This window comes from Sorangium sp. So ce295 (genome assembly GCF_051527405.1).
Lineage (GTDB): Bacteria > Myxococcota_A > Polyangia > Polyangiales > Polyangiaceae > Sorangium > Sorangium cellulosum_B.
Genome location: NZ_CP150324.1, coordinates 12,846,140 through 12,903,810, shown reverse-complemented (window position 1 = coordinate 12,903,810; position 57,671 = coordinate 12,846,140). Strand labels below are relative to the sequence as shown.

Genomic DNA, 57,671 nt, shown 5'->3' with positions numbered 1-57,671 from the left:
AACGCCGGCGCAGCCAGGGTCGCTCCGAGCGTTCCGACGATCTACATCCATTACGATGTCGGGTCGTCCGGCACCATGTACTCGGGCGAGCGCAGCGAACGAGCGTTCGTCGGCATCCTCGTCGATTTCGACGGGACCATGCGGATCCCCGGAGTGCGCGACGCGTTCGACTTCAAGCTGAAGGTGATGCCCCCGGACGAGTTCACCGTGGAGTACACGAGCACGGCAGGGCTGGGGGCCAACCTCGCGAGCGCGCCTCCCGATGACCGGGTCTACGAGGTGATGGCGCTCCGCGCCTTCGACCAGCTCGCGGGCAAGCTCAGGAGCATCTTCTTCAAGCCCGGGAGCATGGCGCTCCAGGGGGCGGACGAGAGCGGCCCGGCGCAGGGGGGCTCGGCCCCCGATGCACGCCCGCTCGGGCGCCGCCCGCGCCAGTGACCGGCTGAGCACGCGCGGGCGGTCGCCCTCGAGGTGGCGGAGACCCCGCGACACGCGGCCGAAGCGCTAGTTGCACCCCAGCCGGCACACCATCGCCGCCGTGTAGGAGCACCCGTGGTCGCCCCATATCGTGGAGCTCGGCCCCGTGCACCGGAACGCGCACCCCCGCCCGTCCGCGGTCGCCTCGGCCGTCAGCCGGTAGCCCTCGGCGTTGCAGCTCCCCGTCGATGACAGGCAGCTCGCCAGCTGCGGCTCGCACTGCTCGACCACGTAGCCGGCCGGGCACGTCCAGTCCGCGCTCGCCCGGCCGTAGTCCGGCGACCGCCCCGTCTCGGTCGCGATCGGCTCGTGCTTCGAGAAGGTCGGCATCCCCGTCGTCACCTGGAGCGGCACCACGACGGCCCGCTCGCGCGGCACCACCGGGGCGGACGCGTCCTTCGGCTGCACGACGAACGTGTCCCGCCGCGTCTGCCGCTCGCACCCGGCCGTCGCGCCCTCCGGCGTCCACGAGAACGCGAGCTCCGCGCTCCCGTGCGCGGGCACCTCGACCGTGCGCTCGCCGTGGGTCACCCGGACGTCGACCTGCGCCCGGTTCGTGATGAGCGCCTGCGCCGTCCCCGTGGCGCCGTACGGCACCACGCCGAGGTCGACGGGCAGCGGCGCGATCTCCGGCTCGGCGAGCGAGAAGCGGCACACGTCCGCCACCGGGTAGATCGCGTACGCCAGCGGCACCGCCTTCTTGACCTCCATCCGCAGCGCGCCGAACGCCTGCCCGCCTCCCTTCGCGCCCGCGACCGGCGCGCCCTCGACGCCCTCGATGGCCAGCTCCCCGACCGAGGTCATCGTCACCCGGCGGTCCCCCGCCTCGAGCCGGGCCTTGAACAGGCCGAGCGCCGTGCCGTGCGCCTCGCCGGCCGTCACGTCCGTCTCGTAGGCCACCATCGCGCCCCGCTTCACGGCCCCGATGAAATGCGTGGCGCGACCGCAGGCGCAGCCGCCGGTCGCCGCCGGCACCACGCTCTCGGTCGGCTCGAAGAACTGCGGATCCTCGTCCGCGACCAGCGCCATCGCGACCAGCCGCAGCCGGCGCCGATCGAGCGTCCCACCGGCGCTGAAGTACGCCGGCAGATCGACGTCGGCGCCGACGAGGACCGAATCGACGGCGATGCCCACGTAGCGAAAGTCGATCGCGCGCTCGCCCGGCGCCGGCGCGGGTGCGCCCGGCGCCGCCGCGGGCGCCGCCGTGATCGCGGCCACCGTCTGCGCCGCGGGCGCTGCCGCCGCCCCGGGCGCGCCCGTCGCCGCGGGCGCCGCCGGCTCCGCCTTCGGACGGGCGCAAGCAAGGCCTACCGGCGAGAACGCGCCCGCCGCGCTCCTCGACAGCCCGCGGCCCGGCACCATCGCGCTCGACGTGTCGAGGAGGTAGTCGTGCCGCACGTCGCTGAACGCCCGCGCGGCGGCGAGCAGCGCCCCGGCCTGAGAGCAGCCGCTGTCCTTGCAGGCCGGCAACACCGCCGCGCCGGCCGGCTTGCGCGGCGGCGGGACCGGCACCTCCGGCGGCCCGGGGCAGCCGAGCGCGGAGGCCAGCGCCCCGAGGAGGAGCCCGCCCGCGCGCAGCGGCGCGGCGCGCCGCCGGCGAGCGCGATCTGCGCCGCTCACGGCCATGTGATCGTCATCCACCGGACGCGCCCCGAGCCGCTCACCGCGTCGTCCGCAAAGAACAGCGAGGCGCCGGACCGCCCCGCGAACGCCGGCGACACGTCCTGCGACGCGCCGCCGGTCAGCCACGCCAGCGGCTTCAGGGAGGGCGCCGACACATCGCCGGGCGCCAGCGTGAAGGCGTTCAGCTCCACCGAGTCCCCCGGGGCCGACGCGAGCACGCCGCGGCAGATCTTGTCGCACGCGAGCGCGAGCGACGACACCGCCGCGCCGTCCGGGCCGCTCACCACGACGGGCGGGCCCTGCACCGCTCCGTTGCCGTCGACCCGCACGAGCCGCGCGCGCCCGCCGGCCCCCGCGCCCCCGCCGGACTCGTCGGCCGGCTCGTCGATCCAGCCGACGAAGAGCCCGCCTTCGAGCGGCGCGAGCACCGGGCTGCGCGAGTGCTCCGAGGATGCATGGAGGCGCGATTCGTCGCCGATCCGCTGCAGCGTCTTCGCATCGAGCCGCGCGAGGAAGATGTCGCCGCCGGGCTCGTCGCCCTGGCCAGCCGCGCCGCCCGCAGCCGCGCCGCCGCTCGCAACCGCGCCGCCCTGGCCGGCCGCTCCGGCTCCCGCAGCCGCGCCGGCCTGGCCAGCCGCGCCGCCCGCAGCCGCGCCGCCCGCAGCCGCGCCGCCGGCCGTGCGCGCGTCCGACCACACGAGCCACACCTCCTGGCCGCGCACCGCGATCTGCACCTCGGCCGCGTCGAGCGGCGCGTTCGTGATGCGGCGGTCCGGCGCCGTCCGGTTCAGCGCGCGGTCCACCCGCGCCGCGTACACCTCGGCGTTGCCGTCGCGCGTGTCGATCCACGCGACGATGAAGCCCCCCGCGCCGTCGTAGGCGATCGCCACGTCGGACGCCTCGCTCGCGGCGCCGCCCTGCTTCTTCCGCGGCGCCGTGGTGAGCTTCTTCTGCGCGACCTTCGCGCCCGTCGCGTCGACCTTGGTCAGGTACACCTGCGTCTCGCCCCGCTCGCGCGCGACCCACGCGATCACGCTCTCGCCCTGCGCCGCGCCCTTGCCCTTCGCGTCGGCCGGGAGCGGCGGCGCCGCCGCGATCGCGACGCCGCCGAGCGACGACGCCTTCTGCGAGAGGACGCTCAGCTTGCCGAGGCCGCCCGGGGACACGGCGCGCACCGCGAGCGTCGCGGAGACCTCCTGCCCGCGGGGCGCGGCGTCCGACGCGCCCTCGACGAAGTACGTGACCCACGCCGAGAGCGCCGCGCCGCCGTCGAGCTCGACCGCCGCGACCTCGGCGACGGAGTCGCCCTCGGCGAGCGCGCGCACCGCGGTCGCGCGCGGCGGCGGGTCCTTGTCCTCCCGGAACGCGGGCGCGCGCCACGCGCTCTCGCGCACCGGGAGCGACACCAGCGCGAGCGGCGCCCGCGCGCCCGCCGCGCCCGCCGCGCCGCCAGGCTGCGGGCCGGGCGCGGCGCTCGCCAGCGTCGCGCACGCGCCCGCGTGGCACGTCAGCCCGCGCACGAGGTACGGCACGCCGTCCGTCGCCGCGAACGGCGCGGCGCGCACCGGCTCCGCCGCCCGAACCGAGAGATCCGGGCCGAACCGCACGAACGTCGGCCAGACCGGCGGCGCGGCCGCCCCGTCGCGCGCCATCTTGAGCGTGGCGGGCGCGAGCGTCACCGCGGCGAAGCCGTCGCCGTCGGCCGCGATGTCGGGCGGCCCGCTCGCGCTGAAGACGAGCCCCGCCCGCTCCGCGCCGAGCGCCCCGTCCGGGCCGACCGACGCGAGGTGGATGAGGCGCCCCGGCCCGCGCGCCCCCGCGCCGCCGACCTCACCGCCGCGGGCGCGCAGCAGGTCCTCCCACGCGAGCAGCGCCCGTCCGCCTCCGCCCTGGGAGGGCGCGACCAGCGACACGAGCGCCTGCTCGCCGGACGGCGGCGTCGCCTGCCGCGGCGCCACCACCACCTTGCCGCCCGGCTCGACCGCCGCGAGGTAGACGGCGCCGTCGATGTCCCGCTCGTCGGTCCAGGTGAGCAGGTAACGCCCACCGAGGGAGGCGATCTCGAGATCGATCTGCGCCGTCGGCTCGGGGCTGACGACCACCGGCGCCGACACCTTCCCGGCCGCGTCGATCTCCAGCAGCGCGACGGATCCGAGCTTCCCGTCCTCTGCGGCGTCCTCCGCCTCCGCCTTGCGCGCGGGCTTGCCCTCGCCTCGGCCGCGCGGCGCGGCCGGCGGGAGCACCAGGGCGACCGCCGCGCCCCGCTCGGTGGCGACCGCGTTCCACCCGAGCACCTCGCGCGCGACCGACGCGGGCGCCGTCGGCTTGATCGCGGCGCCCTTGCCCTGCGCCACGACCGTCATGACCACGTCGACGCGGTCGACGCCGGGGTGGGCGACGCCGGCGCGGGCCGCGTCGCCCTGGGCCTCGCGCGGCATCTCCCACAGCACGAGCGCGCCCTGCGCGTTCGGGAGCACGTCGAGCCACGAGATCTCCTCGGCCGTCTGCGCGACGAGGCTCGCCGGGGCGCTCGGCTTGCCGGCGGGGTCGAGCGCGAGCACGCGCACCGCGCGGCTCCCCTCGATCTGCTCGATCCAGGCGGCGATGTAGCCCTGCGGCGTGGCGCGCAGCGCGGCGACCGGCACGTCGGCGGCGACCGGCCCCGCGTCCACGGCGTCCCCCCGCGGCGCGCCGTCCGCGCCGAGGAGGCGTGTCCGGAAGCGCCCTCCCGCGGCGTGGAGCAGCAGCGCCTCGTCGCCGCGCCGGGCGAAGTAGGGCGTCGCGTCCTCGTCGTCGAGCTCCGCGATCACGCGGGCCGGCAGGAGCGGCGGCCCTTCCGGCGCCTTCGGCTGCGCGGGCGGCGTCTTCACGACCCGCGCCGGGCGCGCGACGGGGGCCGGCGCTGCGCCGGAGCACCCGAGCGAGAGCGCGAGCGCGGCGCCGAGCAGCGCCGGCGCGCGGCGCCCGAGCGCGGGGCCGGTCAGGCGGCGTGCGTCGCGCCGCGGACCGCGTGGAACCCAGGAGAGAGCGCTGCGGACGAGCATGGCGGCGACCATGCCAGAAGCGAAGAGCCCCCGCTACAGGGCGCCGCGCAAGCGGAGCGCTCGCCCCGGTCGTACCCGCGCGCGGGCCAGCCTGGCCGGACCCCTGGCGGGTGGAGCTAGAACGCGAGCAGGCGCCCGAGCAGCGATCTGTACCTGCGCAGGGCGAGCCGGAGCTCCTCCGTCGACGCCTCCGCTCGCCCGGGCTCGCCGTCGATGAGGCGCTGCAGCGTGGCGCGCTCCTCCCGGAAGCTCTGCGTGACCCGCTGGATCACCTCGTTCACGAGCGCGTCGGCCTGCTCGACCGACAGGCGCGGCGCTTCGATGAAGCCCGCCTGGATCGCGCTCCAGCGCTCGGACAGCTCGCGCGCCTCTTCCGGCGTGAGCACGGGCGCGCGCTCCGGCCAGGGCTCTCCGGTCGGCCCGCCGCGCGCCGTGTAGACGGCCGGCTGGCGGCCCGACTCGGGTGGGATCTCTTCGTCGGCGAACCGCGCCTCGGGCTGGCTGCTCTCGCGGGCCGTCACCATCCGTTCTCTGTGCAATGGGCTCACGATGGCCACCTCTCCGCTCGTTGGCGCTGTGCGCCCAGCGGGCATAGCAAGCCGCATGCGCGTCCCGATGTGCATCCGCGCCCGCTGCGGCGCGCGCAGCGCGACAAGGCCAGAGGCCCGGAAGAGCCCGAGAAAATGCAGAGAGCTCTCCGGGCACGCCGGGCTGCCCGGCGCCGATCACGCGGAGCGGCGATCCTTCATGAGCCGATGAGGCGGAAGAGTACGGAATACGCCCGGCGCCGGCCGGGCCGCCGCTCGTGCAGCACAGAGCCGCCGCCCGGGCGCGGCAGGGCCGCCGCTCGGGCGAGGGCGCGCAGATTCACCTCAGCGACGGGCGCAGCTTCGTCACGACCGCGCGGATCTCCCGCACCACCTGGAGGAGCGCCTCGTCCTCATCGGGCCACTTGGTCACGGGCTTCTTGTCCCGCGGCACCGCCTGGAGCTCGGCGAAGCGCGTCGTCTCCCAGTCGCAGGGGCGGAGCAGGATCGGCACGACAACGGCCTGCCCCGCGGCGCGCCGCTCCATCGCGCGCGTCACCTGCGCGTCGCCCTGCTCGGACGCGAGGTAGCTCGCGCTCACCAGGAGGAGGACGAGGTCGGCCGCCTCGAGCTGCTCGCCGATCGCGCGCTCCGTGTCCTCGCCCGGGCCGATCTTCCCGCTGTGCCACGGCGCGATCAGCCCCTCCCGCCTGAGCGGGGTCATGTGCGCCTCGAGGCGCGCGAGGAGCTCCTCGTCGCGCGAGGCGTAGGAGAAGAAGACGCGCACCGGCCGCGGCGCCGCCGCTGCGCTCGGGGTCGACGTCTGCGACGCCGCGAGCGCCTTCACGAGCGACGACGGCAACGTGGGCGACGACTGCTGCTGGGCCCGCGCACCGGCGCGCGGCGGCGCGGCCGCTTGCGGCGGCGCAGCGGCATGCGGCGGCGGCGGAGGCGCCGCGCCGGGCTCCAGGCCGAGGAGGACCTGGGCGACCTCCGCGTGATCGCCCGCCTGGTTCTCGTAGACGATGAGCCGGACGCCCGACTCCTCGAGCAGCCGGCGGCGGAACGGCGGCACCCCCTTCGGGAGCAGCGCGAAGTGCATCGGCGGCTGCCCGCCGGAGAGCGCGCGCACGCGGGCGAGCGTCTGGTCGATGTTGTCGTCGGCGAGGCCGAAGCCCACGAACAGGATGGAGTGCGTGCGGTAGAGGGCGCCGAACGCGTCCTGAAGCAGGGGCGAGCCGAAGATCGCCCGGTCGTACTGGTCGCGCGAGAACACCCAGGTGTCCCACGCCCGCAGCGTGCCGTGCAGCTTCAGGATGAAGCACCTGTCCATGGCGATGTCGCCCGCCGGCCGATCGACCATGCGCCACTCGCCCTGGAACGCGCGCTCCAGGAAGCGATCGATGTTCGTGGTGAGCACGGCCTTGAGCTTCGGCTTGAGCGCGGCGATCGCCCGCGCCAGCTCCGGCACGTCGCGGCCCGTGTCGTCGAGCTCCTTGTCGACGGTCCAGTTGAAGTCCTGCGGCCCGAGCGCGAGCCTCGCGGCGGAGAGCGCGTTGATGAGCTGGTTCGAGGAGATGTACTGCTGGATCTCGTCGATGACCGCCGGGTCCGCGCTCCGCCGCCGCGCGCGGTCGCGCAGCTTCTCGGCGAGCTGCTTCCAGGTGGGCATGCCCGCGGCCGCCGAGACGCCGGCGCCTGCGAAGACGATCAGATTCCCTGACGTGTAGCGCTCACGCAGCTGCTCGAGGATCTCTTCATCCATCAGCGATCACGATACCGCGGATCTGCGCCAGCGGGCGGCGCCCCCGCCGCGCTCTCACCGCGCCCCACCCTCACCGCGCCGCGCCCTCACCGCGGCGGCGCGGAGCGCCGCTCGGTAGCGAGCGAGAGGCCGACCCCCAGCCAGGCCCCCTCGACGGCGCCCGCCTCCCCGCGGGCGTCCTCGTAGGGCGCAGGCCGGAGCACGATCCCCGGGTCCAGCGTGAGCCCGAGCCACACCGGGCCGCCCAGCCGCGTCTCCACGCCGAGCCCGAGGCCAGCGCGGGCGGACCACGTATCGCGTTCGCCCGCGATGCCATCGACGGAGACGGCGGCGGGCAGCCTGAGCGATGCCACGGAGGCGGTGGCGCCGATCGAGAGGCGCCACGAGGCGGTAAGCCAGAAGCGGTAGTCCCCCGAGAAGCCCGCCTCGATCCAGCGCAGCGGCTCGCCGCCGGACGGCGCGGCCAGCAGGCGGGCGAACAGCGACTCCGTGAGCCGCAGGCGCCGCAGGCCGAGCGCGAGGCCGGCCCCGCCGAGCACCCGCGGCCCGCCCGAGACGACCGCCGCGTAGGGCCCGGCCGAGACGGACAGGGTGTCGAGATCGCGCGAGGCGAGCTCGACCTCGTCCTGGGTGGGGCGCCGCGGCGACGGCGGCCGCCGGGGGGCGCGCGCGCGGCGCATCTCGGCGACGATCATCTCGGAGGCGGCGATCGCGACGAGCCGCGCGGCCACGTCCGAGGTGAGGCCGGAGACGGCGATCTGCCGCCGTACGACGGCGCGGCCGTCGAGGCGCACCTGGATCTCGAGGCGCGCGGCGGTGGGCCGGTCGACCCACACGGTCGCGACGCGATCGCCGAGCGGGCCGACGGGCTCGGCGGCCAGCGCCGCGCCGTCCGGGAGCTCGATCTCGAGCAGGCGCCGCACGCGGACGCTGGAGACCTCCTCCGCCGCGCCGCGCGACAGGGCGACGCGCACCTCGATGGGCGCCGCCGCGTCGGGCAGCCGCGGCGCGGCCGGCGCAGATGCGCGGCTCGTGATCGCCACGACGGCGCGCGGCTCGGCGGCCGCGGCCGGGGGGGCGAAGCTCAGCTGGACGACGACCGCCGCGGCGGCGAGCGCGGGAAGATCCCAGCGCGGGGCGCGCGCCGGGGGCAGGCGGCAGAGGCCCGTCCTCTGCGGCGGCTTCCGCGCCGGAGATGATCCGCTGGGCATCCTGGCACGGGCCATCGGTGTACTTGGCCACATACCCTGTTGTCCTCTGAATTGCCTCTTTCTTGTGGTCCGCGACCACATCGCCGAGGCTGCGCTGGCCGAACGACTCCACCGCGACACGCCCGTCGAACGAGAGCGGCCGCGCGTGCCCGTAATATTTCGCTGCCAGCGCTTTCGTCACGCCGTGTCCTGCGCCGAGCCCAGGGATTCCCCCCCGCCGGCGTGATGGTCCGCCGGGTCCGGTGCTTCAGCCCTTCCGGATCAGACTGGCCTCCATCTCCTCGCGCTCTGCCTCCCAGCGCGCCTCCGTTGTGCGGCGTGTCGCGTGGAATGATACTGACGCATCGATGCGTCCGCCCGCCGATCCGACCGAGGAGACGAAGTCCCTCGCGGCCACGTCCGCGACGCCGGCCGGAGCGCGCCCACACCTGCTCGTGATCCAGGGCGGATCCTCGTCGCGCTTCTCGTTGCCAGCGAGCGGCGCGGTGCTCATCGGGCGCGCCGCGGAGGCCGATCTCCGCATCGATAGCAGCGCGATCTCCCGGCGGCACGCGCGGCTCATGGTGGCCGACGGGGAGGTGCGGATCGCCGATCTCGAGAGCCACAACGGCGTGCGCGTGAACGGCGAGCGGATCGAGGGGGCGCGGGCGCTCCGCTCCGGGGACGTGATCACGCTCGGCGAGCTCGCGCTGATCCTGCGCTGCGAGGCGCGGGTGAGCCGGCGGGTGGCGGACGCCGCACAGCTGCGCCAGCGGCTCGAGGAGGAGATCGAGCGCGCCGCCGATTATGGCTCTCCGCTCGCCGTGGTCGCCGTCCTGCTCGGCGATGGCGCGCGGCCCGAGGCGGGCCAGCGGGCCATCGCCTCCGTGCGCCTCATGGACACCGTCGGCCTGGGCGGCGCCGCGCAGCTCGCCGCGGTCTTTCCGGAGCTCACCGGCGACGCCGCGCTCGCCGCCGCGGCCGACCTCGTGGCGGCGCTCGCCCCGGTCGCGCCGGCGCTGCGCGCGGGCGTCGCCTGCCTCCCTGCGGACGGCTGCGACGCCGACACGCTGCTCTCCATCGCCCGGGCGGCCGCCGAGGCGGCGGCCCCGGGCGGCCTCGCCTCCGCGGCCGCCGCCACGGTGCAGCACCGGCTCGGGGAGCAGACGCTGCTGCTCGCGGATCCCGCGATGATCCGGCTCTACGATCTCATCCGGCGGCTCGCCCAGAGCGACCTGCCTGTCCTCGTGCTCGGCGAGACGGGCGCGGGCAAGGAGAACGCCGCCGCCGCCGTCCACCGCTGGTCGCGGCGGGACGGCGGGCCGTTCGTCCCGCTCAACTGCGCCACCTTGCCCGAGGCCCTCGTCGAGAGCGAGCTGTTCGGCCACGAGAAGGGGGCCTTCTCCGGCGCTTCCGCCGCGAAGCCGGGGCTCCTCGAGCGCGCCAGCGGCGGCACCGTCTTCCTCGACGAGGTCGGCGAGCTGCCCCTCGGCGCCCAGGCGAAGCTCCTGCGGGCGCTGGAGGCGAAGCGCATCACGCGCCTCGGCGACGTGCGGGAGCGCGAGGTCGACATCCGCGTCGTCGCCGCGACCAACCGCGACCTCGAGGCCGAGTGCAAGGCGGGGCGCTTCCGGCAGGACCTGCTCTTCCGCCTGGGCGCCGCCACGGTCGACCTGCCGCCGCTCCGGCAGCGGCCCCGCGAGATCCCCATCCTTGCGCGCGCGTTCCTGACGGAGGCGCGCGAGCGGCTCGGCGCGCCGCCGGCCGAGCTCTCCGACGCGGCGCTCCGCCTGATCACCGCCCACGCGTGGCCTGGCAACGTCCGGGAGCTGAAGAACGCCATGGAGTTCGCGGCCGCGACGATGCAGGGCGAACGGGTCGAGGTCCGGGATCTCCCTCCGCGCACGGCCGGGCGAGCCGCCGAGGAGCAGCCCGCGCCCGGGACGGCGACGGCGCCGCCGGGCAGCGCGGCTCCGGCCGAGCTCCGGCGCTTCACGCCCATCGCCGAGGAGCTGCGGCAGCTCGAGCGCCGGCGCATGGAGGAGGCGCTCGAGGCCACGGGCGGCGTGCAGACCCGCGCGGCCGAGCTCATCGGCATGCCGGTCCGCACCTTCGTGTTCAAGCTCAAGCAATACGGCCTCTCGCAGCGAGGGGCGAAGCCGAGATCGTGATCGCAGCGCCGCGGTGGCGGGGAGAGCGCCCGCCCCTCGCGGCCGCGCCGCGATGCCGCTCGCGCGCCCCGCGCTTGCCCGAGAAACCCGCCCGGTCTATCTCAGCGGCATGCGGGCCCGCACCTTCGCGGCAGCGCTCAGGCACGACGTGACCTCGCCGCCGGCAGCGGCGACGCAGCCGTGATCGCGAAGGAGCCCGCGCAGGGCGCGGCATGGAGCCCCCCCGAGGAGTTCGAGGAGTACCGGATCGTGGGCCTCCTCGGGCGCGGCGCGATGGGTCGCGTCTACCTCGCCGAGGATCGACTGCTGGCGCGGCGCGTCGCCATCAAGTTCATCGCGACCGAGTCCCCGTCCGACGCGACCCGCGAGCGCTTCTTCGCCGAGGCCCGGGCGATCGCGCGGCTCTCGCACCCGAACGTGGTGGCCGTGCACCGCGTGGGCGAGGTGCGACGGCGGCCGTTCCTCGTCTCCGAGTACGTGCGCGGCCGGAGCCTGGACCGGCTCGACAAGCCCGTCCGCTGGCAGGAGGCGCTCGCCATCGGCGTCGCGCTCGCGCGGGGCCTCGCCGCCGCGCACCGGAGCGGGGTGCTCCATCGCGACATCAAGCCGGCGAACGCGATCATCTCGGACGAGGGTGAGGTGAAGCTGCTCGATTTCGGCCTGGCGAAGCTCCTGCCCGTGGCGGGCGAAGCGGCGGCGCTCCTCGAGGCGCGCGCCGCGGCCGTGGACAGCGGCGCCGCCGCCGGGAGCGGCGGGGACACGGGAGCGACGACCGGCGATCTTCTGGAGACGTCGAGATCGCACGAGCCGGGACACGCGCGCCTCGGGGCCGTGGATGCCACCACGTCGCTGCCGGCGGAGGGCCCCCGCGCCGACGACGGCGGCGCGACCGTGTCCGATGAGCCCGGGGCCGCGCGCCCCCAGGCCGCGGAGACGACGGTCCCTCGCGCGCCGGGCGCCCCGCGCGCCGGGGTCGCTCGCTGCGACGGCGAGGATGTCGTCGGCACGCCGCTGTACATGGCGCCCGAGGTGTGGCGCGACGAGCCCCCGAGCCCGCGCGCGGACGTCTACGCCCTCGGCGTGCTGCTCTACGAGCTCTGCGCCGGCAGGACGCCCCACCACGGCGCCGCGCTGGCCGACCTGCCTCGCCTCGTGCAGGAGGTCGCGCCGCGGCCGATCGCGCGGCTCGCGCCGGATCTCGATCCGCGGTTCGCCGCCGTCATCGATCGCTGCCTCGAGCGCGATCCCGCGCGGCGCTTCGGCTCCGGCGACGATCTCCGGGAGGCGCTCGAGCAGCTCGTCGCCCGCCGCGCCGAGGCGGCCGCGCCGGAGGGCAACCCCTACCGCGGGCTGCTCGCCTTCGAGGCGGAGCACCGCGGGCTCTTCTTCGGCCGCGACGCGGAGGTCCGGTCGATCCTCGACCGGCTGCGGGCGCAGCCGTTCGTCCTGGTCACGGGCGACTCCGGCGCGGGCAAGTCATCGCTCTGCCGCGCCGGCGTGCTCCCCGCCGTCGCGGAGGGCGCGCTCGGCGAGGGCGGCGCGTGGGCGATCGCCTCGGCGCGGCTCGGCCCGCGCCCTGTCGAGGCGCTCGCGGCGGCGCTCGGCCCGCTCGCGGGCGAAGGCGAGCGCGAGCTCACCGAGCGGCTCCGCGCGGAGCCGGCGGCCCTGGGCCGGGAGCTCCGCCGGCGCGGGACCCCGGTGCTGCTCTTCCTCGACCAGCTCGAGGAGCTCTGCGCGCTCGCGAGCGCCGCCGAGGCGGCCCTCGCAGCCGAGATCCTCGCCGGGCTGGTGCGCTGGGGCGGCGGCGTGCGCGTGCTCGCGACGGCGCGCAGCGATTTCCTCGGACGCCTCGGCGCGCTGCCGGGCCTCGGCGACGAGCTGTCGCCGGCGCTCTACCTCCTGCGCCCGCTCTCCCCCGAGCGGCTGCGGGACGCGATCGTCGGCCCTGCGGCGGCGAAGGGGTTCCGCTTCGCCGCAGGCGCGGTGGAGGCGCTGGTCGCAGAGGCCGCGCGCGCGGACGGCGGCCTCGCGCTCCTCCAGTTCACCCTCGCCGAGCTCTGGGACGCCCGCGACGAGGCGCGCCGCGAGATCCCCGCGGCGGCGCTCGCGGCGCTCGGCGGCGTCACGGGCGCGCTCGCGCGCCACGCCGACGGCGTCCTCCGCGCGCTCTCCCCCGAGCAGCGCGCGGCCGCGCGGAGGATCCTGCTCGCGCTCGTGAGCCCGGAGGGCACGCGCGCGCACCGGACCGACGCCGAACTGCTCGGGCCCGAGCTCGCCACGGCGGCGCGCGGGCCCGGATCGAGGACGGCCGCGCGGGCGGCGCTCGACGCGCTCGTGCGAGGGCGGCTGCTCGTCGCCCGCGAGGCGGAGGCCGGGGCGCAGAGCGCCTACGAGATCGCGCACGAGGCGCTGATCCGCGGCTGGGACACGCTGCACGGCTGGCTCAGCGGCGACGCGGAGCGCCGCGCCGTGGTCCACCGGATCGAGCGCGCGGCCGCCGAGTGGGAGCGGCTCGGCCGCCCCGCCGACGCGCTCTGGGGAGACCGGCAGCTCCGCGAGCTGCGCGGCGTCGCGGACGAGGCGCTCGCGCCGCGGGAGCGGGCCTTCCTGTCGGCCTCTCGCCGCGCGGCGCGCCGGCGCACGGCGGCGCGCTGGGCCGCGGCGCTCGGCGTTCCTCTGCTCGTCGGCGCCGCCGTGGTCGCCGCGCGCCTGAGCGCCGCGCGGGCGCTCGACCGGCGGGTCGACGCGCACGTGGGCCAGGCGTCGCGCGCGCTGGCCGAGGCGCGGGCCGGATCGGAGCGGTCGAGCGCCCTCGGACAGGACGCGCTCGCCCGGTTCGCCGCGGAGGACACCGCCGGGGGCGAGTCGACGTGGCAGAACGCGCGCGCCGCCGCCGCGGAGGCCGATCGCGCCTACGCGCGCGCGTCGCAGGAGCTCGAGGTCGCGCTCCGCCTCGGCGACGCGGACCGGGCCGACGCGCGCGCGCTCCTCGGCGACGCCCTGGTCGAGCGCGCCGCGCTCTCGGAGCGCGAGCGGCGCTTCGAGCAGCGCGACGAGCTCATCAGCCGGCTCGCCGCCTACGACGACGGGGGCGAGCGCCGGCGCCGCTGGGGCGCGCCGGCGCGGCTCGCCGTGGGCACCGCGCCGGCCGGCGCCGAGGTGACGCTCCGGCGGTTCGAGGTGGCGGGCGGCCGCCGCGTCCTGTCGGCGCCGCGCGCGCTCGGCACGACGCCCCTCGAGGATCTCGAGATCGAGCGCGGATCGTTCGTGCTCTCCTTCACGGCGCAGGGGCGCGCGCCGGTCACGCTGCCCCTCGTGCTCGATCGGGCCCAGGTCGAGCGCATCGACGTCGCGCTTCCGGACGAGGGCGCCGTCCCCGAGGGCTTCGTCTACGTGCCTCCCGGTCGCTTCCTCTTCGGGATGGAGGAGGGAGAGCTGCGGCGCATGCTCAACTGCCAGCCGCTCCACGCGGCCGAGACGGGCGCTTACCTCATCGCGCGGCGCGAGGTCACGCTGGCCGACTGGATGGCGTACCTGCGCGCGCTGCCGCCGGAGGAGCGCGCGCGGCGCACGCCCGCGGCCCAGAAGGACTGGCACGCGCTGGAGCTGCGCCAGGCGGAGGGCGGCGGCTTCGAGCTCTCGATGCGGCCCACGGCGCAGGAGTACCGCGCGCGCGAGGGCGAGCTGCTCCGCTACCCCGGGCGCGCGCGGCGCGCCGTCCAGGACTGGCGCCTCTTCCCCGTCGCCGCGGTCTCCTTCGAGGACGCGCTGGCCTATGTGGCCTGGCTGGCCGGCACCGGCCGTGTGCCCGGCGCGCGGCTGTGCACGGAGCTGGAATGGGAGCGCGCCGCCCGCGGCGCCGACGACCGGGTGTATCCCGGCGGAGACCGGCTGGAGCCCGACGACGCCAACCACGACGTGACCTACGGGCGCGAGCCGCTCGGCTTCGGGCCCGACGAGGTGGGCGCGCACCCGGCCTCCGACAGCCCCTTTGGCGTCCAGGATCTCGCGGGCAACGTGTGGGAGTGGACGGTATCTGCCGGGCGCGACGGCGAGCCTGTGCTCCGCGGCGGCAGCTGGTATCAGGACGCGGCGTCGAGCGCGAGCAGCAACCGCGAGGTGGCCGAGCCGACGCTCCGCAACCCGCTCATCGGCCTGCGGCTCTGCGCGACGCCTCGGGCTCCGGCGGGCTCTGGTCCCGGGCGCTGAGCCACCCTTGCTTGCTCGGCAGTACTTGCGTGCTGGAGCGCGTGCCCGGAGAGCAAGGTTTGCTCGACCTGCCGCGAGCGACGCCGCCGGCGAGGCGGTCGGGGCGGCACGCCGGTTGCCAGACACGGTGCGCGGCGCGGGCCCGGGCGTGAGGCGAGGCGCGAGCGCTGCGTGAGCAAACGAGAGGCAGGCTTCAAGATGTCGCTTTTCACGGGATCCAGGGTGGAGACGCGGCGGGCCGGCGTGTGCGGCGCAGCGGGCGGCGCGCCGCAGTTGCGGCGGGCGGGGCGCGCCGCCGTCGTCGCGCTGCGGGGCGCGGCCGTCCTGCTGGGCGCGGCGTGCGCAGGCGAGGAGCCGGCCGATGAGCTCTCCCTCGCCGAGGAGGTCGGACCGATGGCGAGCGAGGCGCAGCGCGGCGAGATCAGCGTGGCGCTGGATGCGACGAGCGCGCTGCCGACGCTCAAGGCGTGCGTGTCGTGCATGGAGTTCAATGAGATCCTGTCCGTCGACGAGCTGAGAGCTCGCTGGGGACAGCAAGGGAGGACGCTCCACGGCATCATGGACGGCGGCGATTGCGAGGCCATCGAGGTGCCCAGGAGCTTTTCCCTGAGCAGCGCAGCCGACGCGGCTGGGACGCACATCCCCGATGTCCAGGTCCGTCAGGGCAGGCTCGTCAGCAGCAGCGGCGCTGTGGAGTGGAACGGAGCGCGTTTCGAGGCGAGCGTCCGCTGCGCCGGCGGCGCGGGGACTCTCCCTGTGACCGCCGTCATCACGGAGGTGCTCCCCGGCGCGAGCCAGTTCGAGCGCGCCCATCGGCCTGACAAATACCGCGTGATGCTCATCGATCCACGGAGCGGCGCCTCGTTCCCGGCGTGTCGCGACCCGGCGAACCGGACCGGTGGCCATCTGGCGATCCCGCTCCCCGGCGTCTGGAACGAGCACGGGAACCTCGAAGACGACCTCGACGCCTTCACGTTCGCCTGCGTGACGTCCGCCGCGGCCAAATGCGACGATTGGGGCTACGGGCACGCGGGCATCCGAGCGGTCGATGTCTCGGCGACGCTCGTCCACGAGGCGTGCACCCGGATGGCGCGCGCCGATTACTGCGGCACCGGGGGCACGTGGACGCGCGACGACACGACGATCGGGTTCTGGGACAATGCGACTGTGGCGGGCGCAGAAGAAGCGGATCCGCCGCAGGCTCCGGGCTTCGAGTTCGAGGCGGCGTGGACCGCGGAAGGGGCGCTGTGCATGCATCACCCACGCTGGCCAGACCGGTCACCCATGTGTGAAAAAGAGATCCCTTCCTGCGACTCGGCGGAAGAGGCCAGCGACCGGATCGACAAGTCTCTGCTGCTGTTCAACACGTCCAGAACCGAGGGCAACACAAACGGGCGGCTGCCCCCCACCCTGCCCATCGACCTGTAAGCAGCACCCCTCCAGTCCGGGCGGCCAAGCGGCCCCGCGCCGCCCATCCCCGGAGCGCGCGGTCTCCCCGGCTCACGCCTCCTGGCGGAACGCGGCCACGAGCCAGTTGACGTGACGACCGGTGTCGTCGTCGCTCGAATGGCGCTTGAACAGCGGCATCCTCAGGATGCGCACGTGATCCTGGAGGTTCGTCTTGAAGGGCGAGCCCTGGATGGGCGTCCCGTCGGGCCGCACCTGCCGCCCCTCGATCTTCATCTTCTTCAGCACCTCGAGGGACGCGAGCCGCAGGAGCTCATAGGCCCTGCCCGGGTCCTTGCAGCTCACGGAGACGATGAGCTTGCCGAACGTCGGGTCCTTGTTCACGAGGACGTCCCCCGCCTCGAAGCCGCAGTCGAAGCGGACCTTCAGGTCGGTGAGGCCCTTCTCCTCGAGCGCCTCGCGGATCGCGTCGGTGTCGGGGAGCGCGATGCGATCGAAGATCCCCGCGTTGGGCAGGAACAGCCCTTTGCCGCCGTCCCGCGAGTCCCTGAGATCGGGATTCCAGCTCTCCGCGTTGATGCGGAACTCGCGGCTACAGTGGGTCTGCACCACGTGTTCCTGCTCGAAATCGATCGGTTGCCCGTCCGCGATGCGCATCTGCCACGCGACGAGGTTCACGGGGACGCGGCTGCGCTTCCGCTTGATGGCGTAGCTCTCCTCGCTGACGGGGTGCTCCACCTGGATCCGCGTGTTCATCTCCAGGAAGTAGAACTTCCCTTCCTTGAACATCAGCTCGACGGTGCCCGCGCCCACGTAGCCCACGCGGTCCGCGATCTGCACGGCGAGCCCGCAGATGCGCTCTTCCAGGCCCGGGTACCGCCGGAGCAGGGCCGGCGGCGCCTCTTCCTGGATCTTCTGGCTCGCGCGCTGCTCGCTGCAGTCGCGCATGCCGAAGTGCCGCGCGTTGCCGTAGCGATCCCGCAGCACCTGCACCTCCAGGTGGATCGTCTCCGGGATGTTCTGCTCGAACATCACGCCCGGCTGCCAGTTGTACGCCTTGATCTCGCCGAGGACCTTCTGGATGGCCTGAGGCACCTGCTCCACCGTCGGGATGACGGCCTGCCCGCGGCCGCCGCCGCCGTTGGCGGCCTTCAGCCGCCCCGGGAACGTGAAGCGTCCAGCCGCGTGGGCCTCGAGCACGATCCGCTGGATCTCGCCCGGATCGTCGCTGTCGATGACGATGCCCGGCGTCACCGCGGTCGGGTCGAAATCCTGGGCCATCAGGCGGAATTTGCGCTTGTCGCCGGCGCTCTCCACCACGTCCTGCATCGGGCCGACGAAGACGATGTTCTTCTGGCGGAAGTGCCGGATGGCCGCGGCGTTCTCCGCCAGCGGGCCGTACCCGGGATAGAGCCCCGCGCGCGACAGCTCGTCCTGCCAGCCGTCGCCGAAGCGCCGCTCGAACTCGGCCCTCACCTTGTCCGCGATCTGGGTGAAGTTCGCGTAGCTCTCGCGGAAGCTCCCCTCGAGCCCCACCCCGAACCCGCCGCCCTCCCGCGCGATCCGCAGCTGCAGCGCGTTCGCGTCGTCCTGCAGGCTGTAGAGGACCACGGGGATCTTGCCGAGCGCGATCGCCTCCCGCGTCGCCCGCACGCCCATCTCCCCCTTGTCCGCGACGAGGATGTACTTGAGCTGGCCCGCGCTCACCGTCGTGGCGGGGTAGCTGTCCAGGCGATGCACGGCGGCGTACAGGAGATCCAGCACCTGCGCGTCCTCCCGCAGGAGGTCGCCGGCCCGCGAGCGCAGGAGCTCCGCCGCCTGGTCGCGGAGCGAGGGCTCGTCCTGCTCCAGGATCAGGAACTTGAGGAGCCGCTCGTCGTCGAATTCACGCCGCTTCAGCGCCCGGAGCAGCCCGCCCTCCAGGTAGCGAGCGAACCCGTCGCGGTCCGCGGCCGTGATCGCCGCACGCGTGTCCCGGATCCGCGCGAGCAGGCCCTCCGCCGCCGCGAGGAGCTCCTGCACCCGCTCCTCGTCGAGGAGCGCCCTGCGCAGCGCCGCTTCCAGGGGGCGCTGCCAGCCGAAGTGCGTCCTCCACACCTCGCCGTTGGCGATGAGGTACCGCAGCCCGAGGAGGCGGTGCGCGTCCTGGCCGCCGGCCAGCGTGCCCAGATCGAGCAGCACGAAGCCAGGGACGCCCATCGCCGTGGTGAACGCCTCCATCGAGGACACATAGCCGCCTCGGGGCAACACCAGCTTCCACGACGGGAGCAATTGAACTTCGTTGCGGGCGGGTAGAGAGCTGGTGCGGACGGCGGTGGTCATCCTGAGCGGTTCTCCGGCGCGGCGAGCGACCAAGCAAGCGCAGAACCGCCAGGGGTGTCAAGCATGTCCACCGCGCCCGGCCGAGCGCGATCGACGTGGACGGGCGCCCCCCGCTCTACGGGGTCGGGCTCGCGTCCGGGGCCGGCGGAGGCTGGGGCGGCGGGGCCGCTTGCTCCTCTTCCGCGGCCGCCTCCTCACCGGACTCGCCGGAGACGATCCGCTGGACGTCCTCGCACCGGCCGTCCGGGTACTTGGCCACGTACTCCTTGGCCATCTGAGAGGCCTCTTCCTTGTGGCCGGCGACCACCTCGGCGCGGATGCGCTTGCAGAACGAGTCCTCCGCGAGGTTGCCCTCGGGCGACAGCGAGCGCGCCTGCTCGTAGTACTTCGCCGCCAGCGCCTGCTCGCCCATGCTCGCGTACAGATCGCCGAGCTTGTAGGCCGCGATCGGCGCGTTCGCGTCGCTCGGGAAGCCCTCGACCACGCGCGCGAACGCGCGCATCGCCGCGGCGCGATCGCCGCCCTTCCCGCGCAGGAGGTCGCTGAGGTCCATCAGCTCCCTCGCCGTCTTCGCGGAGGCGATGGCGCCGTCGATGCCGCCGGCCTGCTGCTGCAGGCTCTGCAGCGCCTCGGCGACGTTGCCCGCGTTGTACCGCGCGCGCCAGTCCGGCGCGGCCGAGGCGGCCGGCGCGGCGGCCACCGGCGGCTCGATCGGCGCGACCTCCGCGCTCGATCGCGGGAGCGACGAGGCGCGGGCGCGCCGGGGCTCCGGCGGCGCCACGACCGCGATCCGCTGCCGGATCGGCACGCCCTCCTCGGCGTCGCCGCGCCCGAGCTCCCGCGAGCCGGCCGGCGACGTGAGCTTGACCGAGCCATCCGCGACGTTGACGTCGATCGCGTCCACGTTGTGCTTCACGCGCAGCACGCTGCCCGCCGCCGCCGCGAGGCGGGCCTCGCCGGCGACGATCGCGAGCGCCGCCGTGCGCGTCCCGCTCACGGTGTCGAGCCACGCCTCGCCCTGCACGAGCCGCAGCGTCAGCGCGCCGCCGTCCGCCTGCTCGACCTCGACGGTCGTGCCCGCCGTCAGCGAGATCCTCCCGCCGCCCGGCAGCTGGAAGGTGCGCCCCTGCGATCCCGCGGCGAACACGTCGACGAGCGACGGCGCGTCGTCGGCCGGCGCCACGGCGGTGGGCCCGGGCGCCGCGCGCTCGTCGCTCCAGATCGCCTTGCCGAGCCACAGGCCGCCGCCGAACGCCGCGAACGTCGCCGCCGCGAGCATCGCGGCCATGCCCGCGCGCCGCGGCGACGAGCGCTCGCGCGCCCCGAGGTCGTGCTCGATGCGGTCCCAGACGCGCGCGATCCGCTCCTCGGTCGCGTGGTCGCGCAGATCTGCCGGGGCGATCCGGGGTAGCCCTCGCCGGCTCATGATGAGACCTCGCTGCTGGTTGAATCCACAAAATGACCGTCGAGGAAGTGTTGCGCCCGCGAAATCCGCCGCTTCACGGTCGCGAGCGAGCAGTCCGTCATCTGCGCGACCGTCTCGAGATCGTGCCCCTCCACCGAGCGGAGGATCCACGCGATCCGGTCGTCGGCCGGCAACGTCTGGAGCAGGGCGTAGATCTGCGCGATCTGCGCGCGCGCGTGGGGCGACGCCGCCGGGCTCGCCAGGGCGTCGAGATCGACCGGCTCGCTCGACTTGCCCATCCCGAGCACGCCGAGCAGCCGCGCGCGCCGCATCCGCGAGCGGACCTTGTGGACGATGATCGACCCGAGCCACGCGCGGAACGCGGCGGGATCCACGAGATCGTCGAGGCGCTCGAAGGCGCGGAGGAACGCGTCGTGGACGATGTCCTCCACGTCGCGCGCAGAGCCCTCGATGCGCGTCGCGAGGTGGATGGCGAAGGCGACGTGCCGCCGGTAGAGCTGCTCGAGCGCGCCCGTGTCCCGGCGGGCGCCGAGCACCACGAGCTGCGCGTCCGGCAGCTCCGCGAGGCCCGTTCCGCGCTCGGCCGGCCCGGTCGCGGCGGAGGACCGCCGGTCCTGGGCGCGCCGGCCCTCGCCGCGGCCGCGCTCCTCCGGAGCGAACGCGGGCCCGGCGTCGCCCATGTCCTCCTGGGCCTCCGCGGCCGGGGCAGCCGGGGCGGCAGGTTCGACAAGGCGCAAGCGCCCTCGCTGAGGTCTCAGAGCCATGCGTTCGTACCAGGGGACATGACTGGAAATGTACAGCAGACGGTGATCGCGGTGCCCTCGCGGGAGGCGGAGCAGCGGCCCGGGCGGAGCGCCGGGCCCTGAGCTCCTGTCCAGAGCGGCATCAGGAGCGCCCCGAGGTTCCCACACTTTTCTAGACGCCTGGTCGGGCCCGGGCGGCTCATCGAAAAAACTGTGAGCCGTTCTGGCCCCCCGCGGCGTCTGGGTGGTGGCCGCCGGATTTGCGTGCGGTTCACACGCCTGTTGGTTGAGGGTGGTCTACCCGCCCCATTTTCGGAGGATTCCATGAAGAAGCTCGTTCTTGCGCTCGTCGCCGTGTCGTCCCTCGTCGTCGCCTGCGGCGGCAGCGCCCCGGCCCCGACCGATCCGGGCGCGGCTCCGGCGGCTGACCCGGCGGCGGCTCCGGCGGCTGACCCGGCGGCGGCCCCCGCGGCCGACCCGGCGGCGGCCCCCGCGGCCGACCCGGCGGCGGCCCCCGCGGCCGACGCCCCCAAGTGAGCTCTCTGCGCGGCGCGTCGCTTCCTGGGTGAAGCGCGCACCGCGGAGCGCTTTGGGCGACGCCTCTCCGGAGGCGCCGCCCTCTTTTATTTTGTGCCCCTCGTCGCGCATGCGCCCCCGCCCCGCGGCTCCGGCGCCGGCGCGCCCGTGCTTTGGCGCCCCCCGCGGGGCGTCTCCATGTATGTTCCGTCCGCGCGCGTTCCCGTGGACGGCTCATCGCGGCGCCGCTGCAGCCCGCGAGCCGGTCCCGCTTTTTCTGACAACCCGACCTCTCGTGTCCCCGGGGCTGATCGTATGGGTACCACAAGCCGGCTGAGCTTCCTGCTGCGGTCCGGGCGGCATCGCCCTGGCTTCCTCTCCTCGCGCGCCTTCGCCTGGTCTGCGCTCGTCGCGCTCGCGGGGGCCTCGCTCGGGGCGGGCTGCGGCCGCACCGAGACGTGGGAGTACGACAGCTCGTCCGGCGCCGAGCCCCCGGCGTGCGGCGACGGCGCCTGCAACGGCGCGGAGGACTGCCGCTCCTGCGCCCCCGACTGCGGCCCGTGCCAGGGCCCGGGATGCGGCGACGGCGCCTGCTCGGGGACGGAGACGTGCTCGAGCTGCGCGAGCGACTGCGGCCCGTGCCCGGGGTGCGGCGACGGCGCCTGCAACGGCGCGGAGGACTGCGGCAGCTGCGCCGAGGACTGCGGCCTCTGTCCGCGCTGCGGCGACGCCGCCTGCGATCCGGCGAGCGAGTCGTGCTCGACGTGCCCGGGCGACTGCGGCGTGTGCCCGAACTGCGGCGACGGCGTGTGCAGCGGCGCCGAGACGTGCGCGACGTGCGCGGGCGACTGCGGCGTCTGCCAGGGCTGCGGCGACGGCGTCTGCTCGCCGCGGGAGGACTGCCGCTCGTGCGCCCCCGACTGCGGCGTCTGCGAGGCCTGCGGCAACGGCGTGTGCAACGGCGGGATCGAGAGCTGCTTCTCTTGCCCGGACGACTGCGGCGCCTGCGCCACGTGCGGCGACGGCATCTGCTCGGGGCCGGAGACGTGCGCGTCCTGCCGGCGCGACTGCGGCGTGTGCTCGGTGTGCTCGAACGGCGTCTGCGAGAGCTTCGAGACCTGCGGCCTCTGCCCCCAGGACTGCGGCGTGTGTGAGCCCGTGGACTGCCAGGAGGTCGTCACCTGCGCCGCCCGGTGCATCGACAGGGACCGGATGCCGCCGGAGTTCAGCGTCGCGTGCGTCTCCAGCTGCATGTCGCGGGGCTGCCCCAACGCTCAGTTTTTCGCCGATCAGGCCCTCTCGTGCGCCTTCAGGTCGCTCGCCGCCTGCAACGGCGACTTCGCCTGCATCCAGAAGCGGTGCGGCGTCGAGCTCTCGGCCTGCGCCCGGTCCACCTGCTGATCTCGCCCCGGGGCCGGCGCGGGCGTCCGCGTCTTTCGCCCTCAGCCGCCCTCGCCTCACGCGTCGTCGAGCAGCTCCTTGGCCGTCAGCTCGCTGGCCGCCCGCCCGTGCTCGTACTCGAGCAGGCCGAGCGAGGCGTAGCGCGGCCGCATCCGCGCGGACAGAAGGCCGATCCGCTTCAGGTTCGGCACGATCCGCCGGAACATCGTCCGGCGGAAGAACCCCATCAGGTCGCTCTTGAGCATGAGCTCGTCCCACGCGCAGCGCGTCATGCGGTGAGCGTAGAACTCGTCATAGAACTCGTGCGCCAGGAAGCGGTTGCGCAGGAGCACCGACAGGTCGAACGCCCAGTCCTCACGCTCCCTCCGCGCCCGCTCGTCGATGCCCTCGCGGTAGAACCTGCTCAGCGCGAGCACCCCGTAGTGGACGTGGCGCGCCTCGTCGGTGATCACCGACCGGAGGACGTCCTTGAGGAGCGGCTCGCTCGTCACCTGTCGAATCGAGCCGAACGCGCCGAGCGCCAGGCCCTCGATCATGATCTGCATGCCGAGGAACTTCATGTCCCACCGGCCGTCGCTCATGATCGCGTCGATGACGACATAGAGGTTGTCGTTGATCTCGTAGAGCTTCTCCAGCTTCTGCGTCAGGTAGGCGTGGAACACCTCGACGTGGCGCCCCTCGTCGGCGACCTGCGTGCTCCCGTAGAGCTTCGCGTCGAGCGACGGCACGCACTCGGTGATCTGCGACGCCGCGAACAAGGCGCCCTGCTCGCCGTGCAGGAACTGGCTCAGCATCCAGGAGAGCAGCCCGTGGCGCTGCGTCGCGCGCTCCCGCTCGGAGAGCCTGCCCCAGGCGGGCAGCTTGGACGGCGGCATCCAGCTGTCGGGCAAGAGCGGCATTGCCGGGTCGAGCCAGTCGACGCTCCGCGACCAGTCGAGGTCTGTCGCAGCGTCCCACTGGGACGTCTTGGCGAGGTGGTAGAGCCTCGCCATGTCGGGGTCGTCCCGCCCGTAACTCCAGTTAAAGCTGGCCTCGTATCCAACCGAGATATCGGTCGAGACCACGCCCTTGCCCCGCCGCTGGACGAAGCCGCGGAAGGCGGGCCCGAGGAGCGAGGCGAGCACACGGACGTTACCGCTGCTCGACGCGTCGCGAAGGAGAGGGGCGGAATCGAGGAGGGTCTGGAGTGCTTGCTGGAGGCGCATGGACATGAGAGCTTTCCGGAGCGGCGAGGCGCGGGTGCGAGGTCGAGCGCCCCGCGGGCGGCCCTTATAATGGCACCTATCGTGGAGCGGCAATCGCCCCTCGCTCGTTTTTGCGTCGTCATATCGACTCCGGGAGCTCCCGAGTCGGCCAGGGGGTCCACGCCGAGCGCGCGCCCGTCGCCGGCCTGACATCGCGCGTCGCGGGGGCGCGGCGCGCGTCGCTGGAGGGCCGACGCTGGCCGCGTCAGAGCGCGCGGCACCGCAGCGTCGGCGCCGGCGAGGAGCAGTGCCCGGAGAGCTCGCCGATCAGCAGGAGCCCGGGCGGCCCCGCGGAGAGCTCGAGTCCGCCGATCCCGCGGACCGCCGCCTCCGTCGCGCAGAGCGCGTGCACCGCGTCGACGGGCGCCCACGCCCCGACCCGGGCCAGGTCGCCGCCGATGATCTCCGGGTGGTTCGCCGAGCGCACCACGACCTGCCCGGCGTGCAGGCACAGGTTCGTGTGCACGCGCGTGTCCGGACCGCTCCTCAGCGCGATCTCCTCGTGGAGCGAGGCGGCGATCTCGATCACCGCCGCGCGCTCCAGCAGCGACTCCCGCAGCTCGCCGGAGAGGAGGCGCACCGCGAGGATCTCGCTGCCGGTCACGGAGACCAGCGTGAGCCCGGCGTCCCGGAGGCGCTCCTCCGCGAGGTCGAGCACGAGGCCGAGCTCCTCGGCGAGCGCGTCGTCGAGATCGTCGGCGTCGGTGCGCACCCGGAGATCGAGGTAGATCGCGATCGCGTCGGTCTCGAGCTCCGGCATGCTGCTCCGCCCCGACGTCGGCTCGCCGACCGCCTCGCGCAGCGTGTAGAGGAAGCTCTTCACCGAAGGATAGCGGTGCTCCGGCTGCTTCTCCATGCAGCGCAGCACCACCGCGTCGAGCGCGGGCGGCAGCGGGGTCCGCCGGCTCGGGCGCGGCGCGGGCTCCTCCAGGTGCTGCCGGAGCAGCTCGGTCGCGTCCGGCGAGTAGAACGGGAGCTTGCCCGTGAGGAGCCTGTGCAAGAGGACGCCGAGCGCATACACGTCCACGCGCGCGTCGAGGACGCCGCCGAGGATCTGCTCGGGCGCCATGATCGTGAGGGTGCCAGGCGCCCTCCCCGCCGTGGTGAAGCCGCTCGCCCCCTCGTCCGGCTCCATCAGCTTGGCGATCCCGAAATCGAGGAGCTTGACCGCCCGCGGGGCGCCCCGCGAGACGAAGATGTTGCTGCCCTTCACGTCGCGATGGATGATCCCGGCCGCGTGCGCCGCGTCGAGCGCCGAGCAGACCGGCTCGAGCAGCTCGAGCGCCTGCTCCGGCGAGAGCCGCCCCTCCTGCCGGAGGAGCACGTCGAGCGTCACCCCGTCGAGGTGCTCCATCACATAAAATGGCCGGCCGTCCGCGAGCTCGCCGGCGTCATGAATCTCGACGATCCCGGGGTGATTGAGCAGCCGCACCACCTCGATCTCGCGCAAGAAGCGCTTCACCATCTTCGGCGACGCGGCGAGCGTCCCGTGGAGCACCTTCATCGCCACGCGCGCGCCGGTCTGGAGGTGAATGGCCTCGTACACAGCCCCACATCCGCCCCGGGCGATGGGCGACACAATGCCGTACGCACCCGCCCGCGTGCCGCACGGCAGCTCGCCTCGGGAAAAGGACCTCTCCTCCAGTGAAAATGCCCGCGTCTCGTTATCTCGTGTCGCCAAAGCATCCATCGTCATAACCCCCCCGATGCGACTAAGGACTCACCCGAGCGAGGATTTTCTCCGCGCCAGACGGCCGGGTTGGCGCTACACGCCGCTTCGCCAAGTGGTACAGTAAATCCATCGTTATCCTTACGGTAGCCTATTCCATCTGCTAGCAGAACGGGCGCGGAGGGGGACAGATGAAGAGGCGAATCCGAGCGCTGTGCGCGCACACACTTCTGTTGGTTTCAGTGCCGTGCTGCGGTGGCAGCGACGGATTTCCCGCGGAGTGGGGGTCGGTCGACGAGGTCTCAAGTGCGCTCGTGAATCACAACGCGCTGAACCCGAACGCCCTCAACCCGAACGCCCTCAACCCGAACGCCCTCAACCCGATTGCGCTCGCCCCGAACAGACTCGCCTCGAACGCCATCTCGGCGGCGGTCCGCGCCGCCATCACCCGCCCGGGGGAGCTCGGCGCGCTGTCCAGGCAGCTCCTTCAATACATCGTCGGCTGCGCGCTGACCCCGTCGCAGTCGTTCAGGTTCTCGTGGCGCGACGAGCGCGGCGAGCTGCGCGAGGAGGTCTACCCGGGTTACCTCGGGCTCGCGGCGAGCTGGGCCATCGCGCCGCTGAGCGAGTCCCGGGAGCAGTGGGTCTCGGCCTGCGTGGCGTCGCGCGCCAACCGGGCCGGCGTCTCCGTGATGATCTCGTCACGCGCGGCGCACCTCGCCCTCAGGCACCCGGACGCGAGCGAGGTCGAGTCGTATCCGGTGGAGGAAGGCGCGTTCTGGGGCGATCTCTTCGCGACCCCGCCCCGCCTCTATGCCTGCTACAACGAATCCAACGTGGAGAGCTCTCGGGCCCTCAGCAGGGATTGCGCCGCGGGGCTCGCCGAGCCCGGAGGGGGCGTCCGAGAATGCCCGAACATTCACATCGTGGGCTCATGCGATCTCGCGTGTGACGCGCTCAGCGCGGCCGGCGGCCATCGCCCGAGCTGCACCGACGATCGAGGCGAGTCGTGGCCCGCGGTGATTACGACGTTCCTGCCATGAGGCCCCCATGTTGCCCGATGCTCGTCGAGGCGGAAGCGCGGCTGGCTCCGGGGCGCCCGCCGCGCGGTGCAAGGAGTGCGGCAGGCGCGTCGCGCACGCGGATCCGGGGTGTCCGGAGCACGGCCCCGTGGTGCGGCAGGCGAGCCCCGAGCCCGGCGCGCCCGGCGGCGCGGACGAGCCCAGCGGCAGCTGGCTGAGCGCGACCGCGCTGCCCAGCATCGAAGGCTACCGGGGCGTCCGGCTCGCCGGCGCAGGCGGGTTCGGGGCCGTGTTCGCGGCCGAGCCCGAGGAGGGCGGCCCGACCGTGGCGATCAAGGTCGCGCGCGCCGGCCAGCCGGACGCGAGCGCGCGCCTCGTCAAGGAGATGCGGGCCCTCTACGACGTCGGGGCGCCCCACGTGCCCGCCGTCTACGGGTGCGGCCAGCTCGCCTCGGGCGCGCCGTACTTCGTCATGGAGTACCTCGACGGCCCCACGCTCGCCGACCGCCTCGTGGCGCGCGGGGTCGCCGGGCCGATGCCGGCGCGCGAGGCGTGCGCCCTCGCGCGCGCCGCCCTCCGGGCCCTCGAGGCGATCCACGCGCGCGGCTACGTGCACCGCGACGTCAAGCCGGAGAACATCTTCGTCTCCGGCGCGCCGCTCGCCGCGCGCGCCGGCGACGGCGGGCACCGCGCCACCATCATCGATCTCGGCCTCGCCGCGGGGCACCGCGAGCCGTCGCCCCGCCTCACCGCCGAGAGCGACGCGCCCGGCACCGCCGAGTACATGGCCCCCGAGCAGTGCGACGGCCGCGGCGACGTCGACGCGCGCGCGGACGTGTACGCCCTCGGCGCCGTGCTGTTCGAGCTGCTCACCGGCAAGCCGCCCTTCTGGGGACCTCCCGCCCTGGTGCGGCAGGACCACCTCGGCCGCCGCCCCCCGCGGCCCTCCCTGATCGCGCCGATCTCGCGCTCGCTCGAGGAGATCGTGCTCCGGTGCCTCGCGAAGGACAGGGGCCAGCGCTTCGCGAGCGCCGCGGCGCTCGGCGCCGCCCTGGAGAGCTTCGAGCGCGGCCAGGAGCGCCGCCCCTCGCGCCTCCGGGGCCCCACCACCGATCCGCCGCCGCCGAGCGCCCGCAGCGTCGAGCGGCGCGCCGTCGCGCTCCTCTTCTTCGAGGCCGAGCTCGACGTCGTGGCCCTCCAGCGGAGGCTCAGCGCGCTGGGCGGCGAGCTCGCCCACGCCGCGGGCGGTCGCTTCGTCGCCGTCTTCGATCACGCGGACGGCGCGAGCCCGCTGCGCCGCGCGGCGCACGCCGGCCGCGAGCTCGAGCAGCAGCGCGTCCTCTCCCGCGGGCTGCTCGACCTCGCGACCGTGTCCGTCCAGCCGCGGCCCGACGGCACGCGGCGGTTTTTGAGCCCGCTCTTCCACCGCGAGGATCGGCTCGCAGCGGGCGGCCCTCTGGGCCTCACCCTGTCGCCGGCGGCCGCGGCGGCGCTCGGTGACGACGCCTCCCAGGCCCCGGGCGACGGCCTCCCCCCGCCAGGACCGGCCTCCGCCCAGCCCGGGCCGGGCGCCGCCCTGCCCGACGCCGACACCGCGTTCGACTCGAGCTCCCAGCCGCTGTTCGGCCGGAGCGACGTGCTCGACGCGCTGGTCGCGGGCGCGCGCGACGCCGTGGCGACCGCGACGCCCACCATCGCCAGCGTCATCGGCGTGGCCGGCCACGGCAAGAGCCGCCTCGCCGGCGCGCTCGCGCAGCGGCTGCGCGCGATCGAGGGGCGCGCCGAGGTGATCGAGCTCCGGACCGGCGAGCCGGTCGCGGGCGGGGCCGATCGCGTCGTCCGGGAGATCCTGCAGCGGGCGCTCGCGCTGCCGTCGTCCCCTCCGGCGGACGGCGGCAGCGCGCTCCTCCGGCGCCGCCTCGCGGGCGCGCAGCAGGCGCGGCTCGGGGCCGCCGTGGCGCTCGCGCTCGGCTGGATCAGCGACGACCCGCTCGCCGAGGAGCGTTACCCGGAGCTCCGCGCGCTCTCCGCGGCGCCCGGCGCGCTCCGCGCCGCGCTCTCCGTGGCCGCCGGCGAGGCCCTCCGCCGGCGATCGCGCCGGACGCCGCTCTTCGTGGTGCTCGACGACGCGCACGTGGCCGACGACGCGGCGCTCGCCGCGCTCGAGTACGCGGCGCTCGCCGAGGCGCAGGCGCCGCTCTTCATCTGCGCGTTCGGGCGGCCGAGCTTCGAGAGCGCGCGCCCCTCCTTCGGCGAGCGCGCCGCGCGCCGCGAGACCTACCGCCTCGAGGCGCTCGATCGCGAGAGCGCGATCGCCCTCTGCCGGCGGCTGCTCCTGCCCGCGGAGGACGTGCCCGAGCCCGCGGTCGCGCACCTCGTCGAGCGCGCGCAGGGCGTCCCGCTCCTGCTCATCGAGCTCGTGCGCGGCCTCAAGCGGGGGGGCGTCGTGCGCCGGCACCCGCGGGGCGACGCGTGGTACCTCGCCACCGACGAGCTCGATCGGCTCCCCGACATGCCGCTCCTCGACTGGCTCGCGCTCGGCGAGATCGACGCGCTCCCGCCCGCGCTGCAGGCGCACGCGCGGCTCATCGCGCTGCTCGGCCCCGACGTCGCGGTCGCCGAGGTGGCCGGCGTGCTCCACCGGCTCGACGAGCACGGCGAGGCCGACGACCTGCCGCTCGACGCCGCGGTCGCCGTGAAGCGCCTGATCGCCGCGGGCCTCCTCGTCCAGGACCGGCGGGGCCGCATCGGCTTCCGCCACGCGCTGGTCCGCGAGGCGGTGGCCCGCGGCGCGCCCGAGCCGCTCCGCCGGCGCGTCCACCTCGCGGCCTTCAAGCTGCACCGCGACGCCGCGAGCGACGAGGCCGGCGAGCGCGACGCGCCGCACCTCAAGAACGATCGCCTCATCCCGTTCGCGCACCACGCCGCCCAGGCGGGCCTCGGCGAGATCGCGGAGATCGCCTACCTCACCCTCGCGGAGCGCGCGCGCGCCCGGCACGCCTACCTCGACGCGGAGACGCTCTACACCCGCGCCCTGGAGCAGCCGATCGAGCCGACGGCCCCCGGCGGAGGCCCGCCCAGCCGCCGCGCGCCGGGCGGGGCGCGCCCCGACCGCGCGGCGGCGCACCGGGGCCGCGGCCTCATGCGCTACCGCCTGGGCCGCTACCACGACGCGCTCGCCGATTTCGCCAGCGCGCGGGCCATCGCGCGGGCGCGCGGCGACATCCGGGCGCAGATCGACATCCTGCTCGACGAGGCCACGGCGCTCGACTGGATGGACGAGTTCAAGAGCTCCGAGGAGCGCGTCGAGGAGGCGGGCGTGCTCGCCGACGAGATCACGCTGTCGCCGGCGCTCACCGCGCGCCTCGCGCTCGGCGCCGGGCGCACGCTCCACCGCTTCAGCCGGGAGGAGGAGGCGGCCGCCGCGCTCGAGCGCGCGGCGGCGTCGGCCGCCTCGCTCGGCGACGACGGGTACGAGACGCTCGTCATCTCGCTGCTCATGCTCGGCTTCGTCCTCCAGGGGCTCGGCCGGCTCGACGACGCCGAGGACGCGCTCGGCCGCGCGATCGCGCTCTGCGAGGCGCACCACGACACGCTGCACCTCTGCGTCGTGACGAACAACCGCGCGCTCCTCTGGGCGTGCCGCGGCGACAAGGCCCGGATGATCGCCGACCTCGAGCGGGTGCTCGCGCTCGCGCGCGACCTCGGCCAGGGCGCGCTGGAGCGGGTCGGCGAGTACAACCTCGGCGAGTACCTCTACCTCATGGACGACCTCGCGGCGGCGGGGCCGCACATCGATCGCGCGCTCGAGATCGAGCGGCACCGGTTCTGCGGGGTGTGCCGGCCTGTCGCCTTGCTCCTCAAGGCCCGGTTCCTCTTCTTTTGCGGCGAGCAGGCCGAGGCGCGCGCGCTGTTCGAGCAGATGCGCGAGATGCAGGAGCGAGCCAGCGCCGAGGGCCAGGCCGACGCGCTGATGGTCCCCTCGGAGGCGGTGCTCTGCGCCATGATCGATCTGGCCACGCAGGACGGGGGCTCCGCGGACGACGCCGCGTGGGACGCGCTCGTGGACCGCTCGGCCCAGAGCTCCGTGGGCCAGGAGCACATCGAGGTCCTCGAGATCCGCGCGGTGACCGCGCTGCGCCGCGGCCGGCTCGCCGCCGCGCGCGGCGCGCTCTCGGCCGCGCTCGAGGCCGCGGAGCGCATCCCGAACGTGATGGGCGACCGGCTGCGCCGCCACGCCGCCGCCATCGCCGAGCGCGAGGCGGCGGAGGCCGCCCTGGATCAGGCGACGCAGCCGGCGTAAGCAGGCCGCCCGGGCGCCGCCGCCCCGCGACGTGTCACCCGGCGGCGGCGAGCGCGAGGGTCTTCGCGTTGTCGGGCACGCACGTCAAGAACCGCTCGCGAAAGGACGCGTCGCTGATCTTCGCCGCGCGGTCGAGCAGGTGCTGGCGCGCGACGGCGAGCGCCTCCGCCGCCTCGCGCGCGGCGCCCGCCGCCGCGAGCGCCTCGGCGTAGGCGAGCCGCACGAGCGCCTCACCCTCCTCGAGCGAGCCCGCCTCCTCGAGCTGCACGAACGCCTCGCGCGCGGCCGGCAGCGCCTCCTCCGGGCGGCCCTGCGCGAGCAGCGCGCGCGAGAGCACCGCCACGGCGGCGGCGCGGAGCGGAGGCGCCACGACCAGCGCCTCGACCGCGGCGCGCGCCTCGCGCTCGGCGGCCACGGGATCGCCCGACAGGAGCATGATCTTCGCCATGTACGTCAGCGTCACGCCCTCCATGCGCCGGTCGCCCTGCTGCTGGAACGCCGCGGCGGCGCGCTGCTCGAGGAGCTTCGCCTCCTCGAGCTGCCCCAGGTGGGCGATGACGTAGCCGAGGTTCTGGAGCGCGGCCGTCTCCAGGTCGTCGAGGCCCATGCGCTGCGCCCCGGCGAGCGCCGTCCGGAGCTCGGACTCGGCCACCTCGAAGTCGCCGAGCTCGCCGTACAAGAAGCCCAGGTTCGAGCGCGCCGCGCAGGCGTTCCGGCGGTCGCCGGCCTGCTCGAACGCCGCGCTCGCCGCCGTGAACCCGCTCAGCGCGGCCCCGATGTCGCCCCTCGTGTGCGCCCGGACCGCGCGCGCCTGCTGGTATTGCCCCGCCGCCTGCGGCTCGAGCCCGGCGGGCTCGCTCGCGGCCGCCTCGAGCATCTGGATCAGCGCGTCGACCGCCGCGTAGCGGCCGCCGAAGCTCAGGATCGTCGCGGCGTCGCACAGGCACATGATCCGCGCGCTGATCGCGCCCGCCGCCTCGGCCGCCCGCGTCGCCCACGCCTCGACGCGATCGAAGTGGCCGAGCTTCCCCTCCGCGATGATCACCTGCCCGATGGCGCGGAACCACGGCGAGCTCCCGGTCCGCACGAGGCCCGCCGCCTCGGTGCCGCGCTGCACGGCGAGCGCCGTCTCCTGTTGCCACAGGGCGATCTCGGCCTCCACGAGCCGCAGCCGCCCGAGCTCCTCGTCCGCCGCCCCGCACTGGACGCCCATCTCGGCGCGCGCGAGCGCGCTCGCCAGATCGTTCGCCTCGAGCGCCTGCTCCGCGGCCCTCCGGTACCACCGCACCGCGCGCGCCGGCTCGCCGCCGCGACGGAAGTGCTCCGCGAGCGCCATCGCGTCGGTGTGCCCGCTGCGCTCGAGCCACTCGCCGGCCAGCTTGTGGCCGAGGGCGCGGTCCGGCTCCGTGAGCATCGCGTACGCCGCCTCGCGCACGATCGCGTGGCGGAACACGTAGTCCGTCGGGATGAGCCACCCCGGCGTCGAGACCGGGGCGATGAGCTCCCGCGCCGCGAGCGCGTCGAGCCACGTCTCGGTCTCCTTCACGCGCGTCGCGCCGCCGAGCAGCGCCGCCACCGCGAGCTTCGAGAAGCGGTCGCCGAAGATGCTCGCGGCCCGCAGCACGCGCTTCGCCTCGTGCCCCTCGGCGTCGAGCCGCGCCTCGACCGTGCCCAGCACCGAGTCGGGCAGCACGTCCCCCTTGCCCGTCGCGACCGCGCGGATGAGCTCCTCCAGGTAGAACGGGTTGCCGTCGGCCCGCTCCACGACCCGGGCCACCGTCTCCGCGGGCGTGTCCTCGCCGAGCGCGCTCCGCACCATCCGCTCGCTCGCCTTGGCGGGCAGCGGCCCGAGCTTGATCGTCTGCACCTCCCGGTCGGTCCACAGCCCGGGGAACTGCTTGCTCACCTCGGGCCGGGCCAGCGCGAGCAGCATGAGCGGCAGGTCCCGGAGGTTCCGGAGCGTCTGATCGATGAGGCGCACGGTCGCCGGATCGCCGAAGTGCAGGTCCTCGAGCACGAGCAGCACCGGCTGCGCCGCGCACTCGGCGGCGAGCCAGTCCTCCCACGCCGCGCGCGTCGCGTCGGCCATGAGCATCGCGTTGTCGCGCGCCGCGCGCAGCCCGCTCGTCTCGCCGTCGGGGAACGGCGTCCGCGAGAGCTCGCCCAGGAAGGCCGCGATCCGGCTCAGCGCCTCGCCGCTCAGGTGGCGCCCGAGGCGGCGCGTCAGCTTGCGCCGCCGGGCCTCCACCGGCTCGCCCTCGCGCATCCCCGCCGTCTTGTGGATCGCGTCGGCGATGAGGCCGAACGGGGACCCGGCGGCCATCGACTCGGCCCGCCCGGAGAGGATCTCCACCGACCCGAACTGGCGCCGCACCCGGGTGAGGAACTCCAGGCGGAGCCGCGACTTCCCGGCCCCCGCCGCGCCGATCACGAGCACCGCGCTCGCCAGCGACTCGCTCACGCACCCGGAGAACACGCCCTCCAGCATGGACAGCTCGCGGATGCGGCCGACCCAGACGCTCGGCTTGCCGAGCAGCACGGGGACGCTCTCGTCGACCGCCGTCTCGGTCGCGAGGAACGGCCCGTTCTCGTCGGTCTCCACCTTGAGCCGGCCGCCGACCACGCTGGCCGTCACGTCGTCGAGCCGGACCGCCCCGGCGTGCGCGGCCCGCAGGGCGCGCACCCCCCGGTCGATGACGTCGCCCTCGATGAGCTTCGCCGACGATACCCCGCGCCCCGTGGCGACGGCGAGCGGGATGCCGGGGAACCGCGCGCGCAGCGCGAGCGCGCACCGCGCCGCCCGCTCGGCCCGGTCCACGGCGCTCCCGGCGCCGGCGAGGATCGCGATGAGCGAGCCGCGCGAGATCTCCGTGATGTGGGCGCCGTAGGGCTCCACCGCGGCCCGCACCTCCGAGCGCGGCACCGCGGAGCCCGGGCCCTCGCTCGAGAGCTCCTGCAGCACGCTCGAGACGTCCGAGGCGCTGGGCACGCCGCCGGCCGCCGCGACGCTCATCTGCACGTCGTCCGGCTCGCCGGCGAGCACGAGGGACACGAGCCGCTGCTCGCTGCGCGTGAGGAAGCCATCGGGCCGCGCCGAGCGCATGGTCGCGTCTTTCGGGGAGGCCAGCGTGGCGGGCCGCGGCGTCGCCCAGGCGTCGAGCACCTCCGCGATCTGCGCGAGCTCGACCCCGACGTCGCCGCAGTCACGCGGCCGGTCCTCGGGGTTCTTCGCCATCATCCGGTCCATGAGCTGCTCCAGCGGCTCCGGGACGTCCGCGCGGACCTCTCGCAGCCGGGGCGTCGTCTGGAACAGGAGCTTGGCGAGCGCCGCCATGACGTGCGCCCCCTCGAAGGCCGGGCGCCCGGCGATGCACTCGTAAAAGACGCACGCGAGCGAGAAGACGTCCGCCCGCGCGTCGAGGGCGCCCCCGCCCTCGATCTGCTCGGGCGCGATGTACCCCGGGGTCCCGAGGATCCCGCCCGTGTAGGTGAGCCGCCGCGACTCCCCGTCCGGGCGCGCGATCCCGAAGTCGACGAGCCTGAGCTGGCCGACGTCGCCGGCGACGAGGAAGATGTTGCTCGGCTTGACGTCGCGGTGGATGATCCCGCGCGAGTGCGCGAAGGCGAGCGCGTCCGCGGTCCTGCGCAGCACCGCCAGGCTCTCGGCGAGCGCGAGCTGCCGGCGCGCGAGGCACGCCGCCAGGTCCTCGCCCTCCAGCCACTCCATGGCGAGGTAGTGGTCCCCGGCGCCGGTCCCCCCGTGCGCCACGTACCGCACGATCCCCGGGTGGCTCAGCTCGGCGAGGATCTGCGACTCGCGCTCGAACCGCTCGACGTCGAAGGCCTCGCGGCTGTGCAGGACCTTGAGGGCGACCGGGCGGTCGTCGAGGCGGTCGTGCGCGCGATAGACCGTCCCCATCCCCCCGGCCGCAACCTGCTGCCCGACGACGAAGCGGTTCGCGAGGACGGCGCCGGAATCCACGCCGCCCGATGCTACTCGAGGAAGACGGACACCGAAGCCTTGTAGCGGTCGGTGCCGCGCGGAAAGACGCGGGGGCCGCACGGAAGGTCGAGCGGCTCACGATCGCGGCAGTTCAAGAAGCTGCCGTCCGACCTCGGCCCATCGCACACGTCCTCACATTCACCCACGACATCGATCGGGCAGTCGTCGATCGAGGGCCCGCAGACGCGCGGGATCTGCCTCTTGCCCGGCGCGAGGCAGGCGAAGAGGCGCTGCGGCTTCTGGAAGACGTTGCCGAAGTAGGTCGCCTCCGCCGCGTCGTACCTCGCCCGCTCCCGCTTCGTGGACGAGAGCGCTTCGTGCTGTCCGCGGAGCGAGATCATGACGTGTTCGCCCCGGTAGTTCACGCGCGCGAGCAGGCACGCGGAGACCCACTCCTGGCAGTCTTCATCACACGAGCCGCGCTTCGAGCCCCACTCGGGCGCGAGGCCGAGATCCCCGACGAAGCTGTAGGGCACCCCATCGACCTTGACGTCGAGGCGGGCCTCCTCGGGGAGCGCGCAGCCCACAATGAAGCTGATGAGCTCCCTCGACTCGGGAGTACGGAGCGCATCTCTCGTCAGCGAGTTACCCATCAACGAATTGATGGTCAGCGCGTTGATGGTCAGCGCGTTGATGGTCAGCGCGTTGATGGTCAGCGCGTTGATGGTCAGCGCGTTGGCCGTTATGGCCGCCTGCTGGACCTCCTCCACCGCCTCATCGTCCCCTTCGAGCTCGGCAGACGCGACGCAAGCCGCCTGCGAGAACGACACCGCCACGCAAGCGAGGAGAGCGAACTGGCGTGCAGATTCCATAGTACCAATCAGATCTACACCACTCCAGCTATCAAGTTCAATTGATTTATGGACATTTTGCTGGACATGTTTCTGCACACCGCCACGACACGCAACACCTAGTCAGGTGCCGGGAGTGGGATAACGCAGAGCGCAGCACTCGGGCGCACCCCGCGTCGGGGGGGAAGCGAAACAGCGCGTGGGTGGGAGATTTACGCCAGCTTCCTGGCCAGCAGCGTATTGACCAGGTCGGGGTTCGCCTTACCGCCGGAGGCCTTCATGACCTGGCCGACGAAGAACCCGATCAGCTTCGAATTCCCCGCGCGGAAGCGGGAAACCTCGCCTGGATGGCCGGCGATGATCTGGTCGACGATGCGCTCCAGGGCGCCTTCGTCGGCGACCTGCCGGAGCCCTCTCTGCGCGACGATCGCCTTCGGACTACCGCCCTGCTGCATTATCTCAGCGAGGACATCTTTTGCGATCTTCCCGGAAATCGTCCCGTCATCGATCAGCGCCAGGAGCTCGCCGAGCTGCGCACCCGAGACGGGGAGGTCGCCTGCCTTCCTGTCCTTCATCTCCCGGGCGAGCGAATGGATGACCCAGTTGGCGGCGCCCCGGGGGTTGTCGTGCACGGCGACCGTCTCCTCGAAGAGCCGGAGGAGGCCGTCGTCGTCGGCCAGGACCACCGCGTCGTCGCCCGGTATCCCACGTGTATCGATGAGGTGTCTGGCCTTCTCGGCCCGCGCCGGGTCGAGCCGCGCGAGGCGCTCCTCGAAGGGCGCGCGCTCGCGCCGAGGCTCCGGCGGCGGCGCCTTCGCGGCCGGGCCCTCGGGCGCGGGCCCAGGGGCCCGAGCGGGCTTCTCGGCCGAGAGCCTCGACCACGAGTCCTTGAGCGCCACCGTGCGGTTGAAGACGGGCGCGCCGGGCGCGGAGTCGATGGGGTCCACGAAGAAGAACCCCTGGCGCTCGAACTGGACGTGGCTCCCCTTCTCGACCGTGGACAGGCTCGGTTCCACCTGACACCCGCTCAGGACAACCAGCGAACCAGGGTTCAAGTTCTCCAGGAAATCCTTTCCCTCGTCGACCGCGTCGGGCCGCTCGGCCGCGAAGAGCCGGTCGTAGAGCCGAACGTCGGCGGTGAGCGCGTGGGCGGCCGAGACCCAGTGCAACGTCCCCTTCGGCTTGCGGCCGTCGGGCGCCTCACCGCTCTTCGTGGGGCGATCGTACGTGCAGCGGAGCTCGACGACCTCTCCTGTCACCGCGTCTCTCACCACCTCGCGACAGGTGATGAACCCGGCGTAGCGGAGCCGCACCTGCTGCCCGGGCGCGAGCCGGAACCACTTCTTGGGGGGGTCCTCGAGGAAGTCGTCGCGCTCGATGTAGAGCACCCGGGACAGGGGGACCTTGCGGGAGCCTTCCCTCGGCACGTCCTCGGGCCAGTAGGGCGCGTCGATCTCCTCGACCTGCCCGTCGGGGTAGTTCACGAGGACGACCCGGAGGGGGCGAAGCACCGCCATGACGCGCGGGGCGCGGAGGTTCAGATCGTCTCGGACGCACGACTCGAACTTGGCGATGTCCACCATGCTGTTCGTCTTGGCGACGCCGATCTCCTCGCAGAACGAGCGGATGGCCTCGGGCGTCACCCCGCGGCGCCGGAGGCCGGCGATGGTCGGCATGCGCGGGTCGTCCCAGCCCGTCACGAGCCCGCCCTTCACGAGCGCCAGCAGCTTTCGCTTGCTCATCACCGTGTAGCTCAGGTTGAGCCGAGCGAACTCGTACTGGCGAGGGCGGGACGGGACGTCGAGGTGCTCGATGATCCAGTCGTACAGCTCCCGGTTGTTCTCGAACTCCAGCGTGCAGATCGAGTGGGTGATCCCCTCGATCGCGTCGGAGAGGCTGTGAGCGAAGTCGTAGAGCGGGTAGACGCACCACGCGTCGCCCGTCCGGTAGTGGCGCGCGCGCTTGATGCGGTAGATCGGCGGATCGCGCATCTTCATGTTGGGAGCGGCCATGTCGATCTTGGCCCTGAGCACGTGCGCGCCCTCCGGGAACTCCCCTGCTCTCATCCGGGCGAAGAGATCCAGGCTCTCCGCGACGGACCTGTTCCTGTAGGGGCTCTCCCGACCGGGCTCCGTGACGGTGCCGCGGAGCTCGCGGGTCTCTGCCTCGCTCAGGCTGCACACGTAGGCGCTGCCCTTCTGGATGAGCTCCACCGCGAAGGCGTAGAGCCGCTCGAAGTAGTCCGACGCGAAGAAGAGCTTGTCGCCCCAGTCGCCGCCGAGCCAGCGCACGTCCCGCAGGATCGACTCCACGTACTCCATGTCCTCGGCGGCCGGGTTCGTGTCGTCGAAGCGCATGTGACACGCGCCCCCGAAGTCCGCCGCCAGCCCGAAATTGAGCAGGATCGACTTCGCATGTCCGATGTGCAGGTAGCCGTTCGGCTCGGGCGGGAACCGGGTCACGACCCGCGTGTGCCTGCCGGCGGCGAGGTCCTCGGCGATGATGTTGCGGATGAAGTTGGACGCGGCGACGCTGCTGTCAGCGTCGCTCGCTCTGGGGCTCTGCGTTGTCACAGCTCTTTTCACCTCGGCTCGGGCGGCGCCGCCCGCGCCGAGCCTACTCAAACGGCACCCGCCGGGCCACCGCGGAGACGGCGCCCGCCCGGCGCGCCGGGCGCCGCGCTCCCGCGAGGACGGGCGCCTCGCGAAGCGCGGGGGAAGACGCGGCGGAGGGGGGACGGGCGAAGCATCCCCTTGAATTCTCCGGGAAATTCACAGGGAGACGGGGAGACGGGGAGAAAAATCCTCAAATACTCCCTGTCTCCCCGCCTCCCTGTTCAATTTTCCCGTTGAAGAGGGCTGCAAAACGAGGAGGATTCCTCGGGGCGGACTGGGTACGGGCGGGCGGAGATGGGGGGCGCCGCGGCGGACAGACGCGGGCGTGCGCGGCGGAGGGCGCACGCCCGCGCGGGCGCTCAGAACTGGGCGGCCTCGGTGGACTCGTGCAGGGCCAGCGTGGACGCAGCACCGCCCGAGATCACCTGGGCGACCTCGTCGAAGTAGCCCGTCCCGACCTCGCGCTGGTGGCGGGTCGCGCTGTAGCCGAACTGCTCGCCGGCGAACTCGGCCTGCTGGAGCTCGGAGTACGCCGCCATCCCCCGGCGCTGGTACTGGCGGGCGAGCTCGAACATGCTGTGATTCAGCGAGTGGAACCCGGCGAGGGTCACGAACTGGAACTTGTACCCCATCGCGCCGAGCTCGCGCTGGAACCGGGCGATCGTCGCGTCGTCGAGGTGCTTCTTCCAGTTGAACGAAGGCGAGCAGTTGTAGGCGAGCAGCTTGCCCGGGAACTGCTTGTGGATCCCCTCCGCGAAGCGCTTCGCCTGATCGAGGTCCGGCGTCGAGGTCTCGCACCAGACGAGGTCCGCGTAGGGCGCGTACGCGAGCCCGCGCGCGATGGCCGCCTCGAGGCCGCCCTTCAGCACGAAGAAGCCCTCGGGCGTGCGCTCCCCCGTGACGAACGGCTTGTCGCGCGGGTCGACGTCGGACGTGATCAGCTTGGCGCTGTCGGCGTCGGTGCGGGCCACGAGGACGGTCGGTACGCCCATGACGTCGCTGGCGAGGCGGGCGGCGATCAGGGTGCGGATGAACTGGCTGGTCGGGACGAGGACCTTGCCGCCCATGTGCCCGCACTTCTTCTCGGAGGCGAGCTGGTCCTCGAAGTGAACGCCCGAGGCGCCCGCCTCGATCATGGCCTTCATCAGCTCGAACGCGTTGAGCGGCCCGCCGAAGCCCGCCTCCGCGTCGGCCATGATGGGCGCGAGCCAGTAGCGCCCCGCCTTGCCCTCGGCGTTCTCGATCTGGTCGGCGCGGAGGAGCGCCTGGTTGATGCGGCGCACGAGCGTCGGGACGCTGTTCGCCGGGTACAGGCTCTGGTCGGGGTACATGGTCCCGGCCTCGTTGTTGTCGGCCGCCACCTGCCACCCGCTCAGGTAGATGGCCTTGAGCCCGGCCCGGACCTGCTGCATCGCCTGGTTGCCGGTGAGGGCGCCGAGCGCCGCCACGTAAGGCTCGGAGTGCATCAGGTTCCAGAGCCGCTTGGCGCCGAGGGTCGCGAGCGTGTAGTCGATACGGACGGTGCCGCGGAGGCGCGCGACGTCCGCCTCGGAGTACGGGCGGACGACGCCGCTCCACCGGCCCGGGACGGTGTCGCTCGGCGGCGCGTGCAGGGAGTCGGCGGAGATCGGCGTGTTCAGCGGGAAAGCAGCGGACATGACTGGGCTCCTAGTGCGTTGGGGTTTGGGGCGGCAGCGGCCGCTGTGTCGACGTCAAACGAAGCGCGCCGGGCGTCACGAGCGCCGCTCTCCGGCGGTGGAGATCAAGAGCTCGTAAGCAGGCAGCGTGAGGAACTCCTCGAAGGTCTCTCCGATCGACAGCCGCTCGAACAGCGCGCGCGCCTCGGCGAAGCGGCCGCCGTCGAAGCGCGCCGGGCCGAGCGCGCCGCGGAGCGCGGCCATCTCGCCGTCCACCGCCGCGCGGAAGCGCTCCACCGTGAGCGGCTGGCCGTCGTCGAGCGTCGCCCCGTGGCGGATCCATTGCCAGACCTGCGTGCGGGAGATCTCCGCGGTGGCCGCGTCCTCCATCAGGTTGTAGAGCGGGACGCAGCCGAGGCCGCTGATCCACGCCTCGAGGTACTGGACGCCGACCCGGATGTTGTGGCGCAGGCCCGCCTCGGTGCGCGCGCCCTCGGGGACGCGCAGCAGGTCGGCCGCCGAGACGCGGACGTCCTCGCGCTTGCGCTCGATCTGGTTCGCGGCCGGCATGTGCGCGTCGAACACCTCGCGCGCGAGCGGCACGAGCCCCGGGTGCGCGACCCAGGTGCCGTCGTGTCCGTCCTTCACCTCGCGCAGCTTGTCGGCGCGCACCTTGTCGAGCGCCGCGCGGTTCGCCTCCGGGTCGCTCTTGATCGGGATCTGCGCCGCCATGCCGCCCATCGCGTGCACGCCGCGGCGGTGGCACGTCTTCACGAGCAGCTGCGTGTACGAGCGCAGGAAATGCTGCTCCATCGTCACCTGCGAGCGGTCCGGCATCACGCAGGCGGGGTCGTTCCGGAGCTTCTTGATGAAGCTGAAGATGTAGTCCCAGCGACCGCAGTTGAGGCCGGCCGAGTGCTGCCGCAGCTCGTGGAGGATCTCGTCCATCTCGAACGCCGCGGGCAGCGTCTCGATGAGGACCGTGGCCTTGATGGTGCCGATGGGGAGGCCCAGCGCCTCTTGCGCGAACACGAAGACGTCGTTCCAGAGGCGCGCCTCCAGGTGACTCTCCATCTTCGGCAGATAGAAGTAAGGCCCGGTACCGCGGCGGACGAGCTCACGCGCGTTGTGGAAGAAATAGAGTCCGAAATCGAAGAGCCCGCCCGGCAGCGGCTTGCCGTCGAGCTCGACGTGCTTCTCCGGGAGGTGCCAGCCGCGCGGACGCACGAGCAGCGTCGCCAGCCTGTCTCCGAGGGCGTAACGCTTGCCGGTCGCCGGGTCGTCGTGACGGAGCTCGCGCCGCGCCGCGAGCCTCAGCGCCGCTTGCCCCTCGATGAGGTTCTTCCACGTGGGCGACGTGGCGTCCTCGAAATCGGCCATGAACACGCTCGCGCCCGAGTTCAGCGCGTTGATGATCATCTTGGGATCGACCGGACCCGTGATCTCCACGCGCCGGTCGAGGAGGTCGTCGGGCAGCGGCGCCACCGTCCAGTCGCCCTCGCGCACATCCCGCGTCTCGGGGAGAAAATCGAACCGCTCGCCCGCGTCCAGCCGCTCTTGCACGGCGCGCCGCCGGGCGAGCAGGGCGGGTACCCGGTCAGCGAACTTGCGCCCAAGACCGGAGAGGAAGCGAAGGGCCTCTGGCGTGAGGACGGACTCGTCGCCCCCGACCCGAGGAGCGAGCAAGCGGACGCTTGCGGTCTCATGATTCTGGCTCATCCACATCTCCTGCAACGCTGCGCGTCGTTACAAGCAACCTATGTTTGTCGACGAGGTTTCAGCGTCAACTTCGCACTGAAATGCAGGCGGATAACGATGTAGACGAAAGGGCTTTACAGCTTGTTAACGTGTAAACTATTGTAAATTTCCACCAGGCGAGCTGCGCCTACATTTCATCCAGGTTGTCCTGGTCACGTCGGGAGGGTCCTCATGGCCGATGCACCTCTTCTTGGAGCCAAGGTCCGCGCGCTCCGGCGTCGCGAGCACATGACGCAGGTCGATCTGGCGGAGCGCCTCGGTGTCTCGGCGAGCTATCTGAACTTGATAGAGAACAACCGGCGTCCGCTGACTGCGCCGCTGCTCATCCGGCTCGCCCAGATATTCCAGCTCGACCTCCAGAACTTCGCGTCGGAAGAGGACGTCCGGCTCACGGCCGATCTCCACGAGGTGTTCGGCGACCCTATCTTCGAGAGCCACGGGCTGACGAACGCGGATCTGCGCGAGCTCGTCGCGGCGTCCCCGAACGTCGCGCGCGCGGTGCTCACGCTCTACCGGACCTACGCGACGACGCGCGAATCGCTGGATACGCTGGGAGAGCGGCTGGCGGGGGACGGGTTCGTCGGGGTCGACAACTCGCGGCTACCGTCCGAGGAGGTCAGCGATCTCATCCAGCGCCGGATGAACCATTTCGCGGAGCTCGAGGACGGCGCCGAGGCGCTCTGGCGCGAGGCGGAGCTCGATGCGGACGACGTCTACCGCGGCCTCGTCCGGTACCTCCACGCGACGCGCGGCATCGAGGTGCGCATCGTCCGGGTCGCGGACGAGCGCCAGGCGATGCGGCGGTACGACCCCGACAGGCGCGTGCTGAGCATCTCCGAGGTGCTGCCGCCCCGGAGCCGCAGGTTCCAGCTCGCGCACCAGCTCGGCCTCCTGACGCAATCGACGGCCATCGACCGCATCCTGCGCGACGAGAACCTCACGACCCCGGAGTCCCGCGCGCTCGCCCGCGTCGCGCTGGCCAACTACTTCGCCGCCGCCATCCTCATGCCGTACCAGCCGTTCCTGGAGGCGGCGCGCGCCGAGCGCTACGACATCGAGCTCCTCGCGCACCGGTTCGGCACGAGCTTCGAGCAGGTGTGCCACCGGCTGACGACGCTCCGCCGGCCGGGCGCCGAGGGGGTGCCGATGCACATGGTCCGCATCGACATCGCGGGCAACATCTCGAAGCGCTTCAGCGGCTCCGGCATACGGTTCGCGCGGTTCAGCGGCGCGTGCCCCCGCTGGAACGTCCACGCCGCCCTGATGACGCCCGGCATGATCCGGATCCAGCTCTCGCAGATGCCCGACGGCGCCGTCTACTTCTGCATCGCGCGCACCGTGCGCAGCGACCGCGGCGGCTACCACGTCCCCCACACGGTGCAGTCGATCGGCATGGGCTGCGACGTCCGCTATGCCCGCGAGCTCGTCTATGCCGACGGGATCGACCTGGACAACATCGGCGCGGCCGTGCCCGTCGGCGTCACGTGCCGGACCTGCGAGCGCCTCGACTGCGCCCAGCGCGCGCTGCCGGCGCTGCAGCACCCGCTCCGCCTCGACGAGAACCGGCGGGGCGTCTCGTTCTACGCGTCAGTCGACAAGTGAGGCGACAAGTGAGGCGAGCCCGCGGCCGCCCTGCGCCGCGCGCCGGGGTGGCCAGCGCGGCGCGGGATCGCCGGCGGCCCGCTCAGCTGGGCCGCCCGAGCAGCTCGTTGAGCGTGGCCACGAGCCGGGCCACGTCGATGGGCTTGACCATGTGCGCGTGAGCGCCGGCCGCCCGGCTCTTCTCACGATCGTCGTCCCCGCCGAATCCGCTCACCACGATCACCGCCCGTGGCCTGTCCGCGAGCGACGCGACGAGCTCGACGCCGCTGCCGTCGGGGAGCGACACGTCCGTCACCAGGGCGTCGACCGCGCTCCCGGAGAGCATCGAGCGCCCTTCCTCGCACGAGCGCGCAACGAGCACGCGGAAGCCGCGGCGGCGGAGCGCCATGCCGAGCAGCGCCGCCGTGTCGTCGTCGTCGTCGAGCACCAGCACCTGCGGCAGCTCCGCGCTCATCAGGTCCCCGCCTTGCGTTCGGCCGCGTTCAGCGGCCATTCCAGGGTGATCTGCGTCTCCGCGCCGACGCGGTCGGCCCGCGCCTCGCCGCCGTGCGCCTTGAGCACGCCGTCGATCACCCGGACGGGCAGCCCGCCGTCGGCGAGCGGATCCGCGTCCGGCGCGAGCGCCGCCTCGAAGAGCTTCTCCACCGAGGCCGCGCTCGAGTCGCTCGTCAGCACCACCCGCGCGCGATCCCCATGGGCCGCGAGCGCCACGACGACCCGCGCGCGGGCGACGTTCAGGGCGAGCATGAGCGCGTCCGAGAGCGCCGCGGTCATCGACGCGGCGTGCGCGACGCCGCGCACGGGGGCGAGGTCGAGCGCCACCGTGACGTCGCGCCGCCCGTAGACGAACGACGCCTCCGCGACGGCCTTCTGGACGAGCGCCTCGAGGTCGAGCGGCTGCGCCGGGGCGTCGAGCTGCCGCGACAGCTCGGACGCGGCGGTGTAGCGGTCGGCGAGGCGCAGCAGGCGGCGCACGCCCCGCCGCGCCATGGTGAAGTACGCCGCGTTCTGGGCGGTGGCCTCGCCCCCGAGGACGCTCTCCAGCTCGTTGAGCGCCGTGGCCACCACCCCGGCGGGCCCGCGCACGTCGTGCCCCGCGCGCGCGAACAGCTTGTAAATCGAGTCGGACAGGCCCTTTTCGCTCATTCGTTACGCCTCGCCTCGCGCGCCGTCTCAGCTCAACGAGGAGCTCGCCGAGCCCGGCGGAGAGGCCGCCTTGTCGGGGCCCTCGTCCCCGCCCGAGCCGTCCTGCTCCCCGTAGCGCTCCAGCTTGCGGTAGAGCGTCCGCCGGTCGAACCCGAGCATCTGGGCGGCGCGCGACTTGTTGCCGCCGACGAGCGCGAGCACGCGCTTGATGTAGCGCTTCTCGAGCTCGTCCATCGTCATGATCTCCGCCGGCTCATCGACGGCGACGACGAAGCGGTCGGGCCGGTAGGCCTGGACCTTCTCCGGCAGGTCCTCGACCGTGATCTGCTCGAAGCGCGCCAGCGCCACGGCGCGCTCGATGCTGTTCTCGAGCTCGCGCACGTTGCCCGGCCAGTTGTACGCCGTGAGCTTCTCCGCGGCCGCGGTCGAGAGCGAGAGCACGCCCTTGCTGCTGCGGGACGAGAACTTCTCGAGGAAGTGCATCGCGAGGTGGAGCACGTCGGTGCCGCGCTCGCGCAGGGGCGGCAGGTCGATCTTCACGACGTTGACCCGGTAGTAGAGGTCCTCGCGGAACCGCTTCTCGTACACCTCGGTCTCGAGGTCGCGGTTCGTCGCCGTCACGATGCGGGCGTCGAAGGGGATCTCGGCGTTCGAGCCCACCGGCCGCACCTTCCGCTCCTGCAGCGCGCGGAGCAGCTTCGGCTGGACCTCGAGCGGCATCTCGCCGATCTCGTCGAGGAAGATGGTGCCGCCGCTGGCCTCCAGGAACAGGCCGGTGCGCTGGGTCTTGGCGTCGGTGAAGGCGCCGCGCGCGTGGCCGAAGAGCTCGCTCTCGAGGAGCGCCTGGGGCACCGCGGCGCAGTTGACCGCCACGAAGGGGCCGGACCGGCCGCTGGCCTCGTGGATCGCCCGCGCGATGAGCTCCTTGCCGGTGCCCGTCTCGCCGTGCACGAGGACCGAGGCGTCGCTCCGCGCGACGCGCCCGATCAGATCGTAGACGCGCTTCATCGCAGGGCTGCGCCCGACGAGGCCCTTGGTCTGCTGGACGTCGTGGGCCGCCTCGCGCAGGCGCTTCACCTCCGAGCGGAGGCGCCGGTGCTGGACGGCGCGCGAGACCGTCAGGCCGAGGAGGTTTGCGTCGAGCGGCTTCGTGACGAAGTCGAACGCCCCGGCGCGCATGGAGGAAATAGCGGTCTCCATGCTCCCGAGCGCCGTCATGACGATGACGAGCATGTCGGGGCGGGCGCCCAGGATGCGCTCGCAGAGCTCCAGGCCGCTCATCTCGCTCATGCCGACGTCGGTCAACACGACGTCGAAATCGTCCTCGCTCACCAGCTCGAGCGCGCTCTTGGCCGAGGTGCGCGCCGCGACGGAGAACTCCTGCCTCTTGAGGAGGGCTTCGACCAGATCACACGTCGCTTCGTCGTCATCGACGACGAGTATCCTGCCGCTCATCGCGTGTCCTTCCCCGGCAGCTCTTCTAAAGGTCGACCGCTGCCTGCACTTGCAGGGAACGTGCCACGGAGAGTCTGCGCCATCAAGCCCAGTCCGCTCCTCGCCGACGTCCTTCGAACGTGACGTTTCGCCACAGGTGCGCGTTCTTGCCCCATCCTGGATGGCACCGGCCGCGCGCAGCGGCCGGGCGGCCCGCCGCCGACGGGGGCCAGCGAGCGCCGCTGCGCCCGAGGCGCCACGGCCGGCAGGGGGCTCACCGACCCGCCGGTCCTCCACGGATCGGCACGGGCCGGCAGCGCGCCTCTTCGTGACGCGTGTCGCGCGCCTCCGACGGGCCACGCGGGCGAGGCGCCGCTACCGAGGCGTCGCCGCGGTCGCTACTTCTCTACTGAGGCATCGCCGCGGTCCCCCGCGGACGCCGCGCCTCTCTCGATCGGACGGCGCCGCCTGCCGGCAACAGCCGAGTTCGCCCGAGCTCCGGGAGCCATGGCGAGAGGCGAAATTCCACATCGATATTCCCTGTCCGGCGTCCAGCGTCTCTTCGCATCCGGAATAAACCTAATCGGCACGGTGATTGCTTGAGTGCGCCTCATGCAGAAGAGGGGGCGTGAGGGGGGCTCGCGCGCTCGCGGGCCTTGCCGCTGACGCTGCGCGCGCTGCGCGACGGCGCCATGTCGCCCCGCTGAAGGCTCGGCGCACCGCCGCGGGCCCTCGGCTGACGCCGCTGCGTGCGCTGGTCGCGAGCGAGCACGACGAGCTCCTTTTCACCCCGATGAACGGCGGCCCATCCACCTCGATGAACAACAACCTGACGTCCGGTCCTCGAGAGGAGAATGCATGAAGGCGACACAGCTCTTGAAGGGGCAACACCGCGAAGCCGAGAGGCTGTTCGATCTGGCCCTCTCGACCACAGGCGATGTCCGGGGAGCGACGGACGAGCTGACCAAGCACCTCCTTGCCCACATGCTCGCCGAGCAGGTGGTCCTCTTCCCGGAGCTGCTCGCCATCGAGCCGGACCTCATCGGCGGAGCCTGCGAGGAGCACACGGTCACGCGGTTCGAGATCCGCCGCGTCGTCGGCACGGCGCCCGAGGACCCGAGCTTCAAGGCCAGGCTCGCCACCCTGAGGGAGCTCGTCACGCACCACGCCGAGGAGGAGGAGCGGGACCTCTTGCCGAGGATCGAGGCGGAGCTGACCGAGGACACGAACGAGCGCCTCGGCCGGCAGATGCTGGAGCTCTTCGAGGCGCTCATCGCCCACTCCCGCCGCCCCCACGCGTCGAGCCACGCCCCGCTCCGCACGGCGAGGGCGGCCTGACGGCCGGCGCCCTCCTCCGGCGGGTGGCGGTGGATCAAGGGCCGGTCGCGGGCGCGTCGCCGGGGCCGGTCGGGCCGCCGTGCGCGGGTCCGTATCCATGGGACTCGCCGTAGCCGAGATCCTCGGGGACCATGGGGTCCGCCGGGCTTGACGGGGCGGTCGAGGCGGGGCTCCGCGCGTCGTTCGTGACGAGCTCGTAAACGCCGCGCTCGAGCTCCACCTCGTCGAGGGCCGAGCCGCAGGCCCGGCAGGGCGTGGCCGCCGTCGACACGAAGACGTACCGGCGGCCACAGGCTTTGCATCGGAGCTCGCGGATCATCGCTGCTCACCCGGTTCAGTTGGGTTGACCTCGCCGCGCCGCTTCCTCGGCTTCGCGCAGCTCGTCGCCCTCGGGTCCGTCGAGCGCGCGGGCGGCCTCCTCGGCGTGCTCCTTGATCTTGCCGGCCTTCACCGACTTCTCCACCCCTTCCCGGTAACGCCGATCGGCCGTGCGGTTGCCCTCTCCCTCGATGTCCGCCGGCGGGGTCTGCTGAGTGGCCTTCTGATTCGCCATCATGTCCTCCTCGTGTCGAGCTTTGCTGGGCCCAGGCGAGCTTGCATCAAACGCGCCGCTTCACCGCCTGGATCGCGCGATCCAGCTCTTCCACGCGCTGGTAGACGCCTTGTTTCACCCGGTCGAGGGTCTCGCCGCTCGCCGCGTCGAGGTCGCGCAGGCTCCTGCGGACCGCCTCCGACTTGTCCTCCACGTCCTTCATCAGCCTGCCGACCTCGTCCTTGGGCAGCTTCTTCTCGGCCTTCTCGCGGAGCTCGACGGCATCCTTCTCAAGGTCCTCGATCCTGCGCGACGTGGACGCGCGCACGTCCGCGCGCGCCTTCGCCAGCTCCGCCTCGGCCTCTGCGGTCTTCTCCTGGGCCTCGGCGGCGGCGTTGTTGAGCTTCTCCGCGGCCTCGCGGAGCGCGTCGTCGGTGGCCCGCTCGGCCTTCTGGTCGATCTCGGCGACCTTCTTGTCGAGCTCGGTGGCGACCTCCGCCGCCTTCTGCTGCGCCTCGCGCTGCGCGCGCTCGGCCTTGGTTTGCGCGTCCGCCGTGGGAGACTCGCAGCCCACGACGGCGCTCATGACGATGGCGATAGGCAGGAATGTTCGGACGGTCAACATGATGATCTCCTCTGGTCTGCGGTCGACGCGCGACCTTGCGTCCGGGCGAGCGCCCGGCGCGACACGGACGCGCTCTCGACGCCGCACGCCGCCCGGGACGGGCCTCATGGCGCGATAGATGGGTCGATACGCGGGCATTGCGACAGACGTGCCATGCGGAAGCATGGATACCGCTCGGCCTGGCGAGGCATGTCGCCCCGATCGTGGCCTCCGAGCACGTGCGTTCCGCATGGCGTCAGGTCGGGGCGCGTCGGCCGAGCGCGAGGGAGACGACCGCCAGGACGAGGAAGATGACGAAGAGCAACTTCGCCACCGAAGCGGCGCTCGCCGCGAGGCCGCCGAAGCCGAGGATTGCAGCGATGATCGCCACGACGAAGAACGCGACACTCCAACTGAGCATGATAACCTCCTCATTGGGTGAATGACTGGGTGAATGACGGGGTGAATCACTGGGTGGATGAATGTTCCAGCGCTTCGATGCTGCGTTGTTGCAGCGATTGCAGCGGTTACGGCGTTGCGTCGTTGCAGCCGACGTGCCGCGACATCGCGAGTTCCCCGGATCCGCGGAGCGCCCGGGCGCCCCGGCGGCTCGCTGCAGATGCCGCCGCACGACACGGGCGGGCGGGGTAGCTGCGGCAAATTGCCTCACTCGTGACGTCGCGCACCGCGCATCATCTCGTTCATCGGCTGGCCGATCTCGGCACAACGCTTGCTCACGCCTGGGCTTGTGCTGGCGAGGTGGAAGTCAGGCTCAGCTCAAGGCCGGTGTCGGGATCGACGCCGACGGAGAGCCGGCCGCGGCTGTCTCAGGAGGGTGACGGCCGGCCGTCCGAGGCCGGATGAGCCGCACTGGCGGCAGTGCGCCTTGTGGCGGTCGGTCAGCTCTCCGAAGATACAGTGCTCGCCGATGCCACCCGCGCCGCCGATCGCCCACCGTCGCTCGCTGCTCGCTGCCCAGGCCCCCTGACGGCGAAGTCTGCCGAGGTCGGGCTCCCGACGCGAACGCTCCGATATGACGATCCCGCTCTCCACGCTCATCAGGACCCGCCGCGAGGCCATCATCGAGCGGTTCGTGGGCGAGCTGCGCAAGCGAAGCGCCGCGGTGCGCAACATGCCGAAGCCGCTCATCATCAACTCGCTGCCGAGCTTCCTCGACGAGGTGGCCGCCAGCATGGAGCAACGCGCATCGACGGCCGGCAGCAAGGAGGCCGCGCGCGAGCACGGCGAGATGCGCTGGGAGCACGGGCTCGACCTGGGCGTGATGGTCCGCGAGTACGGCGTCCTCCGGCAATCCATCCTCCGCGAGCTGGAGGAGACGGGGGGCACGCCGGATCTGCGGGAGATCGAGGCGCTCTGCGAGCGCGTGGACGCGGGCATCGCCCAGGCGGTAAGCGAGCACACCCGACTCCAGCTGGAGGCGATCGAGACCGAGCGCAGGCGCACCGAGATCGAGCGAGGGAGGAGCGGCTCGCTGCTCTTGCAGGCGCCCGCGCCGATCTGCTTCCTCAAGGGCGAGGCGCTCGTGTTCGAGCTCGCGAACCCGCTCTTCTGCCGCATGGTCGGCCGCGACGATCTCCTCGGCAAGCCGCTCGTCGAGGCGGTCCCGGAGCTGCGCGGGCAGCCGCTGCACGCGCAGCTCGAGGCCGTCCTGACGAGCGGCGAGCCGAGCGTGGCGAGCGAGATCCCGGTGCGGATCACGCGCTGGACCGGCGAGACGGTCGAGCGGCTGTACAACGTCCTGTGCAAGCCGGTGCACGACGTGGGCGGCGCCGTGGAGGGCGTCATGCTGACGGCGTTCGACGTGACCGAGCAGATCGGCGCGCGCCGGAAGGCGGAGCGGCTCGCGCTCGAGCTCCAGCAGAGCGTGGCCCAGCGCCTGCGCGCGGAGCAGGCGCTCCGCGTGAACGAGGAGCGCTTCCGCAAGGCGCTCCGGGGGTCGCCGGTCATGGTGTTCACCCAGGACCGGGACCTGCGCTACACGTGGATGCACAACTCGTTCGGCAAGTCCGAGCGCGAGGTGCTCGGGAAGACCGACGGGGAGGTGCTGGAGGACCCGGAGGCCGCGAGGTCGCTCGATCGGACGAAGCGCGACGTGCTCGCCAGCGGCGTCGGCCAGCGGCGCGAGATCGCGGTGCGCGCCGGCGGGCGCACCCAGCACATCGACGTCTCGATCGAGCCGCTGGCCGATGACACGGGCGAGATCATCGGCATCACCTGCACGGCGACGGACATCACGGAGCGGAAGTCGATCGAGCAGGCGCTGCGGGCGAGCGAGGCGAGGTTCCGCACCGTGCAGGAGGCGTCGCCCGACGGGTTCATGATGCTGCGCAGCGTGCGCGACGCGTCCGGGGCGATCTCCGACTTCGAGTGGGTCTACGTGAACCCGGCCACGGGGCCGATCGTCGGGGGCCGGGGCAAGGATCTGGAGGGCAAGCGGCTCTTGATCGAGGTCCCTGGCAGCGCGCTCGCGAGCGGGTTCGACGCGTACGCGCGCGTCGTGGAGACCGGGGAGCCCGCGCGGGTCGAGCTCTTCTGCGCGCACGAGGGCGCTCCGCGGACCTTCCGCGCCATCGCCGTGGCGCTGGGCGACGGCGTCGGCCTCTCGTTCCACGACATCACGGAGGAGAAGCGCACCGACGCCGAGCGCGCCCAGCTCCTCCAGCACGAGCAGCGCGCGCGCCAGCACGCCGAGCAGCTGAACCGGCTCAAGGACGAGTTCCTCGCGACGGTGTCGCACGAGCTCAGGACGCCGCTCCAGTCGATCCTGGGCTGGGCGCGGATCCTCCGGACGGGCGAGGTGGACGCCGAGTCGCTCGAGCGGGGGCTCGCCACGATCGAGCGCAACGCGAAGGCGCAGTCGCAGCTCATCGAGGACGTCCTCGACGCCTCGACGATCCTCGCGGGGAAGCTGCAGCTCCGGACCGAGCCGGTCGACGTGCGGCAGGTGCTGGCCACGGCGCTCGACCTGGTGCGCCCGGCGGCGCTGGCGAAGGGCGTCACAGTCGACACCTCCGTCGCCGACGACGTGGGCATCTTCCTCGGCGACGCGGAGAGGCTCCAGCAGGTCGTCTGGAACCTGCTCACGAACGCGGTGAAGTTCACGCCGTCCGGGGGCCAGGTGCGGGCCCTCGCCCGGCGCGTCGAGGCGACGCTCGAGGTCGAGGTCGAGGACAACGGCGAGGGCATCCCGAAGAGCTTCCTACCGTTCCTGTTCGAGCGGTTCCGGCAGGCGGACGGGGGGATGACCCGGGCCCACGGCGGGCTCGGGCTCGGCCTCGCCATCGTGCGTCACCTGGCGGAGGCGCAGGGCGGCAGCGTACACGCCGAGAGCGACGGAGAGGGCAAGGGCGCGCGCTTCCGGGTCCGGCTGCCGATCCGCGCCGACGCGCCCGCGGCGCCGCCGTCCCCGCAGCGCCGGGGCGGCGAGGCGCCGGGGGGCGCCGCGCGGCGCGTGCTCGAGGGCATCCGGGTCCTCGTGGTCGACGACGAGACCGACGCCCGCGAGCTGCTCGGCATCATCTTCGTGCGCGCCGGGGCGACCGTGAGCGAAGCGGCCTCAGCAAGCGCGGCGCTCGAGGCGCTCCACATGGGCGAGTTCGACGTGCTCGTGAGCGACATCGGCATGCCGGGTGAGGACGGTTACGCGATGATGCGGCGGCTGCGCGCCCTGGGGACCGACGTCCCCGCGAGCGGCATACCGGCGCTCGCGCTCACCGCGTACACGCGCATGGAGGACCGCCGCCAGGCGATCGCCGCGGGCTTCCAGATGCACCTGGCCAAGCCCATCGAGCCGAACAGCCTGGTGACCGCGGTCGCGCACCTCGTCGGCCGCGCGGGCAAGCCTGGTAGCTGGCCGTAGCGCCGTAGCCCCTGCGCGCGGCCTGCGGTTGATGCTATCAACGAGCCTCCGCTTTGCCCCTCCACGAGGACGAGGATGGACGGTAAATTCCTGAATATTATCCTGGTCGAGGACGACACCGTCGACGTGATGAACGTCCGGAGGGCGTTCGAGAGGGGCAAGATCACGAACCCGCTCTGGGTGGCGGGCGACGGCGTGGAGGGGCTCGATCTGCTGCGCGGCAACCAGGTGCCCAGGGATCGGCGCCTCGTCCTGCTCGACCTGAACATGCCCAGGATGAACGGCATCGAGTTCCTCCGCGAGCTCCGGGCCGACGTCTCGCTCCGGGCGACGCCCGTCGTCGTGCTTACGACGTCGAACGACGATCGGGACAAGGTGGACGCGTACGATCTGAACGTCGCGGGCTACCTGCTCAAGCCGGTGACGTTCCTGAGCTTCGTCGAGCTCATGACGGCGCTGAACCGTTACTGGACGCTCGTGGAGATGCCTTGAGCCCGAGGTCGGTGCGCCTCCTCGTCGTCGACGACGACACGGTCGATCGGATCGCGATCTTGCGTGCGCTGCGGAGCGGCCGCGTCGACGCCGAGATCAGGGAGGCCGATTCCGTCGATTCGGCGCTCGCGGTGCTGTACGAGCAGCAGGTCGACTGCGTGCTGCTCGACTATTACCTCCCCGGGGGCGACGGGCTCGCGGTGATCGAGGCGGCGCGCAAGGCGAAGCTCACGGCGCCGTTCATCATGCTGACCGGGCAGGGCGACGAGTCGCTCGCGGTCGATCTGATGAAGCGGGGCGCGGCCGACTACGTGCCGAAGAACCTGCTGACGCCCGAGCGGCTCGTGCAGAGCCTGCGCCACGTCCTGCGGCTGAGCGAGGTGGAGCGCCGCGAGGAGGAGGCGCGCAGGGCGCTCGCCCGCCACGCGAGCCAGCTCGCGCAGCTCACCGAGGCGACGCTGCGCATCCACCGGTCGCTCTCGCTGAACGAGCTGATCCAGCGCACCACCGACGAGGCGCGGGCGCTGCTCGACGCGGGCGTCGCGGCCTCGCGGCTGGCGGCGCGGGGCGTGGAGGAGCGGCCTTTGACGGGCATCTCGCTGTCCGAGGAGTACGCCGCGCGGGAGGACCGCGACGGCATCCGCGAGGTCGCGTTCGGCCTGATCGAGCGGAGGAGCACCAGCGTCCGGCTGACGGGCGACGAGATCGCGAGCGATCCGACGTGCGCCGACGTGCTCTCGCGCGCGCCGGCGGAGCTCCTCCCCCGCTCGCTCCTCGCGGCGCCGCTGCGCGGCCGGGACGGCCAGTGCATCGGGAGCATCCAGCTGCTCGATCGGCGCGACGGCCCCTTCGTGGAGAGCGACGAGGTGCTGCTCACCCAGCTCGCGCAGTCGGCGTCCGTCGCCCTGGAGAACGCGCGGCTCTACAACGAGGCGCAGGCCGCGACGCGCGCCCGCGATGACCTCCTGGCGATCGTGTCGCACGATCTCCGGAACCCGCTCAACACGATCGCGATCACGGCGTCGCTGCTGCGGAGCGATCTGCTCCAGCGGGAGGACGGCGACGACGACGACGCCGTCCAGCTCGTCGACCGCATGGACCGCGGCATCCAGAGCATGACGCGGCTCATCGAGGATCTGCTCGACGCCTCGCGCATCGAGGCGGGGCGGCTCGTCGTGTCGCCGAGGGTGGAGCGGGGCGGGACGCTCGTCCGCGAGGCGATCGACGCCGCCGCGTCGCTCGCGGAGGCGAAGGGCTGCCGGGTGACGCAGGGGCCGCTCGACGCGGGCCTGGAGGTCCTCGCCGACCGGGATCGCGTGCTCCAGGTCTTCTCGAACCTGCTCGGCAACGCGCTGAAGTTCACGCCGCGGGGCGGCGTCGTGAGCGTGTCGCTATGCCGGGTCGCCGACAGCGCGCGCTTCTCGGTGGCCGATACGGGCCCGGGCATCCCGCCCGAGCACCAGCCGCACCTCTTCGATCGCTACTGGAAGGCCTCGCAGGAGTCGCGCACCGGGGCGGGGCTGGGCCTCTACATCGCGCGCGGCATCGTCGAGGCGCACCACGGGACCATGGCGGTCGAGAGCGCCCCGGGCCAGGGGACGACGATCCACTTCTCGCTGCCCCTGGCGAGCTGAGGGGCGTCAGGGCGACGGCGGCGAGCCCCCTCGGCCGATCCCGGGGAGGAAGCGGCCGACCTTCGCGCAGTAGGCCGCGTACGCGCCGCCGTGGGTGCGCAGGAGGTACGGCTCCTCGACGAGGCGGACCTGGAGCTCGATCGCGACGACCAGCGCGACGAGCGAGGCGAGCGCGGCCGCGTTCGGGAGGATCAGCAGCAGCCCGAGCGCGGCCAGCATCATGCAGCTGAAGACAGGGTTCCGCACCACCGCGAACGGGCCTCCGGTCACGAGGCCGGTGCGCTCCGCGTCGCTGACGCCGATGCGCCAGGACGCGCCCATCGCGCCCTGGGACCAGAGCGTGCCGAGCGTCCCCGCGATCGTCATGGCCGCGCCGAGGCCGACGAGGGGCGGGCCGGGATCGGCGAGGGGCCCGATCCAGGCCGCGAGCTCCGCGACGGGGGCCAGCGCTCCCAGGACGAGCGCGATCACGAAGAGCACGCCGCCGAGCCACGGCAGCGACCCGGGTGGCCCCGAGATGCCGCGGAAGCCCGCCGATCCTGTCGCGCGGAGCTGCCTGAGCGAGCGCCATCCGAACGCGAGCGCAAGGTAGATCCCGTAGAGAACGAGGGCGAGCCAGGGTCGGTTCATGTCGAGCTTTCCTGTCGATGGGTCAGCCGGTAGAGGACCGGCAGGACGAGCAGCGTGAGCGTCGTGGACGAGAGGATCCCGCCGATGACGACCGTCGCGAGCGGGCGCTGCACCTCGGAGCCGGTGCCGGTGGCGAGCGCCATCGGGACAAAGCCGAGCGCCGCGACGAGCGCCGTCATGAGCACGGGGCGGAGCCGCGCGATCGAGCCGTGGAGCACGGCGTCGTCGAGCGCCTCGCCGCGCTGCCGCAGGTTCTCGATGAACGTCACCATCACGAGCCCGTTCAGCACGGCGACGCCCGAGAGCGCGATGAAGCCCACGGCCGCCGAGATCGAGAGCGGGAGCCCGCGGCCCCAGAGCGCGAGGACGCCGCCGGTGAGCGCGAGCGGGACGCCGGTGAAGATCAGCGCCGCGTTCCTGAGCGTCCCCACGGAGAGGAAGAGCAGGCCGAAGATAAGCCCGAGCGCCCCAGGGACCACCACGGCGAGGCGCCGCTGGGCGGCGAGCATGTTCTCGAACTGGCCGCCCCAGGACATCCAGTAGCCCGGCGGGAGCTTGATCTCGGCGTCGATCCGCGCCTCGGCGTCGGCGACGAAGCCGCCGAGGTCGCGCCCGCGCACGTTGCACTGGACGACGACGCGGCGCTTGCCGCTCTCCCGGCTGACCTGGTTCGGGCCCTCCTCCACGCCGATCTTCGCCACCGCGCCGAGCGGCACGAACGCCGCCCGCTCGGGCGCGCCGGCCGCCGCGGCGATGGTCGGGCCGCTCGGTCCGGTCGCGTGGCCCCCCTTGCTCCGGAGCGGGATCGGGAGCCGGTCGAGCGCCCCGATGTCGCGGCGGATGGAGTCGGGCAGCCGGAGCACCAGATCGAAGCGCTTGTCCCCCTCGAAGACCTCGCCGGCGCTCACGCCCCCGATCGCGGCCTCGACGACCGCCTGCACGTCGGCGACGTTGAGCCCGTAGCGGGCCACCATGCGCCGATCCACGTCGATGGTCAGCACCGGCAGGCCCGTGACCTGCTCCACCTTGACGTCGGCGGCGCCCGGCGTCGCCCCGAGGAGCGCGCCGATCCTGCTGGCCTCCTTGAGCATCACGTCGAGGTCGTCGCCGAAGACCTTGACCGCGACGTCGCTCCGCACGCCGCTGATGAGCTCATTGAACCGGAGCTCGATCGGCTGGCTGAACTCGTAGTTCTGCCCCGGCAGCTCGTGGATCACCGCCTCGATCGCCTCGGCGAGCTCCTCCTGCGTCTTCGCCTTCTTCCACGCGCTCCGCGGCCGCAGCATCAGGTAGGTGTCGGAGACGTTCGGGCCCATCGGATCGGTCGCGACCTCGGCCGTCCCGGTCCTGGCGAAGACGTGCTCGATCTCGTCCGGGAACCGCTCCCTGAGGAGGCGCTCGAGCTGCGCCTGCATGGCCACGCTCGTCGTGAGGCTGATCGACGGGATGCGCGCCGGCTGGAGCGCGAGCGCCCCCTCGCTCAGCTTGGGGGCGAACTCGCTGCCGAGCCCCGCGGCGACCAGGCCGGAGGCGGCGAGGGCGACGCCCGCGATCGCGACCACGATCGGCCTGTGGGACAGCGCCCAGGTGAGCGCCCTCCCGTAGGCGCGCTTCGCGTGGTGAAAGAGGAGGTTCTCCTTCTCCGACACGTTGCCCTTGAGGAGCAGCGCCACGAGCGCCGGGATGAACGTCATCGACAGGATCGTCGCCCCCGCGAGCGCCAGGACGACCGTCTGCGCCATCGGCCGGAACATCTTCCCCTCGATGCCGGTCAGCGTGAGGATGGGCAGGTAGACGATCGCGATGATGAGCTCACCGAAGATCGTCGCCTGGCGGACCTCCTGGGACGCCTCGTAGGCGAGGTCGAGCCGCTCTTCGCGGGTGAGCACCCGCCCGAGCCGGCGCTGCTCCTCGGCGAAGCGCCGCACGCAGTTCTCAACGATGATCACCGAGCCGTCGACGATGAGCCCGAAGTCGATGGCGCCGAGGCTCATCAGGTTGCCGCTGATCTTGCTCTCGACCATCCCGGTGACGGCGATCAGCATCGAGAACGGGATCGCGAGCGCCGCGATGAGCGCGGCCCGGAGGTTGCCGAGGAGGAGAAAGAGCACAACGACGACCAGCGCCGCCCCTTCGAGAAGGCTGTTCCTGACGGTGCTCAGGGTGGCGTCGACGAGGTAGGTGCGGTCGTAGACGGTCTTGACCGTCACGCCCGCGGGCAGCGACTTGTTGACCGCCTTGATCTGGTCGTCCACCCGCCTGGAGACGGCGCGGCCGTTCTCCCCGACGAGCATGATGGCCGTGCCGATGACCGCTTCTTCTCCGTCCTCGGTGGCCGCCCCCGTGCGGAGCTCCTGGCCGACGCTGACCTCGGCGACGTCCTCGATCCGGATCGGCGCCTCGCGGTGGTTGCCGACGACGATGCCCCGGATGTCGTCCTCGCTCTGCACGAGGCCCGTGGCGCGGACGAGGTACTGCTCGCCCTTGTGCTCGATGTACCCTCCGCCCGCGTTGGC

At 73.2% G+C, this 57,671-nt stretch carries 37 protein-coding genes (2 of these 37 running past the window's edge); 13 read left to right on the top strand and 24 right to left on the bottom strand.

Annotated elements, in window-relative coordinates; genetic code table 11:
- Positions 1-438 carry the 3' end of a hypothetical protein gene (locus WMF11_RS48660; RefSeq protein ID WP_437975620.1) on the top strand. The gene continues 1,383 nt to the left of window position 1, outside the view, so the window shows 438 of its 1,821 coding nt (coding positions 1,384-1,821); the start codon falls outside the window, past its left edge; it ends in the stop codon at positions 436-438.
- A 66-nt stretch (positions 439-504) separates the two neighbouring features.
- Here WMF11_RS48660 and WMF11_RS48655 read toward each other — a convergent pair whose 3' ends face one another.
- The 5 genes from WMF11_RS48655 to WMF11_RS48635 form a co-directional block, all read right to left on the bottom strand.
- Positions 505-2,097, bottom strand: coding sequence for a hypothetical protein (locus tag WMF11_RS48655; RefSeq protein WP_437975619.1), 1,593 nt, complete (start codon positions 2,095-2,097; stop codon positions 505-507).
- Positions 2,094-5,144: a hypothetical protein gene (locus WMF11_RS48650; RefSeq protein ID WP_437975618.1), complete on the bottom strand. Its 3,051-nt coding sequence runs from the start codon at positions 5,142-5,144 to the stop codon at positions 2,094-2,096. The genes WMF11_RS48655 and WMF11_RS48650 overlap by 4 nt, the downstream gene beginning before the upstream one ends.
- 116 nt (positions 5,145-5,260) lie before the next feature.
- Positions 5,261-5,692 (bottom strand): hypothetical protein, encoded by a 432-nt coding sequence (locus tag WMF11_RS48645; protein WP_437547608.1) that lies wholly within the window; start codon positions 5,690-5,692, stop codon positions 5,261-5,263.
- Between the two features lie 319 nt (positions 5,693-6,011).
- The gene (locus WMF11_RS48640) at positions 6,012-7,436 is read right to left on the bottom strand and encodes an SIR2 family protein (RefSeq protein WP_437975617.1); all 1,425 of its coding nucleotides are present in this window, start codon (positions 7,434-7,436) and stop codon (positions 6,012-6,014) included.
- A gap of 86 nt (positions 7,437-7,522) precedes the next feature.
- A complete protein-coding gene (locus WMF11_RS48635; RefSeq protein ID WP_437975616.1) occupies positions 7,523-8,647 on the bottom strand; it encodes a hypothetical protein in 1,125 nt (374 codons plus the stop codon).
- Between the two features lie 347 nt (positions 8,648-8,994).
- Here WMF11_RS48635 and WMF11_RS48630 point away from each other — a divergent pair, with 347 nt between their 5' ends.
- The 3 genes from WMF11_RS48630 (at position 8,995) to WMF11_RS48620 (ending at position 16,434) form a co-directional block, all read left to right on the top strand.
- Entirely contained in the window at positions 8,995-10,797 is a 1,803-nt protein-coding gene (locus tag WMF11_RS48630) for a sigma 54-interacting transcriptional regulator (protein WP_437975615.1), read from the top strand.
- Positions 10,798-10,977: 180 nt separating this feature from the next.
- On the top strand, positions 10,978-15,006 hold the full coding sequence (locus WMF11_RS48625) for an nSTAND1 domain-containing NTPase (protein ID WP_437975614.1): 4,029 nt from the start codon (positions 10,978-10,980) through the stop codon (positions 15,004-15,006).
- A gap of 198 nt (positions 15,007-15,204) precedes the next feature.
- The gene (locus WMF11_RS48620) at positions 15,205-16,434 is read left to right on the top strand and encodes an ADYC domain-containing protein (RefSeq protein ID WP_437975613.1); all 1,230 of its coding nucleotides are present in this window, start codon (positions 15,205-15,207) and stop codon (positions 16,432-16,434) included.
- A gap of 72 nt (positions 16,435-16,506) precedes the next feature.
- On the opposite strand, the gene WMF11_RS48615 is transcribed toward WMF11_RS48620, so the two are convergent.
- From WMF11_RS48615 to WMF11_RS48605, 3 genes are all read right to left on the bottom strand, one after another.
- Positions 16,507-18,735, bottom strand: coding sequence for a biotin carboxylase N-terminal domain-containing protein (locus WMF11_RS48615; RefSeq protein ID WP_437975612.1), 2,229 nt, complete (start codon positions 18,733-18,735; stop codon positions 16,507-16,509).
- 115 nt (positions 18,736-18,850) lie between these two features.
- Positions 18,851-20,161 carry a FecR domain-containing protein gene (locus WMF11_RS48610; RefSeq protein ID WP_437905817.1) on the bottom strand — a complete coding sequence of 437 codons (1,311 nt, stop codon included), beginning with the start codon at positions 20,159-20,161 and terminating at the stop codon, positions 18,851-18,853.
- Positions 20,158-20,898: an RNA polymerase sigma factor gene (locus tag WMF11_RS48605; RefSeq protein ID WP_437975611.1), complete on the bottom strand. Its 741-nt coding sequence runs from the start codon at positions 20,896-20,898 to the stop codon at positions 20,158-20,160. Before WMF11_RS48605 ends, WMF11_RS48610 begins: the two co-directional genes overlap by 4 nt.
- Positions 20,899-21,228: 330 nt before the next feature.
- Here WMF11_RS48605 and WMF11_RS48600 point away from each other — a divergent pair, with 330 nt between their 5' ends.
- Entirely contained in the window at positions 21,229-21,441 is a 213-nt protein-coding gene (locus tag WMF11_RS48600) for a hypothetical protein (protein WP_437713947.1), read from the top strand.
- 294 nt (positions 21,442-21,735) lie between these two features.
- Positions 21,736-22,821 (top strand): hypothetical protein, encoded by a 1,086-nt coding sequence (locus tag WMF11_RS48595; RefSeq protein WP_437975610.1) that lies wholly within the window; start codon positions 21,736-21,738, stop codon positions 22,819-22,821.
- Positions 22,822-22,877: 56 nt separating this feature from the next.
- Here WMF11_RS48595 and WMF11_RS48590 read toward each other — a convergent pair whose 3' ends face one another.
- Both WMF11_RS48590 and WMF11_RS48585 read right to left on the bottom strand, forming a co-directional pair.
- On the bottom strand, positions 22,878-24,032 hold the full coding sequence (locus WMF11_RS48590; protein ID WP_437547597.1) for a ferritin-like domain-containing protein: 1,155 nt from the start codon (positions 24,030-24,032) through the stop codon (positions 22,878-22,880).
- A gap of 238 nt (positions 24,033-24,270) precedes the next feature.
- Complete coding sequence (locus tag WMF11_RS48585) at positions 24,271-25,755, bottom strand: serine/threonine-protein kinase (RefSeq protein WP_437975609.1); 1,485 nt, start codon at positions 25,753-25,755, stop codon at positions 24,271-24,273.
- Between the two features lie 293 nt (positions 25,756-26,048).
- Between WMF11_RS48585 and WMF11_RS48580 the strand changes: the two genes are divergently transcribed.
- Positions 26,049-26,777, top strand: coding sequence for a hypothetical protein (locus tag WMF11_RS48580; protein WP_437975608.1), 729 nt, complete (start codon positions 26,049-26,051; stop codon positions 26,775-26,777).
- A gap of 7 nt (positions 26,778-26,784) precedes the next feature.
- Positions 26,785-31,059 (top strand): serine/threonine-protein kinase, encoded by a 4,275-nt coding sequence (locus WMF11_RS48575; RefSeq protein ID WP_437975607.1) that lies wholly within the window; start codon positions 26,785-26,787, stop codon positions 31,057-31,059.
- Positions 31,060-31,093: 34 nt separating this feature from the next.
- Here the strand turns inward: WMF11_RS48575 and WMF11_RS48570 are convergent, their stop codons facing one another.
- The 5 genes from WMF11_RS48570 to aceB form a co-directional block, all read right to left on the bottom strand.
- Positions 31,094-35,041: a serine/threonine-protein kinase gene (locus tag WMF11_RS48570; protein ID WP_437975606.1), complete on the bottom strand. Its 3,948-nt coding sequence runs from the start codon at positions 35,039-35,041 to the stop codon at positions 31,094-31,096.
- Between the two features lie 11 nt (positions 35,042-35,052).
- Positions 35,053-35,874, bottom strand: a complete 822-nt coding sequence (locus WMF11_RS48565; protein ID WP_437547592.1) for a hypothetical protein — start codon at positions 35,872-35,874, stop codon at positions 35,053-35,055.
- Positions 35,875-36,065: 191 nt separating this feature from the next.
- Entirely contained in the window at positions 36,066-38,426 is a 2,361-nt protein-coding gene (locus tag WMF11_RS48560) for a glutamine--tRNA ligase/YqeY domain fusion protein (RefSeq protein ID WP_437975605.1), read from the bottom strand.
- A gap of 401 nt (positions 38,427-38,827) precedes the next feature.
- Entirely contained in the window at positions 38,828-40,126 is a 1,299-nt protein-coding gene (gene aceA / locus WMF11_RS48555) for an isocitrate lyase (protein WP_437547590.1), read from the bottom strand.
- 75 nt (positions 40,127-40,201) lie between these two features.
- The gene (aceB, locus tag WMF11_RS48550; RefSeq protein ID WP_437905809.1) at positions 40,202-41,824 is read right to left on the bottom strand and encodes a malate synthase A; all 1,623 of its coding nucleotides are present in this window, start codon (positions 41,822-41,824) and stop codon (positions 40,202-40,204) included.
- 210 nt (positions 41,825-42,034) lie between these two features.
- Here aceB and WMF11_RS48545 point away from each other — a divergent pair, with 210 nt between their 5' ends.
- Complete coding sequence (locus tag WMF11_RS48545) at positions 42,035-43,465, top strand: helix-turn-helix domain-containing protein (protein ID WP_437975604.1); 1,431 nt, start codon at positions 42,035-42,037, stop codon at positions 43,463-43,465.
- Positions 43,466-43,547: 82 nt separating this feature from the next.
- Here WMF11_RS48545 and WMF11_RS48540 read toward each other — a convergent pair whose 3' ends face one another.
- The 3 genes from WMF11_RS48540 to WMF11_RS48530 are packed head-to-tail and all read right to left on the bottom strand — an operon-like array spanning position 43,548 to position 46,066.
- A complete protein-coding gene (locus WMF11_RS48540; RefSeq protein ID WP_437905808.1) occupies positions 43,548-43,919 on the bottom strand; it encodes a response regulator in 372 nt (123 codons plus the stop codon).
- Positions 43,919-44,611, bottom strand: coding sequence for a histidine kinase (locus tag WMF11_RS48535; RefSeq protein WP_437905807.1), 693 nt, complete (start codon positions 44,609-44,611; stop codon positions 43,919-43,921). The genes WMF11_RS48540 and WMF11_RS48535 overlap by 1 nt, the downstream gene beginning before the upstream one ends.
- 27 nt (positions 44,612-44,638) lie before the next feature.
- Entirely contained in the window at positions 44,639-46,066 is a 1,428-nt protein-coding gene (locus WMF11_RS48530; protein WP_437547586.1) for a sigma-54-dependent transcriptional regulator, read from the bottom strand.
- Between the two features lie 837 nt (positions 46,067-46,903).
- Here WMF11_RS48530 and WMF11_RS48525 point away from each other — a divergent pair.
- Complete coding sequence (locus WMF11_RS48525; protein WP_437975603.1) at positions 46,904-47,383, top strand: hemerythrin domain-containing protein; 480 nt, start codon at positions 46,904-46,906, stop codon at positions 47,381-47,383.
- A gap of 34 nt (positions 47,384-47,417) precedes the next feature.
- Here WMF11_RS48525 and WMF11_RS48520 read toward each other — a convergent pair whose 3' ends face one another.
- From WMF11_RS48520 to WMF11_RS48505, 4 genes are all read right to left on the bottom strand, one after another.
- Complete coding sequence (locus WMF11_RS48520) at positions 47,418-47,702, bottom strand: hypothetical protein (protein WP_012241329.1); 285 nt, start codon at positions 47,700-47,702, stop codon at positions 47,418-47,420.
- 15 nt (positions 47,703-47,717) lie between these two features.
- The gene (locus tag WMF11_RS48515; protein ID WP_437547583.1) at positions 47,718-47,939 is read right to left on the bottom strand and encodes a hypothetical protein; all 222 of its coding nucleotides are present in this window, start codon (positions 47,937-47,939) and stop codon (positions 47,718-47,720) included.
- A gap of 43 nt (positions 47,940-47,982) precedes the next feature.
- Positions 47,983-48,540, bottom strand: a complete 558-nt coding sequence (locus WMF11_RS48510; RefSeq protein ID WP_437547582.1) for a hypothetical protein — start codon at positions 48,538-48,540, stop codon at positions 47,983-47,985.
- 235 nt (positions 48,541-48,775) lie between these two features.
- Positions 48,776-48,940 carry a DUF1328 domain-containing protein gene (locus WMF11_RS48505; protein ID WP_012241326.1) on the bottom strand — a complete coding sequence of 55 codons (165 nt, stop codon included), beginning with the start codon at positions 48,938-48,940 and terminating at the stop codon, positions 48,776-48,778.
- A 612-nt stretch (positions 48,941-49,552) separates the two neighbouring features.
- Here WMF11_RS48505 and WMF11_RS48500 point away from each other — a divergent pair.
- From WMF11_RS48500 to WMF11_RS48490, 3 genes are all read left to right on the top strand, one after another.
- On the top strand, positions 49,553-52,399 hold the full coding sequence (locus WMF11_RS48500) for a PAS domain-containing hybrid sensor histidine kinase/response regulator (RefSeq protein WP_437975602.1): 2,847 nt from the start codon (positions 49,553-49,555) through the stop codon (positions 52,397-52,399).
- Positions 52,400-52,474: 75 nt separating this feature from the next.
- Positions 52,475-52,891 carry a response regulator gene (locus WMF11_RS48495; protein WP_437547580.1) on the top strand — a complete coding sequence of 139 codons (417 nt, stop codon included), beginning with the start codon at positions 52,475-52,477 and terminating at the stop codon, positions 52,889-52,891.
- Positions 52,888-54,525 carry an ATP-binding protein gene (locus WMF11_RS48490; RefSeq protein ID WP_437975601.1) on the top strand — a complete coding sequence of 546 codons (1,638 nt, stop codon included), beginning with the start codon at positions 52,888-52,890 and terminating at the stop codon, positions 54,523-54,525. Before WMF11_RS48495 ends, WMF11_RS48490 begins: the two co-directional genes overlap by 4 nt.
- 6 nt (positions 54,526-54,531) lie before the next feature.
- Here the strand turns inward: WMF11_RS48490 and WMF11_RS48485 are convergent, their stop codons facing one another.
- Positions 54,532-55,155: a methyltransferase gene (locus WMF11_RS48485; RefSeq protein ID WP_437975600.1), complete on the bottom strand. Its 624-nt coding sequence runs from the start codon at positions 55,153-55,155 to the stop codon at positions 54,532-54,534.
- Positions 55,152-57,671: the 3' portion of an efflux RND transporter permease subunit gene (locus tag WMF11_RS48480; protein WP_437905801.1), read on the bottom strand. 675 nt of this gene lie beyond the right edge of the window; 2,520 of the gene's 3,195 nt are visible here — the last part of the coding sequence; the start codon falls outside the window, past its right edge — the gene reads right to left on this strand; it ends in the stop codon at positions 55,152-55,154. Before WMF11_RS48480 ends, WMF11_RS48485 begins: the two co-directional genes overlap by 4 nt.

Bases quoted from the DNA above. Each gene is read 5' to 3' on its own strand.
- WMF11_RS48650 (WP_437975618.1), bottom strand. From the start codon at position 5,144: ATGCTCGTCCGCAGCGCTCTCTCCTGGGTTCCACGCGGTCCGCGGCGC.
- WMF11_RS48640 (WP_437975617.1), bottom strand. From the start codon at position 7,436: ATGGATGAAGAGATCCTCGAGCAGCTGCGTGAGCGCTACACGTCAGGG.
- WMF11_RS48635 (WP_437975616.1), bottom strand. From the start codon at position 8,647: ATGCCCAGCGGATCATCTCCGGCGCGGAAGCCGCCGCAGAGGACGGGC.
- WMF11_RS48630 (WP_437975615.1), top strand. From the start codon at position 8,995: ATGCGTCCGCCCGCCGATCCGACCGAGGAGACGAAGTCCCTCGCGGCC.
- WMF11_RS48620 (WP_437975613.1), top strand. From the start codon at position 15,205: ATGTCGCTTTTCACGGGATCCAGGGTGGAGACGCGGCGGGCCGGCGTG.
- WMF11_RS48615 (WP_437975612.1), bottom strand. From the start codon at position 18,735: ATGACCACCGCCGTCCGCACCAGCTCTCTACCCGCCCGCAACGAAGTT.
- WMF11_RS48610 (WP_437905817.1), bottom strand. From the start codon at position 20,161: ATGAGCCGGCGAGGGCTACCCCGGATCGCCCCGGCAGATCTGCGCGAC.
- WMF11_RS48600 (WP_437713947.1), top strand. From the start codon at position 21,229: ATGAAGAAGCTCGTTCTTGCGCTCGTCGCCGTGTCGTCCCTCGTCGTC.
- WMF11_RS48595 (WP_437975610.1), top strand. From the start codon at position 21,736: ATGGGTACCACAAGCCGGCTGAGCTTCCTGCTGCGGTCCGGGCGGCAT.
- WMF11_RS48590 (WP_437547597.1), bottom strand. From the start codon at position 24,032: ATGTCCATGCGCCTCCAGCAAGCACTCCAGACCCTCCTCGATTCCGCC.
- WMF11_RS48585 (WP_437975609.1), bottom strand. From the start codon at position 25,755: ATGGATGCTTTGGCGACACGAGATAACGAGACGCGGGCATTTTCACTG.
- WMF11_RS48575 (WP_437975607.1), top strand. From the start codon at position 26,785: ATGTTGCCCGATGCTCGTCGAGGCGGAAGCGCGGCTGGCTCCGGGGCG.
- WMF11_RS48565 (WP_437547592.1), bottom strand. From the start codon at position 35,874: ATGGAATCTGCACGCCAGTTCGCTCTCCTCGCTTGCGTGGCGGTGTCG.
- aceA (WP_437547590.1), bottom strand. From the start codon at position 40,126: ATGTCCGCTGCTTTCCCGCTGAACACGCCGATCTCCGCCGACTCCCTG.
- aceB (WP_437905809.1), bottom strand. From the start codon at position 41,824: ATGAGCCAGAATCATGAGACCGCAAGCGTCCGCTTGCTCGCTCCTCGG.
- WMF11_RS48545 (WP_437975604.1), top strand. From the start codon at position 42,035: ATGGCCGATGCACCTCTTCTTGGAGCCAAGGTCCGCGCGCTCCGGCGT.
- WMF11_RS48540 (WP_437905808.1), bottom strand. From the start codon at position 43,919: ATGAGCGCGGAGCTGCCGCAGGTGCTGGTGCTCGACGACGACGACGAC.
- WMF11_RS48535 (WP_437905807.1), bottom strand. From the start codon at position 44,611: ATGAGCGAAAAGGGCCTGTCCGACTCGATTTACAAGCTGTTCGCGCGC.
- WMF11_RS48530 (WP_437547586.1), bottom strand. From the start codon at position 46,066: ATGAGCGGCAGGATACTCGTCGTCGATGACGACGAAGCGACGTGTGAT.
- WMF11_RS48525 (WP_437975603.1), top strand. From the start codon at position 46,904: ATGAAGGCGACACAGCTCTTGAAGGGGCAACACCGCGAAGCCGAGAGG.
- WMF11_RS48520 (WP_012241329.1), bottom strand. From the start codon at position 47,702: ATGATCCGCGAGCTCCGATGCAAAGCCTGTGGCCGCCGGTACGTCTTC.
- WMF11_RS48515 (WP_437547583.1), bottom strand. From the start codon at position 47,939: ATGATGGCGAATCAGAAGGCCACTCAGCAGACCCCGCCGGCGGACATC.
- WMF11_RS48510 (WP_437547582.1), bottom strand. From the start codon at position 48,540: ATGTTGACCGTCCGAACATTCCTGCCTATCGCCATCGTCATGAGCGCC.
- WMF11_RS48505 (WP_012241326.1), bottom strand. From the start codon at position 48,940: ATGCTCAGTTGGAGTGTCGCGTTCTTCGTCGTGGCGATCATCGCTGCA.
- WMF11_RS48500 (WP_437975602.1), top strand. From the start codon at position 49,553: ATGACGATCCCGCTCTCCACGCTCATCAGGACCCGCCGCGAGGCCATC.
- WMF11_RS48495 (WP_437547580.1), top strand. From the start codon at position 52,475: ATGGACGGTAAATTCCTGAATATTATCCTGGTCGAGGACGACACCGTC.
- WMF11_RS48485 (WP_437975600.1), bottom strand. From the start codon at position 55,155: ATGAACCGACCCTGGCTCGCCCTCGTTCTCTACGGGATCTACCTTGCG.